At 64.8% G+C, this 41,526-nt stretch carries 34 protein-coding genes; 20 read left to right on the top strand and 14 right to left on the bottom strand.

Features of this window, described 5'->3' with window-relative positions:
• From AADJ04_RS08195 to AADJ04_RS08180, 4 genes are all read right to left on the bottom strand, one after another.
• A partial coding sequence (locus AADJ04_RS08195; RefSeq protein WP_341239312.1) for a bifunctional enoyl-CoA hydratase/phosphate acetyltransferase occupies positions 1-753 on the bottom strand: 753 nt, incomplete at its 3' end.
• Positions 754-972: 219 nt separating this feature from the next.
• Positions 973-1,752, bottom strand: a complete 780-nt coding sequence (gene fabI / locus AADJ04_RS08190; RefSeq protein ID WP_066695595.1) for an enoyl-ACP reductase FabI — start codon at positions 1,750-1,752, stop codon at positions 973-975.
• Positions 1,753-1,819: 67 nt separating this feature from the next.
• Positions 1,820-2,257, bottom strand: coding sequence for a hypothetical protein (locus tag AADJ04_RS08185; protein ID WP_066695597.1), 438 nt, complete (start codon positions 2,255-2,257; stop codon positions 1,820-1,822).
• Positions 2,247-4,061, bottom strand: a complete 1,815-nt coding sequence (locus tag AADJ04_RS08180) for an alpha/beta fold hydrolase (RefSeq protein WP_341239311.1) — start codon at positions 4,059-4,061, stop codon at positions 2,247-2,249. Before AADJ04_RS08180 ends, AADJ04_RS08185 begins: the two co-directional genes overlap by 11 nt.
• 197 nt (positions 4,062-4,258) lie before the next feature.
• On the opposite strand from AADJ04_RS08180, the gene AADJ04_RS08175 reads away from it, so the two are divergent.
• Both AADJ04_RS08175 and AADJ04_RS08170 read left to right on the top strand, forming a co-directional pair.
• Positions 4,259-5,224 (top strand): ATP-binding cassette domain-containing protein, encoded by a 966-nt coding sequence (locus AADJ04_RS08175; protein ID WP_341239310.1) that lies wholly within the window; start codon positions 4,259-4,261, stop codon positions 5,222-5,224.
• Between the two features lie 184 nt (positions 5,225-5,408).
• Positions 5,409-6,446, top strand: a complete 1,038-nt coding sequence (locus AADJ04_RS08170; protein WP_341239309.1) for a PDDEXK nuclease domain-containing protein — start codon at positions 5,409-5,411, stop codon at positions 6,444-6,446.
• 94 nt (positions 6,447-6,540) lie between these two features.
• Here the strand turns inward: AADJ04_RS08170 and purT are convergent, their stop codons facing one another.
• Positions 6,541-7,767 (bottom strand): formate-dependent phosphoribosylglycinamide formyltransferase, encoded by a 1,227-nt coding sequence (purT, locus tag AADJ04_RS08165; protein ID WP_341239308.1) that lies wholly within the window; start codon positions 7,765-7,767, stop codon positions 6,541-6,543.
• A 155-nt stretch (positions 7,768-7,922) separates the two neighbouring features.
• On the opposite strand from purT, the gene AADJ04_RS08160 reads away from it, so the two are divergent.
• A complete protein-coding gene (locus AADJ04_RS08160; protein WP_341239307.1) occupies positions 7,923-8,771 on the top strand; it encodes an ABC transporter permease in 849 nt (282 codons plus the stop codon).
• 15 nt (positions 8,772-8,786) lie between these two features.
• Here the strand turns inward: AADJ04_RS08160 and AADJ04_RS08155 are convergent, their stop codons facing one another.
• Positions 8,787-10,379, bottom strand: a complete 1,593-nt coding sequence (locus AADJ04_RS08155; protein WP_341239306.1) for a choline dehydrogenase — start codon at positions 10,377-10,379, stop codon at positions 8,787-8,789.
• 155 nt (positions 10,380-10,534) lie between these two features.
• Between AADJ04_RS08155 and AADJ04_RS08150 the strand changes: the two genes are divergently transcribed.
• The 8 genes from AADJ04_RS08150 to AADJ04_RS08115 all read left to right on the top strand — a co-directional run bounded on the left by AADJ04_RS08150 (position 10,535) and on the right by AADJ04_RS08115 (position 18,286).
• A complete protein-coding gene (locus tag AADJ04_RS08150) occupies positions 10,535-11,383 on the top strand; it encodes a 3-hydroxybutyryl-CoA dehydrogenase (protein ID WP_341239305.1) in 849 nt (282 codons plus the stop codon).
• Between the two features lie 273 nt (positions 11,384-11,656).
• On the top strand, positions 11,657-12,121 hold the full coding sequence (locus AADJ04_RS08145) for a MarR family transcriptional regulator (protein WP_341239304.1): 465 nt from the start codon (positions 11,657-11,659) through the stop codon (positions 12,119-12,121).
• Between the two features lie 80 nt (positions 12,122-12,201).
• A complete protein-coding gene (locus AADJ04_RS08140; protein ID WP_044395577.1) occupies positions 12,202-12,618 on the top strand; it encodes an organic hydroperoxide resistance protein in 417 nt (138 codons plus the stop codon).
• Between the two features lie 141 nt (positions 12,619-12,759).
• The gene (locus tag AADJ04_RS08135) at positions 12,760-13,530 is read left to right on the top strand and encodes a metallophosphoesterase family protein (protein ID WP_066695658.1); all 771 of its coding nucleotides are present in this window, start codon (positions 12,760-12,762) and stop codon (positions 13,528-13,530) included.
• Positions 13,527-14,957 (top strand): bifunctional serine/threonine-protein kinase/universal stress protein, encoded by a 1,431-nt coding sequence (locus AADJ04_RS08130; protein WP_341239303.1) that lies wholly within the window; start codon positions 13,527-13,529, stop codon positions 14,955-14,957. The genes AADJ04_RS08135 and AADJ04_RS08130 overlap by 4 nt, the downstream gene beginning before the upstream one ends.
• Before the next feature lie 96 nt (positions 14,958-15,053).
• Entirely contained in the window at positions 15,054-16,145 is a 1,092-nt protein-coding gene (locus AADJ04_RS08125; RefSeq protein ID WP_341239302.1) for a DUF2855 family protein, read from the top strand.
• 49 nt (positions 16,146-16,194) lie between these two features.
• Positions 16,195-17,250: a serine/threonine protein kinase gene (locus tag AADJ04_RS08120; protein WP_341239301.1), complete on the top strand. Its 1,056-nt coding sequence runs from the start codon at positions 16,195-16,197 to the stop codon at positions 17,248-17,250.
• Positions 17,251-17,503: 253 nt separating this feature from the next.
• On the top strand, positions 17,504-18,286 hold the full coding sequence (locus tag AADJ04_RS08115; protein ID WP_082758822.1) for a response regulator transcription factor: 783 nt from the start codon (positions 17,504-17,506) through the stop codon (positions 18,284-18,286).
• On the opposite strand, the gene AADJ04_RS08110 is transcribed toward AADJ04_RS08115, so the two are convergent.
• Positions 18,208-18,402, bottom strand: a complete 195-nt coding sequence (locus AADJ04_RS08110; protein WP_341239300.1) for an exosortase H-associated membrane protein — start codon at positions 18,400-18,402, stop codon at positions 18,208-18,210. The genes AADJ04_RS08115 and AADJ04_RS08110 overlap by 79 nt on opposite strands.
• Before the next feature lie 169 nt (positions 18,403-18,571).
• Between AADJ04_RS08110 and AADJ04_RS08105 the strand changes: the two genes are divergently transcribed.
• Positions 18,572-21,457 (top strand): ATP-binding protein, encoded by a 2,886-nt coding sequence (locus AADJ04_RS08105; protein ID WP_341239299.1) that lies wholly within the window; start codon positions 18,572-18,574, stop codon positions 21,455-21,457.
• A 146-nt stretch (positions 21,458-21,603) separates the two neighbouring features.
• On the opposite strand, the gene htpG is transcribed toward AADJ04_RS08105, so the two are convergent.
• From htpG to AADJ04_RS08075, 6 genes are all read right to left on the bottom strand, one after another.
• Positions 21,604-23,577: a molecular chaperone HtpG gene (gene htpG / locus AADJ04_RS08100; protein ID WP_066696826.1), complete on the bottom strand. Its 1,974-nt coding sequence runs from the start codon at positions 23,575-23,577 to the stop codon at positions 21,604-21,606.
• A 150-nt stretch (positions 23,578-23,727) separates the two neighbouring features.
• The gene (locus AADJ04_RS08095) at positions 23,728-24,663 is read right to left on the bottom strand and encodes an exopolyphosphatase (RefSeq protein ID WP_044395838.1); all 936 of its coding nucleotides are present in this window, start codon (positions 24,661-24,663) and stop codon (positions 23,728-23,730) included.
• 197 nt (positions 24,664-24,860) lie between these two features.
• The gene (locus AADJ04_RS08090) at positions 24,861-25,694 is read right to left on the bottom strand and encodes a pseudouridine synthase (RefSeq protein ID WP_341239313.1); all 834 of its coding nucleotides are present in this window, start codon (positions 25,692-25,694) and stop codon (positions 24,861-24,863) included.
• A 384-nt stretch (positions 25,695-26,078) separates the two neighbouring features.
• Positions 26,079-28,409 carry an EAL domain-containing protein gene (locus AADJ04_RS08085; protein WP_341239298.1) on the bottom strand — a complete coding sequence of 777 codons (2,331 nt, stop codon included), beginning with the start codon at positions 28,407-28,409 and terminating at the stop codon, positions 26,079-26,081.
• A complete protein-coding gene (locus AADJ04_RS08080) occupies positions 28,409-29,041 on the bottom strand; it encodes a methylamine utilization protein (RefSeq protein WP_341239297.1) in 633 nt (210 codons plus the stop codon). Before AADJ04_RS08080 ends, AADJ04_RS08085 begins: the two co-directional genes overlap by 1 nt.
• Entirely contained in the window at positions 29,038-29,958 is a 921-nt protein-coding gene (locus tag AADJ04_RS08075; protein WP_142082343.1) for a DUF4394 domain-containing protein, read from the bottom strand. Before AADJ04_RS08075 ends, AADJ04_RS08080 begins: the two co-directional genes overlap by 4 nt.
• Positions 29,959-30,089: 131 nt before the next feature.
• Between AADJ04_RS08075 and AADJ04_RS08070 the strand changes: the two genes are divergently transcribed.
• On the top strand, positions 30,090-31,556 hold the full coding sequence (locus tag AADJ04_RS08070; protein WP_341239296.1) for a methyl-accepting chemotaxis protein: 1,467 nt from the start codon (positions 30,090-30,092) through the stop codon (positions 31,554-31,556).
• 25 nt (positions 31,557-31,581) lie between these two features.
• On the opposite strand, the gene AADJ04_RS08065 is transcribed toward AADJ04_RS08070, so the two are convergent.
• Complete coding sequence (locus AADJ04_RS08065) at positions 31,582-32,316, bottom strand: Crp/Fnr family transcriptional regulator (RefSeq protein WP_044395556.1); 735 nt, start codon at positions 32,314-32,316, stop codon at positions 31,582-31,584.
• A 218-nt stretch (positions 32,317-32,534) separates the two neighbouring features.
• Here AADJ04_RS08065 and AADJ04_RS08060 point away from each other — a divergent pair, with 218 nt between their 5' ends.
• From AADJ04_RS08060 to AADJ04_RS08030, 7 genes are all read left to right on the top strand, one after another.
• Positions 32,535-34,481, top strand: a complete 1,947-nt coding sequence (locus AADJ04_RS08060) for an AMP-binding protein (protein WP_341239295.1) — start codon at positions 32,535-32,537, stop codon at positions 34,479-34,481.
• A 19-nt stretch (positions 34,482-34,500) separates the two neighbouring features.
• Positions 34,501-35,286: an ABC transporter ATP-binding protein gene (locus tag AADJ04_RS08055; protein ID WP_044395553.1), complete on the top strand. Its 786-nt coding sequence runs from the start codon at positions 34,501-34,503 to the stop codon at positions 35,284-35,286.
• Between the two features lie 279 nt (positions 35,287-35,565).
• The gene (locus AADJ04_RS08050) at positions 35,566-36,495 is read left to right on the top strand and encodes a branched-chain amino acid ABC transporter permease (RefSeq protein ID WP_066786650.1); all 930 of its coding nucleotides are present in this window, start codon (positions 35,566-35,568) and stop codon (positions 36,493-36,495) included.
• A 151-nt stretch (positions 36,496-36,646) separates the two neighbouring features.
• The gene (locus AADJ04_RS08045) at positions 36,647-37,723 is read left to right on the top strand and encodes a branched-chain amino acid ABC transporter permease (RefSeq protein ID WP_044395549.1); all 1,077 of its coding nucleotides are present in this window, start codon (positions 36,647-36,649) and stop codon (positions 37,721-37,723) included.
• A 200-nt stretch (positions 37,724-37,923) separates the two neighbouring features.
• Positions 37,924-39,252, top strand: a complete 1,329-nt coding sequence (locus AADJ04_RS08040; RefSeq protein ID WP_341239294.1) for an ABC transporter substrate-binding protein — start codon at positions 37,924-37,926, stop codon at positions 39,250-39,252.
• Positions 39,253-39,494: 242 nt separating this feature from the next.
• A complete protein-coding gene (locus tag AADJ04_RS08035) occupies positions 39,495-40,304 on the top strand; it encodes an ABC transporter ATP-binding protein (RefSeq protein ID WP_066691827.1) in 810 nt (269 codons plus the stop codon).
• Positions 40,305-40,532: 228 nt separating this feature from the next.
• The coding region (locus tag AADJ04_RS08030; RefSeq protein WP_341239293.1) for an AMP-binding protein at positions 40,533-41,526 on the top strand (994 nt) is incomplete at its 3' end.

The following is a 41,526-nucleotide window of genomic DNA, read 5'->3' as shown; positions in this document are numbered from 1 at the left end:
CGCCATGGCGGCCGCCAGCTCCGCCGCCGCGTGGCTGTGTTCGACCGAGTGGATCTCCACCCCGTCGAGGTTGATGCCTGCTTCAGAGGCCACCGCACGGATGCGCGCCTCGGGGCCGATAAGCACCGGAATGATCAGGCCGTAGTGCGCGGAATCCATGGCGCCGCTGAGCGAGCCCACGTCGCACGGGTGCACCACGGCGCAGCGCACGGCGGGCATGCCGTCGGCCAGCGACAGCAGCTCCTTGAACCGCGCCTCGGGGTCGAACAGCTGGATCTGCGGCGCATTGACCTTGGGGATCCGCACCTTGGTGGTGGGTGGCAGCACGCGGGCCGTGCCGTGCAGCACGCTCTGGCCCTTCTGGTTGAGCACCGCGCAGTCGAGTTCGATGCGCTTCTTTTCATCGTCCTTGCTCGTCACGGTCACCGTCACGGTAAGCGTGTCGCCAATGCGCACCGGCTTGGTGAAGTGCAGCACCTGCTCCAGGTAGATGGTTCCCGGGCCGGGGAACTGGGTGCCCAGCAGCGCCGAAATCAGCGCGCCACCCCACATGCCATGGGCAATGACGCCGTGGAACAGCGTGTCGTTGGCGTATTCGGGGTTCAGGTGGGCCGGGTTGGTGTCCCCCGAGACAGCAGCGAAAGCCTGGATATCGGCCTGCGTCAGGGTGCGCAGCAGGCGCGCGCTCTGGCCCACGGAGAGTTCGTCGTAGGTGACGTTTTCCAGCCATTCGGTGTTCGGTGCCATGTTCATGTTGCGGAAATCCTTAAAAAAACAGAGCGGATGCATGCAGATGAGAATTCAACCAGATGACCCGGCGTTGAAAACGGGGGCGACCCAGGCCAGCAGCCACCGCGCAAGGGCCGCCAGTATTCCGCTGTGAGGGCGCTGGTGGCGTCCCCCTGCCCGCCTCGCACAGCGAGGCGAGAGCGGGGGGAAGGCGCGAAGCGACGCAGGGGGGTGTACTGCATCCTAGGCCACTGCGTGACAGCCGCCATCCACATAAATAGTCTGGCCGGTCATGCCGGAAGACGCATCGCAGCACAGGAAGGCGCTGAGCTGGGCGATTTCCTCCAGCGTGACCAGGCGCTTGAGCGGCGCCTTGAGCATGGCATTGGCCATCAGTTCGTCGAAACTGGCAATGCCCGAGGCCGCCCGTGTCAGTATGGGGCCGGGCGAGACAGCGTGTACGCGGATGCCCTGGGGCCCCAGTTCCAGCGCCATGTAGCGCACCATGGATTCGAGCGCAGCCTTCACCGGCCCCATCAAGCCATAGTGCGGCACGGCTTCTTCGGCGCCCAGGTAGGTCATGCTCAGCAGGCTGCCGCCCGCCGACATGTGCGGCACGCACAGCTTGGCCAGTTCGGCAAAGGAGTGGCATGACACCTCCATGGCGCGCGAGAAGCCCTTGCGCGAACTGTCGATCACCTGGCCGTGCAGGTCTTCCAGCGGCGCCCATGCGATCGAATGGATCACGAAATCCAGCCGTCCCAGGCGCTGCACCGCATGCGCCACCAGCGCTTCGAGCTCGCCGTCCTGCTCGACGTTGCAGCCCACCAGGTCCACGCCCAGCGGCCCGGTCAGCGGCTCGACGAAGCGGCGCGCCTTTTCGTTGAGGCAGGACACCACCAGCTCGGCGCCCATCTGATGGGCCAGCTCGGTGCAGCCCCAGGCAATGCTGTTTTCGTTGGCCAGTCCCAGGATCAGGCCCTTTTTGCCCGCCAGGTTGAATGCGTTGGGTTTTTTCGTCATGCGTTGGAAATTCCGGAAAACAAGAAAAAGCGCGGGGCCGCAGACACACCGGGCCCATGCGCGGGGATCAGTTCTGATCGAACAGGCGCTTGAGGTTGGCGCCGTCCGCGCCAGGCTTGAAGCCTTCGCGCACGAGCTGCTCTTGCGCAGACACCAGGATGTGGCGCGTGGCATCCACACCCACGCGGTCCACATAGCTGCGGGCCACGCCGTAGCGCAGCACCAGCAGGCCACGCAACTCTTCACGCAGGTGGGCCTTGCGACGGTCCGGGCTCATGCCGTTTCGGGTTGCGGTGCGCCGGTCGGGCGTGACCCGGCGGTCGGGCTGCGGTACGCGCCCGGCATCGATGTGCAACACCCGCTCCAGCTCGGCCTCGTTTTCCAGGTCCACGCCCAGGCTGGTGGCCAGACGGGCGATGCGTGCGCTCAGCTCGCGCACCAAGGCGATCATGCGGCGCAGCTGGTCGGCCACCGGACCATCGACTTCCGGGCCGTCAGTCGGCATAGCGCACCATGACGTATTCACCAGGGGCATCGCACAACACATGCGCCGGGTCCATGGCAGGCGGCGCCACGGGCTTGCCCGAACGTTCCTTGAGCCAGGCGTCCATGGCTTCCCACCAGGAGCCTTCACGCACCGGGGCGCTGGCTTCCCATTCGTCGGGGCCCGTCCAGCCATTGCCGTCTTCGGTGGCGGCGATCTGGTAGCTGCGGCGCGGGCGGCCAGGCTCTGAGACGATGCCGGCGTTGTGTCCGCCCGCCGCCAGAATGAAGGTGACATGCGTGTCGGTCTGCAGGTGGATTTTGTAAACCGAGCGCCAGGGCGAGACATGGTCACGCGTGGTGCCCACCACCAGCATCGGCGCATGGATGTCCATCAGCGCCACGCCCACGCCGCCCACGCGGTACTGCCCCGTGGCCAGGGCGTTGTTGAGGAACAGCGACGACAGGTATTCGGAGTGCATGCGCGCAGGCAGGCGCGTGACGTCGGCATTCCAGCTCATGAGGTCAAAGTCCACCTCGTCCTGGCCCAGCAGGTAGCGGCGCGTGCTGCGTGACCACACCAGATCGCGCGCATTGAGAAACTGGAACGAGCCCGCCATGGCCTTGCCCGAGAAATAGCCCTTGCGCTCCATGTCCTGGCGCAGCGCCTGAATCTGGTCGTCGTCGATGAAGACGCCCATCTCGCCCGGTTCGCTGAAGTCGGTTTGCGCCGCCAGCAGCGTGACCGAGGCCAGCTCGGGCATGTGGGGCGGGAAGGCGGCGTGTTCGCGCGCCTGGCCCTTGCCCTGCGTTGCGCGGCTCTTGTGTCCCAGGGCTGCGGCCACCATGGCCAGGAAGGTGCCGCCCAGGCAGTAGCCCAGCGCGTGGATGCGCGGCGCCTTCGTGCGCTCCTTGACCGCCGCCATGGCCTCCATCACGCCCAGGCGCAGGTAGTCCTGCATGCCCAGGTCGCGGTCGGAAGCATCGGGGTTGCGCCACGAAACGATGAACACCGTGTAGCCCTGGGCCACCAGATAGCGGACCATGGAATTGGCGGGCGACAGGTCCAGGATGTAGTACTTCATGATGCACGAGGGCACGATGAGCAACGGCTCCGGGTAAACCTTGTCGGTGGTGGGCGCGTACTGGATCAGCTCGATCAGGTGGTTGCGGAACACCACCTTGCCCGGCGTGACGGCCACGTCCTTGCCCACCTCGAAGGTGAGAGGCTCCAGCGTTTGCGGGTCGGCATCGGACCGGGCGCCGTGGTGCTTTTTCAGATCTTCGGTGAAGTGCTGGAACCCGCTCAGCAGGCTCTGCCCGCCGGTCTCGCGCGCCCGTTGCTGCGCCTCGGCATTCGTGAACAGCCAGTTCGAGGGCGACAGCGCATCGAGCGCCTGCCGGGTGAAGAAGTCCACCACATGCTGATGGTGGCGCGTCATGCCATCGACCTGGGCCGCCTCACGCCACCAGGCATCGCTGGCCTTGAAGCCCTCCTTCAGGGCATTGAAGGGCCAGTGCTGCCAGCTTTCGTCGCGAAAGCGTGCATCTTTCTCGGACGGGGTGGCACCTTCATCATCGGTCGCCGGTCGCGCCGACGCCAGCCAGGCCTGCTGCGCCAACGCCAGGGCACGCTGCCCCAGCACCATCTGCCGCCCGGGCGAGAGCGCCAGGTGCATGGCCCAGTCGGCCGCTGCCAGCGCCGTGGACACGGGCGAGAGCCCCATGTTGACGCGTGCCATCTGGGCCTGAACGGTTTCGTCCAGCGCCTTGGCGGTCTGGCGCTGCCGCTCGTACGGTGAACCCGGGGAAGCTTGCTTATCCATGCGTGCCCTTTCGCACTTTTGTTACCAACTCATAGTATGCCCGGATTGACAGAAGCATCCATTCAATTAGTAAGGCAATTTAATAGACTTTGATGCCCGTCAATGCACCCCGCCCTCCCATCCGAATGCTATTGAATTTATAGCTTTTGGCGCTTTCATCCAGGGCTCCAATTGCCAATTTCATCCACAATTGCTTCATGGACACCCCCACCACACATCCTTCCCTGGTCGCTTCCCTGTTCGAGGTCCGTCACCTGAGCAAGCGCTATGGCGAGGCCGCCGTGGTCAACGACGTGTCGTTCTCCATGGCACCCGGAGAATGCCTGGGCGTCATCGGCCCCAACGGCGCGGGCAAGACAACCACCATCCGCATGTGCCTGGGCCTCACGGCACCCGACGGCGGCAGCATCCATTACCAGCCCGCTGGCGGCGGCCCTCTGCTGCAGATGCCGCGCGACGCCCTGGCCATCAAGGCCGAGATCGGCGTGGTGACGCAGTTCGACTCGCTCGACCCCGACTTCACCTGCCTGGAAAACCTGCGCGTGTTCGGTCGCTATTTCGGACTGGCGCCACGCGTCATGGACGAACGGGCGCCTCAGTTGCTGGAATTTGCCGCACTTACGCACAAGGCCCATGCCAAGCCCGGTGAACTGTCGGGCGGGATGAAGCGGCGCCTGTCGCTGGCCCGCGCCCTCGTCAACCGCCCGCGCCTGCTGCTGCTGGACGAGCCCACCACCGGCCTGGACCCGCAGGCCCGCCACCTGATGTGGGAGCGGCTGCAACTGCTGCTGCAGCAAGGCACTTCCATCTTGCTGACCACCCACTTCATGGACGAGGCCGAGCGCCTGTGCTCGCGCCTGCTGGTGCTGGACCACGGCAAGAAAATCACCGAAGGCAAGCCGCGCGAGCTGATCGCCCAGCACCTGGAAAGCGATGTGGTGGAAGTCTTCGGCGTGGGCGCCGTGGCGCTGGCCGAGGACGCCCACCTGCGGGCCCTGGCCGCGCGCGTGGAGATCAGCGGCGAGACGGTGTTCTTCTACACGCAGAACGCCCAGCCCCTGTTGCAGGCGCTGGGCCAGCATGGCCACCTGCGGACGCTGCACCGCCCTGCCAACCTGGAAGACTTGTTCCTGAAGCTGACGGGACGGCAGATTCGGGAGTGAGGGCGCAAGGGATAAAAGCCGACGCACTCAGCCGAATCAACCCAGCGCAAAATCGAGCGTGTCTCACGCTAGGAACGCCCAGCACAGCAAAGAGATCCGTTCTGATGGTTTTCAGCGCAGACAGGACGGATCGGGGTTGCATGCCACTGGCCCCGGCTTGTCTGCCATTCAACATACGCAAGACATGAGCGATCAACCCGTTTCTCTGACACCCGTGCCTGCGGGCTACACCGACTGGCTCATTGGTTTGAAATCCCGCATCCACACCGCCCAGCAACGCGCTGCGCTGGCGGTGAATCGCGAGTTGGTATTGCTGTATTGGCAGATGGGGCGCGACATTCTGGCGCAGCAGGCGCTGCAGGGGTGGGGTGCGAAGGTGATTGAACGGCTGGCGCATGACCTGCGCACGGCGTTTCCCGAGATGAAGGGGTTTTCGCCGCGCAACCTCAAGTACATGCGTGCTTTTGCTGAGGCTTGGCCGGATGACGAATTTGTGCAAGCGGTGCTTGCACAATTGCCCTGGTACCACCAGTTGGCGCTGCTGGACAAGCTCTCCACACCCGAGGCCCGCCGCTGGTATGCGGCCCAAGCCATCCGGCACAACTGGTCACGCAATGTGTTGGTGATGCAGATCGAAACCCGCTTGCTGGAGCGCAGCGGCTCCGCTGTTACCAACTTTGAAGCGAGTTTGCCCAAACCCCAGTCCGATTTGGCCCGCGAATCGCTGAAAGACCCTTACCGCTTCGACTTTCTGGGCTTGACCGACGAGGCGCAAGAGCGCGAGGTCGAGCACGCTTTGGTGAAGCACGTGACCGAGTTCCTGCTAGAGCTGGGCGCAGGCTTTGCGTTCGTGGGGCGGCAGGTGATGCTGAATGTGGGCGGCGATGAGTTTTTCATCGACCTGCTGTTCTACCACCTCAAACTGCGCTGCTATGTGGTGATCGAACTCAAGGGCGGCAAATTCAAACCCGAGCATTTGGGGCAGCTGGGCTTTTACCTGACGGCGGTGGACATGCAGGTCAAGGCCGAGCAAGACAACCCGACCATTGGCCTGCTGCTGTGCAAGACCAAAAACAAGGTGGTGGCCGAATACGCGCTGCGTGACACGGCCCAGCCTATGGGGGTGGCGGAATACCAGCTCATCGAATCCCTGCCCGCTGCGCTGCAAACCAGCTTGCCCAGCATTGAGCAGATTGAAAGCGAGCTGGGTGGATTGGAATAGGCAGCGTCTACCCGAAAGCCAACCACTCCTAAAAATATAGCTGCTAGCGCTTTATCGATAAGCGCTAGCGGCCAATTTGACTTAAAACCCCGCCTCAAACCTTGCGCGGTTTGACCTTGCCAGCCGCCAGCTTGGCGTTGCTGCGCGCCGTCTCCACATCGGCCGCGCGCGCCAGGGCCACGCCCATGCGGCGCTTGGTAAAGCTCTCGGGTTTGCCGAACAGGCGCAGGTCGGTGCCGGGCACGCGCAGGGCTTCGTCCACGCCGTCAAACACAATGCCCTGGGCTTCCACACCGCCATAGATCACCGCGCTGGCGCCGGGGTTGCGCAGGCTGGCATCCACGGGCAGGCCCAGGATGGCGCGGGCATGCAGCTCGAACTCGCTCTGGTGCTGGGTGCACAGGGTGACCAGGCCCGTGTCGTGCGGGCGGGGGCTGACTTCGCTGAACCAGACCTGCTCGCCTTTGACGAACAGCTCCACGCCGAACAGGCCAAGCCCGGAGGGCTTTCCGTCAAAGCCCACGCCCAGGTTGTCGGTCACGGCCTTGGCGATCTGGCGCGATTTTTCGAGCGCTGCGGGGTGCATGGGGTGGGGCTGCCAGCTTTCCACATAGTCGCCACTCACCTGCACGTGGCCGATGGGGTCGCAGAAGCTGGTGACGATCTGGCCGTCAGAACCCACCGAACGCACGGTGAGCTGTGTGATTTCGTAGTCAAAGTCAATGAAGCCTTCGACGATGACGCGGCCGTGGCTCACGCGGCCGCCGGCCATGGCGTAGTCCCAGGCTTTTTTCACGTCCTCGGGGCCGTCGATTTTGCTCTGACCCTTGCCCGAGCTGCTCATCACGGGCTTGACGATGCAGGGGTAGCCGATCCCTGCATCAATGGCGGCCTGCAACTCCGCTAGCGAGTTGCAGAACTTGTACGGGCTGGTGGGCAGGCCCAGCGTTTCGGCGGCCAGCACGCGGATGCCCTCGCGGTCCATGGTCAGGCGGGCGGCGCGGGCGGTGGGGATGACGCGCACCACACCAGCAGCCTCCAGCTCTTCGAGCATCGGGGTGGCAATGGCTTCGATCTCGGGCACCACCAGGTGCGGGCGCTCGGTTTCGATCAGCGCCTTGAGCTGGGCCGGGTCGCTCATGGTGATGGTGCGCGCGTGGTGGGCCACTTGCTGGCCGGGGGCGTTGTCGTAGCGGTCTACCGCAATGGTTTCCACGCCCAGGCGCTGCAGCGCGATCAGCACTTCCTTGCCCAGCTCCCCCGAGCCGAGCAGCATGACTTTGGTGGCGTGGGGAGACAGGGGGGTTCCGAGGGTGGTCATGGGCAGGGCCTTCAAACGGTGGATGTGAAAAAGCGATCAGGGCGTCGCTGAACGGGGTCGGCCAGGATTTTGCCTGCTGCGCAAAGCCTGAGAACCTGCTGCGCCTCTCGCAGCAGCGCATCCACAAGCTCTGCCGCACACCGCACAATAGCCCCATGAGTACCACGCCCAGCGCCTTGCGCCCCCGCCCGCCCGCACCGGCTTCGGTCTGGCGCCCGCCTGCGTTGTCGGCCCGCTGGTGGCCGGTGTTTTTGCGCAACCTGCTGGTGTGGCGCAAGCTGGCCATTCCCAGCCTGGTGGGCAACATTGCCGAGCCGCTGATGTGGCTGGTGGCCTTTGGCTACGGCATGGGCGCGCTGGTGGGGCAGGTGAGCGTGGGCGGCGCGGGCGGGGATGCCAAGGTGCCCTACATCCTGTTTTTGGCCAGCGGCTCGATCTGCATGAGCGCGATGAACGCAGCCAGCTTTGAGGCGCTGTACTCGGCGTTTTCGCGCATGCATGTGCAAAAGACCTGGGACGGCATCATGAACGCGCCCGTCACGCTCGACGATGTGGTGCTGGCCGAGATGCTGTGGGCCGCGTTCAAGGCGCTGTTCACCGTCACGGCCATCCTGGGGGTGATGCTGGCCCTGGGCATCAGCCACAGCCCCAAGTTGCGGGTGGCGTGGCCGGTGCTGCTGTTCGTGGGGCTCATGTTCTCCAGCATTGCCCTCATCTTCAATGCGCTGGCCAAGGGGTACGACTTTTTCACGTACTACTTCACGCTGGTGCTCACGCCCATGATGTTCTTGTCGGGCGTGTTCTTCCCGCGCGAGCAATTGCCACCGCTGGTGCGCGCGATCTCGGACTGGCTGCCGCTGACCAACGCAGTGGAGCTGGTGCGCCCGCTGTTCATGGACCAGTGGCCGCAACAGCCGCTGCGCCACGCCGTTGTGCTGGCAGCCACCACGGTGGTGGCCTTCTGGCTGGCACTGGCGCTGACGCGGCGGCGCTTTCGCGGCTGAAGCGGCCCAAGAGCCTCAGGCGGCGCTGGCGCGCAGCAAGTCCACCGCCTTTTCGGCCACCATCACCGTGGGGGCGTTGGTGTTGCCGCTGGTGATGCGGGGCATGACGGAGGCGTCCACCACCCGCAGCCCCTGCACGCCGTGCACACGCAGCTGCGCATCCACCACGTCCATGGGCCCAGGGCCCATGCGGCAGCTGCCCACGGGGTGGTAGATGGAGTCGGCATGGTTGCGGATGAACTGGGCAATCTCGGCATCCGTCTGCGCACTTGCAGATACGGGCAGCTCCTTGCCGCCCAGGTCAGCCAGGGCGGGTTGCGACAGGATGTCGCACATGCGGCGCACCCCGCGCACCATGCGCTGCAGGTCGTCCTCATCGGCCAGGAAGTTCGGGTCCACCAGCGGCAGGGCCATGGGGTCCGCACTGGCCAGGGCCACCCGCCCCCGGCTGCGCGGCTGCAGCAGGCACACATGCGATGAATAGCCGTGGCCCAGCGCAGTTTTGCGGCCATGGTCCACCAGCTTGCCGATGACGAAGTGCAGCTGCAGGTCGGGTGCCGACTCGGCCGCGCTGCTGCGGATGAAGCCACCCGCCTCTGCGTAGTTGGTGGTGAGCATGCCGGTGCGGCTGCGGCGCCAGTCCATCACACCGCGCGCAATGCGCACCGCCGCCTCGGCCGACACGCCGAACAGATCCTTGAGGTGCGGCGCGTCGTACAGCAGCACCACGTCGGGGTGGTCGTGCAGGTGCTCGCCCACGCCAGGCAAATCGTGCACCACCGCAATGCCGTGCTGCTGCAACTGCGCGCCAGGGCCAATGCCTGAGAGCATCAGCAGCTGGGGCGACAGTAGCGCCCCGGCGCTGAGCAGCACTTCGCGCGCGGCCCGCACTTCCTTGAGCTGCCCGCCCTGGCGGTATTGCACGCCCACCGCACGGCGGCCCTCCATCAGCACCCGCGTGGCCTGCGCGCCGGTGATGACCTGCAGGTTAGGCCGGCCCAGGTGCGGCGTGAGGTAGCCCTTGGCGGTGCTGTGGCGTTCCCCATTCTTGTGGGTGACCTGGTACAGGCCCACGCCTTCCTGGTCTGGCCCGTTGAAGTCCAGGTTGTGCGGGTAGCCCGCCTGCACCCCGGCGTGCACAAAGCTCTGGCTCACGCGGTGCGGCGAGCGCAGGTCGGCCACGTTGAAGGGCCCGCCCTGCCCGTGCAGAGGGCCGCTGATGCTTTCGTTGTGCTCGGCCCGCACAAAGTAGGGCAGCACATCGGCCCAGCCCCAGCCGGGGTTGCCCTGGGCGGCCCAGTGGTCGTAGTCAGCAGGTTGGCCGCGCACGTAAATCATGGCGTTGAGCGAGCTGCTGCCGCCCAGCACCTTGCCCCGGGGCTGGTAGCCGCGCCGGCCGTTGAGCCCCGGTTGCGGCACCGTGCTCTGGCGCCAACTGTTGAGCTCCAGCCGAGCCATCGCGGCCAGCCCTGCGGGGCAGTGGATCAGCACGCTGCGGTCGGCCGGCCCGGCTTCCAGCAGGCACACCCGCACGGCGGGGTCCTCCGTCAAACGCCCTGCCAGCACGGCCCCGGCCGAGCCCCCGCCCACCACGATGTAGTCGAACATGTTTACATCTTCCCCCGGCCAAGCACCGTGGCCACCTGCAAGATAACCGGACGGCCGTGCTTTTTGCTCAGGAACTTTCCCGAGGTTCCGATGGCTCGCACCGCTGCGTCCCTTACCATGCAGGCGTCTGTTTCACTTGGAAGAAAGCTCTTTTTATGACGATTCAAACGGTTGGCATCATCGGCGCGGGCACCATGGGCAATGGCATTGCACAGGCCTGTGCGGTGTCGGGCATCAACGTGGTGATGGTGGATATTTCGGACGCGGCCGTGCAAAAAGGCCTGGCCACGGTGGCGGGCAGCCTGGACCGCCTGATCAAGAAGGAAAAGATCAGCGAAGCCGACAAGGCTGCGGCCCTGGCGCGCATCAAGACATCGACCAGCTACGACGACCTGAAGGCCGCGCAACTGGTCATCGAAGCTGCCACCGAGAACTACGAACTCAAGCTCAAGATCTTGAAGCAGGTGGATGCCATCGTGGCGCCTGAAGTGATCGTGGCTTCGAACACCTCTTCGATCTCCATCACCAAGCTGGCTGCCGCCACCAGCCGCGCCGACCGCTTCATCGGCATGCACTTCTTCAACCCCGTGCCCATGATGGCGCTGGTGGAAATCATCCGCGGCCTGCAGACCAGCGACGCCACGCACGACGCCGTGAAGGCCCTGGCCGAGGCCCTGGGCAAGAGCCCCATCACCGTGAAGAACGCGCCAGGCTTTGTGGTCAACCGCATTCTGGTGCCCATGATCAACGAAGCCTTCTTCGTGCTGGCCGAAGGCCTGGCCACACCCGAGGACATCGACGCCGGCATGAAGCTGGGCTGCAACCAGCCGATTGGCCCGCTGGCGCTGGCCGACATGATTGGCCTGGACGTGTGCCTGGCCGTGATGGACGTGTACCTGGCCGAGTTTGGCGACAGCAAGTACCGCCCCTGCCCGCTGCTCAAGGAAATGGTGGCCGCAGGCCGCCTCGGCCGCAAGACGGGCCAGGGCGTTTACACGTACTGAGCGGCGCCCTCGCACCTCTTCCCCCACACGCAGCGCAACCGTGCTGCACCCTTTGGCGGCCTGCGGGTCGCCATTTTTTTGGGCGTGACATCCATGCGACCTTTGGAATATCTAGAAGAAAACAGCCTCTAGTACTTTCATGGCAAGCGCTAACAGCTACGTTTTTCATAGCATCTACAACTCCCTTAGGAAGCAGCAGCAATCCCATGCCAGCAGTACAGGCATTCACCAATTGAATTGCACGCAATTTAATTGAACACAATAATTCAACCCATGCCCCGCACGCCCACCGCCGAAAACAGCCCCAGCCCCGCCGCCCTGCGGCTGGACAACCAGGTCTGCTTTGCGCTGTATTCCGCATCGCTGGCCATGACCAAGCTGTACAAGCCCCTGCTGGACGACATCGGGCTGACCTACCCGCAGTACCTGGTCATGCTGGTGCTGTGGGAGCAGGATGGCATCACCGTCTCGGAACTGGGCGAGCGCCTGTACCTGGATTCGGGCACGCTCACCCCGCTGCTCAAGCGGCTGGAAGCCAGCGGCCACATCCGCCGCGCCCGCGATGCGCAGGACGAGCGCCGGGTGCGCATCGCCCTCACGCCCCAAGGGCTGGGCCTGCGCGACCAGGCCGAGCGCATTCCGCACTGCGTGCTGGAAAGCAGCCAGTGCACCCTGCCCGAGCTGGTGGCGCTGACCAGCCAGCTCAAAACCCTGCGCGAGCGGCTCAGCCAGCGCTGAGCCGCCTGCCTACGTTGCTCCTGCATCACTGATTCTCACCACCGTCCCGCGCTGCGGGCATCACCTCAAAGGAAGACACCATGGCCAAGCTCGACCAAGTTCTCTACACCGCCAACGCCCACACCACTGGCGGCCGCGACGGCGCATCGCGCACCGATGACGGCCGTCTGGACGTGAAGCTCTCGCCCCCCGGCACCGCAGGCACCGGCACCAACCCCGAGCAACTGTTTGCTGCCGGCTACTCGGCCTGCTTCATCGGCGCCATGAAGGCCGTGGCCGGCATGCAAAAGATCAGCCTGCCTGCTGACCTCTCGATCGACGCCAGCGTGGACCTGGGCAAGGTCGGCCAGGGCTACGGCATCGCCGCCCGGCTTGCCGTGAGCCTGCCCGGCATGGACCGCGCCGCCGCCCAGGCCCTGGTGGACGCAGCCCACCAGGTCTGCCCCTACTCCAACGCCACCCGCGGCAACATCGACGTGACCATCACGCTGGTGTAACGCCCCGGGCTCTGCCCACCCCACACCGCCGGTGCCCCCGCCCAGGGAGCACCGGCGGTGTGCTTTTTGGGGCGCCCCCGGCGGAAACCGTAGACGGCGCCCCTTCGCCCTGGGGCATGATGCAGCCATGGGGAGAACACCATGAAACTGGCCCTTTTGTCAGACATCCACTCCAACCGCCAGGCGCTGGACGCCTGCCTGCAGCACGCCCGCGCGCATGGCGCCGATCACTTTGCCCTGCTGGGCGACCTGGTGGGCTATGGCGCCGACCCGGCCTACGTGGTGCAGCAGGCCATGGACTTGGTCGCTGCCGGTTACACGGTGATTGGCGGCAACCACGACGCCTTTGCCGTGCAGCCCCCCGCAGGAACCGACAAGGGCGCCCACAGCATGGCCGCACAGGGCGCGCTGTGGACGCACGAACAACTCAGCCCCGAGCAGCGCAGCTTTTTGGCCCATTTGCCCCTCACCGCCCAGGTGGGCGGGGTGCTGCTGGTACACGCCAGCGCCGAAGCGCCCGAAAACTGGCGCTATGTAGACAACGAAATCGTGGCCGCCGAATGCCTGGAAGCCGCCACGAAGCACCCGGGCGTGAAGCATGTCTTTTGCGGCCATGTGCACCAGCAAACGCTGTACTACCGGGGCACCGGGCGGGGGCTGATGCGCTTCACCCCCACGGCCGGGGTGCCCGTGCCGGTGCCGCCCCACCGGCAGTGGGTGGGCACGGTGGGCTCGGTCGGCCAGCCGCGCGACGGCGACCCGCGCGCCATGTACGCGCTGCTGGACACCGACCACTGGCACCTGCGCTTTGAGCGGGTGCCCTATGCCGTGGCCGATGCGGCGGCCGCCATCCTCGCCACGGGCGGCGCCTTGCCCGCAAGCTTTGCCCACCGCCTGGAGGTAGGCCGATGAAACTGCTGGAACCCGGCGCCGTGGTGGACGGCTTTGTGGTGCGCGACTGCATCCACGCAGGGGGCATGGCCCATATCTACCGGGTGGAATACGCCAGCGGCGCGCCCGACCCTGGCTTTCCCATGGCCATGAAGATCCCGCGCATGACCGCGGGCGACGGGGCCGAGAACATCGTGGGCTTTGAGGTGGAGCTGCAAATACTGCCCGCACTCACCGGGCCACACGTGCCGCGCTTTGTGGCCGCTGGCGACCTGCACCGGCTGCCCTACATCACCATGGAATACCTGCAGGGCCACACCCTGCAGCACTGGCTGGACGCGAGCGAGCGGCCCGACGAAGAACTCATCGCCCGCCTGGGCACCGCCCTGGCCCACGCGGTGCACAGCCTGCACCAGCAAAACGCCTGCCACCTCGACCTCAAGCCCGGCAACGTGCTCTTCACGCACGAGAACCATGCCGTGCTGCTGGACTTTGGCCTGTCGTGGCACGCGCACTTCCCCGACCTGCTGGCCGAAGAGCAGCGCAAGGCCGTGGGCTCGCCCGCGTGGATGGCACCCGAACAAGTGGTGGGCGTGCGGGGCGACCCGCGCAGCGACATCTTCGCCATTGGCGTGATGCTGTACGAGCTGGCCACGGGCGAGCTGCCGTTTGGCGCCCCCACCACCACGGGCGGTCTGCGCCAGCGCCTGTGGATGGCCCCCGCCCCGCCGCGCAAGCACCGGCCCGACCTGGCCCCGTGGCTGCAGGAAATCATCCTGCGCTGCCTGGAGCCCGAAGCCGCGCGCCGCTACCCCTCGGCCGCCCACCTGGCCCTGGACCTGGCCCACCCCACCCAGGTGCGCATCACCGAGCGAGGGCACCGCACCCAGGGCACGCCGTTTCGCACTCACTTCAAGCGCTGGCTGCGGGCGGCGGGCATGCACTACCAGCCCAGCCCGCTGCCCTCGCGGCAGATTGAAGAGACCCCCATCGTCATGGTGGCGGTGCCGCACAGCGATGTGACGGACGCCACGCTGTACTCGCTGCGCGAAGCGGTGGCGCGCTCACTGGGCATCCGGCCGGGGGCGCGGCTGGCCTGCGTCACGGTGCTGTCGCCCTCGGCCAGCAGCACCAGCGACAGCACCCGCAGCGAAACCGCCCTGCACCGCCTGCACCACGCCCGCCTGCGCCAGTGGGCGCAACCGCTGGACCTGACCGAGCACCCGGTGAGCTACCACGTACTCGAATCCAGCGACGTGGCCCACGCCCTGGTGCGCTACGCAGAGGGCAACCACGTCAACATGATGATCCTGGGCGCAGCCACCCATGGGCTGCAAACCCAGCGCTTCATTGCCACCGTGCCCATGCGCGTCGCGCGCGACGCGCCGTGCACTGTCATCCTCGTCAAGCAGGCGCTGCCGTTTGCGCGCCTGGCGGGTGCCAGCTGAGCACCGGTTCCAAGAACGGGGCGGCCGCGCGGCGGCCTGTCGCCAACGCGGCGCCCGGCACTTGAGCCGGTGCCGCCTTTGCCTTAGCGTGCGGGCATGAGCACCACCACCCTTCTCGTGCGCCAGAACCAGCTGGCCGACACCGCTGTGCGCACCACGGCCGATTCAGCGCTGCAAGACGGCGAAATCCGCGTCCGGGTAGACCGGTTCGCCCTCACCAGCAACAACATCACCTACGCGGCCATGGGCGAGATGCTGCAGTACTGGCAGTTCTTCCCCTCGGGTGAAGCGGGCTGGGGGATCATTCCGGTGTGGGGCTTTGGCACGGTGCAAGCGTCGCGGCACCCGGACATACCGGTGGGCGAACACCTGTATGGCTACTGGCCCATGGCCACCCATGCCGTGCTGGCCCCGCACCGCGTGAGCAACACCGGTTTCAGCGATGGCGCACCGCACCGCGCGGGGCTGCATGCGGTCTACAACCACTACCTGCGCACGAACACCGACCCGTTCTACCAGCCCTTCAATGAAGACATCCAGGCCCTGCTGCGGCCGCTGTTCATCACTTCGTGGCTCATTGATGACTTTCTGGCCGACCAGCAGTTCTTTGGTGCCAGCACCGTGCTGCTGTCCAGCGCATCCAGCAAGACGGCCTACGGCACGGCATTTGAGCTGGCCAAGCGCCCAGGCATCCAGGTGGTGGGGCTTACCTCTGCCACCAACCGCGCGTTTTGCGAAAGCCTGGGCTGCTACCACCGGGTGCTGGCCTACGAAGAACTGGAACAGCTGCCCGCCCAACCGGCCAGCGTGTACGTGGACTTTGCCGGCAGCGTGGCGCTGCGCGAGCGCATCCACCGGCATTTGACAGGGCTTGCCTACAGCTGCGCCGTGGGTGCCAGCCATGTGCAAGACCTGGGCGGCGCAGGCAACCTGCCCGGCCCCCGCCCCACCATGTTCTTTGCCCCGGCACAGGTCAAAAAGCGCAACGCTGACTGGGGCGCCCAGGGCCTGAACGACCGGCTGGTGCAGGCCTGGCAACAGTTCAGCACCGCAGTACAGGCACCGCCACAGCCCTGGCTGGTGGTGCAGCACCACCAAGGCAGTGCCGCGACGCAGGCGGTGTACCTGCAAGTGCTGGGCGGCCAGGGCAGCCCGCGTATTGGGCATATGGCCAGTCTGCTGGCGTAATCACCCGATTGAGTGCCTGTTTCAGGCAGGCAGCGACGACAATCTCTGCATGCACGCCCACAACGACACTGCGACGAACACCGCCGCCAACGCCCAACACCCTTTTGCCGCCCTGACGCCCGACGTGGTGCTGGACGCACTGGCCAGCGTGGGGCTGTACGGTGACGGGCGACTGATGGCGCTGTCGTCGTACGAAAACCGGGTGTACCAGGTCACGCTGGAAGACGGCCAGCGCGTGGTGGCCAAGTTTTACCGCCCCGAGCGATGGAGCCAGGCCCAGATTCTGGAAGAACACGCCTTTGCCGCCGAACTGACCGCCGCCGAGGTGCCCGCCATAGGCCCACTGGTGCTGGGCGGCACCACGCTGCACACGCATGGCGGTTTTTCCTTCTCGGTCAGCCCCTGGCGCGGCGGGCGCGGGCCCGAGCTGGACGATTTTGAGGTGCTGGAGTGGATTGGCCGCTTTCTGGCGCGCATCCACACCGTGGGGGCGGCGCAGCCGTTTGCGCACCGCCCGGCGCTTACCGTGCAGACCTTTGGTGCTGACTCGCGCGACTGGCTGCTGGCCCACGAGATCATTCCGCTGGACATGCAATCGGCCTGGCAAGGCGCCTGCGAAAATGCTCTTGAATTGATAGCTAGCAGCGCTTTATCCACGGGCGATGGAGGCCAATTTGGCTTAAACCAGGCGCGCCAGATCCGCCTGCACGGCGACTGCCACCCCGGCAACATCCTCTGGACGCCTACCGACCAGCCCGGCGGCGGTCCCCATTTTGTGGACCTGGACGACGCCCGCATGGGCCCTGCCGTGCAGGACTTGTGGATGCTGCTGTCGGGCGACCGCAGCCAGCGCACCCAGCAGCTCAGCGCGCTGCTGGAAGGCTACGAGCAATTTCGCAGCTTTGACCGCCGCGAGCTGGCGCTCATCGAGCCCCTGCGCACGCTGCGCCTCATCCACTACAGCGCATGGCTCGCGCGGCGCTGGCAAGACCCGGTGTTTCCCGTCAATTTCCCCTGGTTTGGCAGCAGCGACTACTGGCGCGGCCAGGTGGACATGCTGCACGAGCAAATCGAAGCCATGGGCGAAGAGCCGCTTTACGCCTGAAGACACCCGAAAGAGGGAATGGAACTGCGCATGTGATCTCAAAATATTTGCCATATATGGCAAATATGATTGTTAACTTTTAACAAAGCGCTTACAATAACGCACAAATGATACTTCGGTGGTGCAATTGTTGACTTCGTTTTTCAACGAGTGCAAACGATTGTCAGAAATTCGACCAGGCGTCGGTTCTGAGGCAACATCAGAAGGTTTTCTTTGACCCCTCCAAAGTGCGCCCCAGCGCTGTGACCACGCCATGCGAATAGCCGCCCTCGACGACGATCCGATCCTGCTGGAGCTGATCAAAGCCACCACCGAGCAACATGGCCACGTCTGCCACACCTACCTGACAGGCACCCAGCTGCTGCAGGACATCCGGCACGAGACCTTCGATTTGCTCATCGTGGACTGGCACCTGCCCGACATGGAAGGCCCCGAGGTGGTCTCCGCCGTGCGCCAGACGACAGGGCGGCACCTGCCCATCCTGTTCGTCACCCGCCGCCGCGAAGAGCAAGACGTGATCGAAGCCCTGTCCTGCGGCGCCGACGACTTCATGACCAAGCCCCTGCGCATGGGTGAGCTGGTGGCCCGCACCACTGCCTTGCTGCGCCGCGCGTACCCCCAGGCCATGAGCGACAACCTGGTGTTCGGCCCCTACCGGTTCGACCCCGAAAAGCGTTCGCTGTGGCTGCGCGACCAGCCCGTGGAGCTCAAGAACCGCGAATACGAACTGGCCCTGTTCATGTTCCGCAACGCAGGCCGCCTGCTCTCGCGCGCCCACCTGCGTGAAGTGGTGTGGGGCGAAACCAGCGAAGCGCCCTCACGCTCGCTGGACACCCACATGTCGCGCCTGCGCACCAAGCTGGAACTCACCCCTGCCAACGGTTACGTGGTGGGCGCCATCTACGGCATGGGCTACCGCCTGGACGCCGTGGACGCCAACGCGACACCGCCCGCAGGTCAGGACGGATCGGCAGCCGATGGCGAGGCCGGCGCCGAGGGCTTCCAGGCAGGCACCACCACCTTGGCCACGAACTGACGGTCCAGCCACAGCCACACCAGAATGGGCGCCAGCGTGGGCACCACCAAAGAGCCCACCTGGTAGCCGTACATCACAGAAAACCGAAACTGTGACCTCGTAAGTGAGCTTGCCATGTGGCAGGGCTCACCGCCGCTGCGGGTATCGTAAGCTGCACGAGTGTGAACGAAGGCAGCCACCTTTGGCCAGTTCGCGTGAACGCACACAGCCATGCTGTGCGTGCCTTGGACTGGAGACTGCACACGCAACTGTCTGGCCAGACTCCGCTTCGAACCGCTTTCACCCATGCCCCGCGAATCGCTCTTCTCCAACCTCTCCCTGGCGGGCAAGATCACCTTGCTGTTGGGGCTGATGGGCCTGGTGTCGATGGCCATCATCGGCTACGCCATGGTGCACATGCGCCAGATGGACGAGCAGTACCGCACGCTGATCTCCTTGGAGTCCGAGTTGGCGCAGAGCTTTGGCCGCACCGGCGTGCTGCTGGGCGAATCCCAGCGGATGGTGCACGCTGCGCACAGCGCCTCCCAAGGCACTGCATCCCCCCCGGCGGCCGAAGCCGCACAACGGCTGCGCACCCTGCAGCGGGAGTTCGAGACGGAGCTCAACGACATTGCCCAGGGCATGCCGCACCAGGGCCGCGAATTGATGGGTTTGCGCTCGCGCTCGCAGAAGGTGTTTGATGCAGGCGATCAGGTGCTGGATGCGGCCACCAAAGGGTACAAGGAGGCGGCGACCACCTTGCTGTACCAGGCGTTTGAGCCAGCCCTGCTGGAACTGAAGCAAGACCTCGACGCCTTTCGCAACCGCTCGCACGGCGAATTTTCAGCGCTCATGAACGAGCAAAATCTGGCGACGGAAAAAACCCTGTGGCGCATTGCAGCGGCTGTGGCGGCGGCGCTGGCGGGGGTTCTGGTGCTGTCGGCCTATGTGGCGCTGACGCAGATTTCACGCCCTGTGAGCCAGCTGGCGCGCATCATGCAGAGGCTCACGGAGCACCAATACGACGATGTGATTCCCGCCACGAACCGGCGCGACGAGGTGGGCACCATGGCCCGTGCGTTGCAGGTCTTCAAGAACACGATGGAGGGCGCGGACCAGCTCACGGCGCAAGTGCAGCGCAGCGAAGAGGCGCGCAGGCTTTCGGAACAATTGATGGACCTGACCAGCGCAATTCCTGGCGTGGTGTTTCAACTCCATCTGCAGGCCAACGGCAAATGCAGGTTTCTGTTCGTGAGCGACAAGGCCGGTGCGATGCCCGGGCTGCGGGTGCTGGCGTTGCTGCGCAGCGGCGGGCCGGTGGGCGAGGCCTATGCCGTGCCTCGGCCAGTGCGCCAGCGCATCCAAACCGCGTTCATGGAACGGCTGCGCAACCCCGAGCCGCTGGACTTTGACACCGAGGTGCAGCACGAGGGCGCATCGCGCTGGCTGCAAACCTCTGCCACCGCGCGGCGGCTGGCGGATGGCAGCGTGCTGTTTCACGGTGTGTGGATGGACGTGACCGAGCAAAAGAGCCAGACACACGCCATGGCCACTGCCAAAGAGGCGGCAGAACGGGCTGCACAGGAGCGCGCCCGCTTCATCGCGGTGATGAGCCATGAAATCCGCACGCCGCTCAACGCCGTTCTGGGCATGGCACAGCTGGCGTTGAAGGACGAGTTGCCCGCCCAGCAGCGCGAGCGCGTGGAGCAGATCCGACGGGCCAGCCGCCACCTGCTGGGCATCCTCACCGACGTCCTGGACTTTTCGAAGATCGACGGCGGCCACCTGCAGCTGGAACACAAACCGTTTTCTCTGTCGTCGATCATGAGCACCCTGGCCGATCTGCTCAGCCCCAAGGCGCTGGCCAAATCGCTGCAGCTGCGCATGGATGTGGACGACAACGTGCCCGAGCATTGCGTGGGCGATGCCCAACGGCTCTCGCAGATCCTCATCAACTACGTGCACAACGCCATCAAGTTCACCCACCAGGGCGAGGTGGTGGTGCGCCTGCGCGTGGTTCAGCAAGACGGGCACCACCTGCTGCTGCGCGGCGAAGTGCAAGACACCGGCATTGGCATGACGGCGCAGCAGATGGAAGGCTTGTTCGAACCCTTCCGCCAGGCCGACAGTTCCATCACCCGCCGATTTGGCGGCACCGGCCTGGGACTGGTGATTTCCCGCCAGCTGGCTCAGGCCATGGGCGGGGAGACGGGCGTGCACAGCGAACCGGGCCGTGGCAGCACCTTCTGGTTCACGGCGCGCCTGCAACGCGCACCCGCCCAAGACTGGGCGCACGAGGGATTGGAGCAACCCCAGAGTCCCGCAGCCTTGGGCGTGGACCAGGCCGCAGGGCTGCGTGTGCTGGTGGTGGACGACAACGAGGTGAACCTGCAGGTCGCCCAGGGCTTGCTGGAAGCCGGCGGCCTCCAGGTGGACCGGGCGCGCAACGGCGCCGAAGCCGTGGACCAGCTGACCCGCGCAGCCGACCACACCTACGCCGCTGTGCTGATGGACATGCAGATGCCGGTCATGGATGGCCTGAGCGCCACGCGCGCCCTGCGCGCTCTGCCCCGTTTTGAGGCGCTGCCCATCATCGCCATGACGGCCAACGCCACCACGGCCGACATGGAGCGCACCCGCGCCTGCGGTATGAACGACCACATCGCCAAACCCCTGCTGGAGGCGCCGCTGTGGCAGACGCTGTCGCGCTGGCTGGCGCGTTCAGCCAGCGCATTACCGCCCGACCAGGCCGCAGACACTGCGCCCCCACCAGCCCCCAACAACCCCAGCCCCACCCGCGCAGAAGCCGCTGCAGCGCAGGCACCAGCATTCGACGTGGCGCTGCTGCAGGATTTGCAGGAGTCCATCACCACGGCACGGCTGCTGCCGCTGATTGCACAATTTGCTCAGGACTGCGAACGGCGCGTCGCACGCATCACCGAAGCCGCCCAGGCCCGCCAATGGGAAGCCCTGCGCCGCCAAGCGCATGACCTGGGGGGCACGGCAGGCAGCTTCGGCCTGTCCACCCTGGGTGAGCTGACCCGCCCGCTGGAAGCCGCCGCCAAGGCCGAGGATGCGGCAGCCACCGACCGTTGCATCGCCGAGTTGCAGCAACTGGCCCAGCAAGGGCTGGAGCAGCTGCGCGCCCACGCACAGGCTTTGGAAAACCCAGCCTCCCACCAGGACGGGTAGCCCAGCACGACAAGCCCGACAAGAGGCACCGCTGCACAGGCACGAAAAAGCCCCGGGGCATCACATGCCGCCGGGGCCACAAACACTATCAATTCAATAGCGGCTAGCGCTTTATCCATAAGCGCCGGCAGCCATTTTGACCCTTATCAGGCCAGCAAGGCATTCACCCGCTTGACGTAGGCTGCCGGGTCTTCTGGCAGGCCGCCTTCAGCCAGCAGGGCCTGGTCGAACAGGATGTGCGCCAGGTCGTGGAAGTGCACGCTGCCGTCCAGCTTCTTGACCAGCGCGTGCTCGGCATTCACCTCCAGCACCGGCTTGGTCTCGGGCGCCTGTTGTCCAGCTTGTTTGAGCATGCGGGCCAGTTGCGTGCTCATGCCGTCGTCCTGCACCACCAGACAGGCAGGCGAATCGACCAGGCGGGTCGTCACGCGCACGTCTTCGGCCTTGTCCTTGAGCGCTTCCTTCAGCTTGGCCAGCACGGGCTTGAAGGCTTCAGCTGCCTCTTCGGCGGCCTTCTTCTCGGCCTCGTCCTGCAGCTTGCCCAGGTCCACCGCGCCCTTGGCCACGCTTTGCAGCGGGGTGCCGTCAAACTCGTGCAGGTAGTTCAGCGCCCACTCGTCCACGCGGTCGGTCATGAGCAGCACTTCGATGCCCTTCTTCTTGAAGACTTCGAGCTGCGGGCTGTTCTTGGCAGCGGCCAGCGTGTCGGCGGTGATGTAGTAAATCGCCTCCTGGCCTTCCTTCATGCGAGCCTTGTAGTCGGCAAAGGAGACTGTCACGGCATCGCTCTGCGTGGAGGCAAAACGCAGCAGCTTGGCCAGGCGCTCGCGGTTGGCAAAGTCTTCGCCCAGGCCTTCCTTCAGCACCGCGCCAAATTCGGCATAGAACTTGGTGTACTTGCCTTCCTTGGCCTTGTCTTCCTCGCTCACCACGTCGGTCACGCCATCGGCGCCTTCACCCGTGGTGTGCTTGTCGTGCTTGGCCAGGTCTTCCAGCATGCTCAGCACACGCTTGGTCGAGCCCTCGCGGATGGAGCGCACGTCGCGGCTTTCCTGCAGCAGCTCGCGGCTCACGTTCAGCGGCAGGTCGGTCGAGTCGATCACGCCCTTCACAAAGCGCAGGTAGGTGGGCAACAGCGCTTCGGCGTCGTCCATGATGAACACGCGCTTCACATACAGCTTCACGCCAGCCTTCTTGTCGCGGTTCCACAAATCGAACGGCGCCTTGGCGGGGATGTACAGCAGCTGCGTGTATTCGGTGTTGCCTTCCACGCGGTTGTGCGCCCAGGTCAGTGGGGCTTCGTGGTCGTGGCTGATGGTCTTGTAGAACTCGGCGTACTGCTCGTCGGTGATGTCCTTCTTGGGGCGCGTCCACAGGGCGCTGGCCTTGTTGATGGTTTCCCACTCGCCCGTCTTGACCATGCCACCGGGCTGGCGGCCGCCGTTTTCATCGTTGGGGTTGATCAGCTCGCCGTCTTTCCACTCTTCCTTTTCCATCAGGATGGGCAGGCTGATGTGGTCGGAGTATTTGGCGATGACCTGCTTGAGCTTCCAGGCGTTGAGGTATTCCTCGGCATCCTCGCGCAGGTGCAGGATGATGCTGGTGCCGCGCTGGGCGCGCGTGATGGTTTCGACCTCAAAGTCGCCCGTGCCGCTGCTGATCCAGCGCACACCTTCTTCGGGCTTCAGGCCCGCGCGGCGCGACTCCACGGTGATCTTGTCGGCCACGATGAACCCGGAGTAGAAGCCCACGCCGAACTGGCCGATGAGCTGGGCGTCCGCCTTCTGGTCACCGCTGAGCTTGCCCATGAAGTCCTTGGTTCCGCTCTTGGCGATGGTGCCCAGGTGGTCGATGGCCTCTTGCTGGCTCATGCCGATGCCGTTGTCGGTGATGGTCAGCGTCTTGGCGGCCTTGTCGAAGGTCACACGCACTTCGAGGTTGGGGGCGTCTTCAAACAGCGCGGCGTTGTTCAGGCCCTCAAAACGCAGCTTGTCGCAGGCGTCCGAGGCGTTGGAGATCAGCTCACGCAGGAAGATTTCCTGGTTGGAATACAGCGAGTGGGTGACCAGGTGCAGCAGTTGGGCCACTTCTGCCTGGAACGACAGGGTTTGCTTGCTCATGGGAGGGTTCTCTCTCTCGGTAAATTTCTGGATGGAATCGCACAACGGGGGGCACAAAAAATCACGCGTGCCAGCCCGGCAGGCGTGATTTATGGGCGGGGGTGAAGGTTTCAAGAGGGGCGAGCAGCCCGCTCCTGCAAGTGGCGCTCCTCAGCCGTCGGCGTTGATGCGCTCGACCAGCACCTTGAGAACCGCGTCTGCCTTCTCGTTGGCCACCTGGCAGGTGCCCGCAGCGGCGTGGCCGCCACCGCCAAACTCCAGCATCAGGTTGCCCACATGGGTCTTGCTGCTGCGGTTGAGGATGGACTTGCCCGTGGCAAACACGGTGTTCTGCTTTTGCAGGCCCCACATCACGTGGATAGAGATGTTGGCCTGCGGGAACAGCGCGTAAATCATGAACCGGTTGGTGGCCCAGATGGTTTCTTCCTGGCGCAAGTCCAGCACCACCAGGTTGCCCAGCTCAATGGCGCAGCGCTCCAGTTGCTCCCTGGCCTTGACGGCATGCTCGCGGTACAGGGCCACGCGCTCCTGCACGTCGGGCAACTCCAGGATCTGCTCGATGGTGTGGTCGCGGCAGTACTTGATCAAATCCATCATCAGCGCGTAGTTGCTGATGCGGAAATCGCGGAAACGGCCCAGGCCGGTGCGCGAGTCCATCAGGTAGTTCAGCAGCACCCAGCCCTGCGGGTCGAGGATGTCTTCACGCGAATACTGGGCCGAGTCGGCCTGATCCACCGCCGCCATCATCTCTTCGGTGATGCGGGGGAACGCGGCTTTGCCACCGTAATGGTTGTAGACCACGCGCGCCGCGGATGGGGCATGGGCCTCAATGATGTGGTTGGTATCGCGGCGGCCCGCGTTGCGCACGGTTTCCGACTCGTGGTGGTCGAACACCAGGTGCGCACCCGGCACGTAGGGCAGGTTGGTGGTGATGTCGCGCGACGTGATGGCAACCTTGCCATCCTGCATGTCCTTGGGGTGGACGAACGTGATCTCGTCAATCAGGTTCAGTTCATTGAGCAAAACGGCGCACACCAGGCCATCGAAGTCACTGCGGGTGACCAACCGGTATTTCTCTTCACTCACAGACATCTCCTCTTAGAGCGGCTAACAAAACTCAGCGTAGCGGTTCTGGCTAGGCACTGCGTCGCAGGCAGTACGCGTAGTACGACAAGACGCGGCAACGACGCCAGAAGAGTTTTGTTAGCCGCTCTTAGAACAGGCGGGTGCGGTCATGCTAGCAACGCCCCCGGTGCCGCACCCCGTGCGGCCACAAAAAAATCTCAAAACCGCTCGTGCGGTCCCAGGTAGCGCCACTGGCCTACGGGCAGGTTGCCCAGCGTCACCCTCCCAATGCGGATGCGCTTGAGCCCCACCACCTTGAGCCCCACCAGCTCGCACATGCGGCGAATCTGGCGCTTCTTGCCTTCGGTCAAGACAAAGCGCAGCTGCTCGGGGTTTTGCCACTCCACCTTGGCGGGCTTGAGCGGCTCACCGTCCAGGCTCAAGCCATGGCGCAGGCGTTCCAGCAACTCCTTGGGGAACACCGCCTGCACGTTGGTGCTGACAGGGTCACGCTCGTCGATTTCCTGCAGCGGCGCGGAGCGCTCGCCAGGGTGGCGTGGCACCGCCTGGCCCGGTGCCTGGTAGACCACGCGCACCAGGTATTCCTTGTCCACCTCAGAATCTTCCCCAATGATCTGCCGCGCCACGCGCCCGTCCTGGGTCAGCACCAACAAGCCCACCGAGTCGATATCGAGCCGCCCGCAAGGCGCCAGGCCCCGCAACTGCGGCGGAGAGAAGCGGTTGCGGCTGGGGTCCTCGCGCCAGTGGGTGCGGGGATTGATCAGCGCCACGGCGGGCGTGTGGCCATCCTCGGCCTGCCCGCTGACATAGCCGATCGGCTTGTTCAGCAAGATGGTGACGCGCTGCTCCTGGAAACCCTGGGCAATCTTGTCCACCTCAATGCGATCTGCGGCGGTGACCTGCAGCCCCATGGGCGCCACCTTGCCATTAACCTTGACCCAGCCTTGGGCAATCCAGTCATCGGCCTCGCGGCGCGAGCACAAACCCAGCTCGGCCATGCGCTTGTTCAAGCGCGAGGTATCGCCACCCACCGACGCAGGCCTTGCCCCCGGGGCAGCGGCGGGCCGGGGGGCAGCGGAGCGCGCTGCCGGGGGCCGCTGCGGCAGCGCTGGCGCAGGCCGCCCGCCTGCATCAGCAGACCAGGTGCGAGTCGACGTGGGGCCGATGGCGCGCTCGGACCGCGCCGCAGCAGGTCGCCCGTCCGCTACGGAAGGCCGTGCAAAGGCCCCGGACGGGGCCGGTGCGGCGGGTGCTGACTTGGCCGACAAGGTGGGGCGGCGCAGCACGGGCCGCACGGAAGCGCCCTCAGCAGGCGCAGCGGCACTGGCGGGGCTTTGGGGTGGACGGGAACTGGATGAAGACATTGGGCGTATTGTCGCCGCCGGGCGGCGCCTGCTCATCTGGCATTGCGAAGATTACCCCTGCCTTTGCTGCCACGCCAGAAATTCTTGCGCAGGCATCGGCCGGCTGATGTGGTAACCCTGGGCTTCGTCACAGGCCAGCGCGCGCAGGCGCTCCAGAATGCCGCCGGTCTCCACGCCTTCGGCCACCACGGTCAGGCCCAGGTTGTGGGCCAGATCAATGGTGGAGCGCACGATCATCGCGTCATCCTTCCCCTGCTCCATGCCCATCACAAACGACTTGTCGATCTTGAGCTCGTCCACCGGCAGCCGCTTGAGGTACGCCAGCGACGAATAGCCCGTGCCGAAGTCGTCGATGGACAGTTTGAAGCCTTGCTCGGACAACCGGTTGAGCATGGCTTCGGCGCGGTGGGGGTCGTCCATGATGGCGCTTTCGGTGATCTCCAGGCAAAACGATGACGCCTTGACCCCATGGCGATCCAGAAGAGCAGCCAGCTTGTGGCTGAGGTCCGGGTCCAGCAGGTCGCGCGTGGAAAGGTTCACAGACACGCGCAAACCCCGGCTCTGCTGCGCGGGCTGGGCTAGGAATTTCGCCACTTCCTCAAACATCCACAGGGTGAGCTGGCGCACAAACCCGGTTTGCTCGGCAAAGGGGATGAACTCCATCGGCGGCACCATGCCGCGCTGCGGATGCTGCCAGCGCACCAGGGCTTCCGCTGCCGATCCGCTTTGGCCATGCAGGGGCACCTTGGGCTGCAGGTACAGCCGCAATTCGTTGCGCTCCACCGCACGGCGCAGTTCCGTGAGCAGCGACAGATTCTGGGCACTGCTCGAATCAATCGCAGCGTCGTAACGCAACGCGCCACTGAGCTTGCGCTTGGCGGCATACATGGCGATTTCGGAGCGGCTGAGCAGCATGTCGGCGTCTTCAGCATCGCCGGGCCAGCAAGCGATGCCGATACCGGCACTCAGGTCGACGGTCTGGTCCTGCAGGGCCAGGGGCTGCTCCAACGAGGTCAGGATCTGCTGGGCCACCGCCAGCGCGCCAGGAGCTTCGACGCCCCGCAGCAGCACGGCAAATTCATTGCCCCCCAGGCGCGCCACCATATCGTCAGGTGACGTCACCAGGTCAGCCATCCGCTGCGCCACGGCTTGCAGCAAACGGTCGCCAAAGGCGTACCCCATCACGTCGTTCACATGCTTGAAGCGATCGAGGTCCAGAGTCAGCACGCTTACCAGCGGGGCTTGGCCTGCGCCTGGTTCCAAGGCCCGCACCAGGGTTTCACGAAAGCGCTCGCGGTTGGGCAGGCCTGTCAGCCGGTCCCAATAGGCCAGCCGCATGATTTCCTTTTGCTGTGCGCCGATGTCCACGCGCATGCGGTCGAACGAACGCGCCAGCCGGCCAATTTCGTCCTGCCTGCGGGTGTGCTCCATGGGGGTGTCGTACTCACCCCGCGACAGGCTCTGGGTGGCGCGCATGAGGGATTGCAACGGGGTGATCACGCGCTGGGCCATCAGGCCACTGCCCAGCGCAAAGAGCAATACGCCGCCAGTGGTGATGAATGCCAGCAGCAGCTGCAACTGGCGATAGGGAGCCACCACCGCGTCCACCGACCGCAGCAGCAATGCTTGCACCTGGCCATTGACACTGGGCAGAGGGCTGGAGCGTGACAGCAGTACCCCGTCGGGCGAATCGATCTCATCCACCTGACCGCCTTGCGCAACGATCTGGTCACGCAGGGTGGCTGGCAGCGTGCTCACGGGCACAGTCACTCGTCCATCGGACTCTTGCACCACCAGCGCCACCTGCACCGACAGCAACCGGCGCATTTCATCGGCCAGCGCCTGGTCGAGCGGAAAGCCCATCAACACCCAGCCCATAAGCACAGGCGCGCGCATGGGCACCATCACAAACTGGTAGGGCACGCCACCCACTACCGCAATCTGGCTGCCCTGGGGGCTGCGCGCCAGTTGCGGCGCCACTTGCTCCAGAGTGGGAATGAAGGCCTGGGCGGACGACGGAGCCGTCAGTGCGCGGTAGGCCATGTTGGTGTCCAGCAGCGCCGTGGCTGCTGCGCCGATGCGCTCTCCATGGTTTTCCAGCACCGACTGGATGGTTTCCTCGTCGCCAGAATGAACCGCAGACCGAAACCCGTAATCCGCCGCCAGCAGGGCCGAGCCCTGGCGCAGACGCTCGGCGTTTTGCTCCAGCAGGCGCAGCCACACGTTTTCGTCCACGTCGAGCTGGCGCGCAATCTGGCTGCGGGCGTTGCGCTCGATGCCGGCGCGCACCACGGCAAACCCGGCCAGCTGCACGATCAGCAGCAGCAACAGGGACACCCCCACCAGGCGCAGGATCAGGCTACGGCCGAGGATCCTCCACATCAAGGCGCCAACCCCACCAGCTTGGCCGCAGCGCGCACATTGCCGGCGGCAGGCACTGCCACCGGTTGCTCATGGGCGGCAGCGCCCGGTGCCATGCGGGGGTGCCAGACGCGCAGCTTGTAGTTGCCGGCCGGCACGCCGTTGATCTGCACCTGTGCGGCGCCCTCGGCAGCCTGCGCGTAGTACGGCGTGTCCACCACCACAATCCAGCCCACCATGCGGTCGTGGATGTTGCAGCCCAGGGTGACAACGCCCGCCCGGTCAAACACCACGGGATTGGCGGGCGTGCCGGTGTAGAGCTTGAGCTCGAATTTCTTGGCAGGAGAAAACGAGTACACATGGTGGCGCACGCTGTCGCGGTTCGGAAAATGCACGGAAGTGCCCATCGGGACCACCAGCACGCCCGGAAGAAACTGCTTGCCTTGCTGCGCCATCTCGGCCCCCGCCAGGGGCTTGGTCTGGGCACTGGCGGCGGCAGACTCCAGAAACGCCACCGCACCATGCACCGGGCGGCCCGCTTCATCCACCACATCCACCTGCACACTGGCAGACCATGCGCCTGCACAGCTGAAGGCAGCCCAACAGACCACGGCACGCGCGGCCCACCGCCAGCAAGCACCAGACTGCGTCATGGCTCAATCGCCATGCCCACCAGGGGGCTGCCGTCAGCCACCACCCCCAGCAGCGTGGCCTTGCCGGTGTTCAGGTCGATCAGGTGCAGCTGCGTCTTGGGGTTGCCCGCCGTTCGCACGGCCGCCAAGGCGGTGTTGTTCACGTCGGAAATGTCCATCGAGGCGTCCGTCAACGGCCCCAGGCCCAAGGAGCCCACGGTGCGCAGTTGCCCTGTGTTGGGCGAGACCACGGGGGTTTCACCCTCGCGCGACCCCTGCATGACCAACACCCCCAAGGCCCGGTCAATGGCGTAGTTGGTGGTGAGCTTGCCGTCGTTGGGGTTGTAGGTGTATGCGGCAGCGACCACCTCTGGCGCACGCGCGTGGTTCACATCACTCCACGCATAGCGAAGGTAGGGGTCCGACTGCAGCCCTGGGCGCAAGTTGTCGCCATCCACCTGGGCGCCCGTGTCAGGGTGCAGACGCAGGTTCTGCCCCAGGTTCGACACCACCCGCACCCGGTCAGCCGCAGGATTGAAGTCCACGCCAAACGCCGAGCCTTTCAACGCCACGGGCGGTGTACCAGCGCCCACGGGGGTGAGCTGGCCTGTGCCCAACTCCAGCGTGTAAAGGCGCCCTGATTGTGCAAGCGCATACAGCACACCCCGCGCCACACGAAAGTCGATGCCCACCAGCTTATCACCCGCCGGCAAGCCTTGCAGCGGCCTGCGCTCCAGGATGTGGTCGGGCCTGGCAGCGTTGAACGTCAGCAGCTCATGTGCAGCAGTCACGGCAACGACTTGTTCGCGCAGCTCCAGTGGTTCTTGAACCGGGGCTGCACAACCCGCCACCAAGCTGCCGACAGCCAACGCTGCGGCAAGGCCAAAGGGGCTTTGCCAACGGAAACGCAAGCGCGAAAGCAGAGACAGCGAAGGCATGGAGCAGCTCCCAAAGATGTAACAGAACCGAACACAAGCGGACATTGTTGCACTGAGTCCGCGCACACTGCGCAAGGAAACTATGCTGTCAATTTTCATAGCACCAAAACCAACAGCAGAAAGCGCAGGCGATGACCTTGTTAAGCCGCTCCAGCGCCATGCTCAACGAAATCGACCCCAAGCAGGCGCAGGAGCAAATCCAGGCCGTGCGAAAGACCTTGCAGGAATACGCCAAGCAGGAAGCGCAGCTCGCACAACTCATTACCCCAGCCACCGCCAGCGCCGCCGAGACTGCGTTGCTGCAGCAGGTGCAGGCAGCAGCCCAAAAGGCCAAGCCAGAGATTGAGAGCGCGATTCAAGCAGCGGACGATGGCGACACCGTCACCTCCAGCCTGAACCTGATGACCCGCGCCGCGCCGGCTGAATCGATCTGGCGGCAACAGCTGGGCGAGTTGATTGCGCTGCAAAACAGGCTCAATGACGAAGCCGCCGCTTCGGCCGAAGCGATCCAGAGCCGTGCACGCTGGATCGGCGGCGTGCTGGTGGTGGCAGCCATGGCACTCGGTCTGCTGATTGCCTGGCGCATCACCGCCAGCATCACCCAACCGATCGCCCGCGCCGTGGTGGTGGCAGAGCGCATTGCCCGGGGCGATCTGACGTCGCAAGTGGAAGTGCGCATCCACGACGAAACCGGCCGGCTGCTGGAAGCGATTGCCACCATGCAAGACCGGCTGCGCAGTCTGGTGGCCGAGATCGGGCAGGCCGCAGACTCCATTTTGGTGGCCAGCTCTGAAGTGGCTTCAGGCAACCAGGACCTGAGCCTCCGCACCGAGCAGACGTCTCACAACCTGCAAGGCGCCTCCCAGGCGCTGGGCGATCTGACGGGCACCGTGGCCCAAAGTGCGCAGGCCGCCCATCAGGCCAACGGCCTGGCGGCCAAAGCATCCACCGCAGCGGCAGAAGGAGGCGAAGTGGTGACCCAGGTGGTGCAGACCATGGACGCCATCAGCGCCAGCTCGCGCAAGATTTCCGACATCACCAGCGTGATCGACAGCATTGCCTTCCAGACCAACATCCTGGCGCTGAACGCCGCCGTGGAAGCTGCCCGCGCGGGCGAGCAAGGCCGGGGCTTTGCCGTGGTGGCCAGCGAGGTGCGCGGCCTGGCAGGTCGCGCGGCCAACGCGGCACGCGAAATCAAGACGCTCATCAACGACAGCACCCAGCAGGTCCAGGCGGGCGCCACGCTCGTCAACCACGCGGGCGACAGCATCGCGCAGCTGGTGCAATCGGTGCGACAGGTCTCCAGCATCATGGCCGAGATCACCGCCGCCACGCAGGAGCAAAGCCAGCGCATCACCGAAGTGAGCCACTCCGTGGGATCGCTGGAAGAAATGACGCAGCAGAACGCTGCACTGGTGGAGGAAGGCGCTGCCGCCGCCGAAAGCCTCAAGGACCAGGCGGGGCGCCTGACGCGGATGGTGCACACCTTCCGCCTCACCCGCGAACACACCCAGGCCCGGGCGTGGGAGGCACCTACCCCAGCGGCCCTTGCAGGCCAGACGCCAGCGAATCAGCGCATCGCACTGCACCGCAGCTAGCCCTCGGAATCCGAGAAATCGGCGCTCAGCCCTCAGTGGCAGAGGCCCTGCGGACAAACACGCTGGACTGCAACGCTGCCAGGTCCAGCACACGCACGCCGCCGTACTCCACACGAATGGCGCCTTGCGCCTGCAACGCCATCAGCGCTTCATTGACCCGCTGGCGCGACAGCCCCACCAGGTAAGCCAGCTCCTGCTGGGTGATGCGCAGCACCTCGCCCACACCGGGGTAGAGCACCGGGTTGAACAGGGACGCCAGACTGCGGGCCACGCGCACGTCGGGGTTGTTGAGGCGATCAATCTCGCGCGCGGCAATGAACTGTCCCAGCCGTTCGTTGAGCTGGTGCATCACGAACCGGTTGAACGCGATGGAGTGGTCGAGCAGCCAGTGAAACGTGTCAATGGGCAGGCCCGCCACCACGCTCTTGCGCAGCGCCTGGATGTTGTAGCGGTAAGGCTCACGCTTCATGGCCGTGCCCTCGCCAAACCAGCCGCCAGGCGGCACGCCCGTGAACGTCATGGTCTGGCCCTGGGCGTTGTCGCTGCTCATCTTGAGCAGCCCCTCCACCACCCCGAACCAGTACGTCACGGGCCTGCCGACGCGGCACACGAAGTCGCCGGGCAGGGCATCACCCACCAACAGGGAGGCCACAGCGCGCGTGCGCGCGGCTGGCTGAAGCTGTGCCAGCCATGGAATGCCCTTCAACTCCTCTGAAGTGGGCGCGCGGCGGCGCTGGTGCAAAGACAAATCGTGATTCATGCCGGCAAGCGTCACCCAAAAGCCGGCAAAAACCGGCAACGTCACGGGACAGGGAGGGTTTAACCCGATGAGGAGTTTCCCGTAGATTGTCGTCCAAAAGACAAAATAACGTCAAAGCCAGTCCTAGTATTTACGCCAGAGCAACACCTCGCGGCGGCACCTGGCAGCTGAGAAGGTCTGTTGCACCCGGGACAGATACCGATCAAAGAGGACACGGAATGAAGACGACGTTTCCCCAGCTGCTGTTGCAGCACGCCACCCAGAGGCCCCAGAGCCCGGCGCTGCGCGAAAAAGAATATGGCATCTGGCAAACCCACACCTGGGCAGACCTGGCCCAGCTGGTGGAAAAGGTGGCAGCCGGGCTGCACCAGGCCGGCTTGCAGCGCCACGAACACATGGTGGTGATCGGCGCCAACCGCCCCCGCCTGTACGCCACCATGCTGGCAGCCCAGTCGCTGGGCGCGATTCCGGTGCCGCTGTACCAGGATGCCGTGGCCGCCGAATGCATCTTCCCGCTGAACAATGCCGAAGTGCGCTTTTGCCTGGTGGAAGACCAGGAGCAAGTGGACAAGCTGCTCGAAATCCGCGAGCAGTGCCCGCAGATCGCACGCATCATCTACGACGACCCCCGTGGCCTGCGCAACTACAACGAAGAAGGCCTGGACGCGCTGGACTCGCTGATCGAAACCGGCAGCGCCTTTGTGGCCAAGAACCCCGGCTGGTTCAAGGCCGAGGTGGCCAAGGCCCAGCCAGACGATGTGGCGGCCATGTTCTTCACATCCGGCACCACGGGCAACCCCAAGGGCGTGGTGCACACCCACAGCACGCTGCTCGACCGCGCCACAGCGGGCGCCGAGTTCGACAAGCTCACCAGCAGCGAAGAAGTGCTGGCCTACCTGCCCCCCGCCTGGATTGGCCAGAACATCTTCAGCTACGCCCAGTGGCTGGCCTGCGGCTACGTGGTCAACTGCCCCGAGTCGGCCAGCACCGTCACCATCGACCTCAAGGAAGTGGGCCCCACCTATTACTTTGCGCCCCCCCGCATTTTTGAAGGCCTGCTGACCAGCGTGATGATCCGCATGGAAGACGCGGGCACCTTGAAGCGCAAGATGTTCGAGGCCTGCATGAGCGTGGCCAAACGCGTGGGCCCCGCCCTGATGGACGGCGAAGCCGTGGGCACCATCGACAAGATCAAGTACGCGCTGGGCAACCTGCTGGTGTACGGACCGCTGCGCAACAACCTCGGCTTCAGCCGCGTGCGGGTGGCCTACACAGCGGGCGAGGCCATTGGCCCCGACCTGTTCACCTTCTACCGCTCCATCGGCATCAACCTGAAGCAGCTGTACGGCTCCACCGAAACCGCCGTGTTTGTGTGCCTGCAGCCAGACAACCAGGCCCGCGCCGACACCGTGGGCGTGCCCATCCGCGGCGTGCAGATCAAGGTGGCCGACAACGGCGAAATCATGGTGAAGTCCGCCGGGCTGCTCAAGGAGTACTACAAGAACCCGGCCGCCACGGCCGAAGTGCTCACGGCCGACGGCTGGTACCACACCAGCGATGCCGGTTTTCTGGACGCACACGGCCACCTCAAGATCATTGACCGCGTCAAGGACGTGGGCCGCATCCAGGGCGGCGCCAATGATGGCGCCATGTTCGCGCCCAAGTACGTGGAGAACAAGCTCAAGTTCTTCCCGCACATCAAGGAAGTGGTGGCCCTGGGCGACAAGCGCGAGAAGGTCTGCGTCATGGTCAACATCGACTTCGATGCCGTGGGCAACTGGGCCGAGCGCCGCAACCTGCCCTACGCCGGCTACACCGACCTGGCCCAGAAGCCCGAGGTGTACGAGCTCATCCGCGACTGCATTGAAAAGGTGAACGCCGACCTGGCCAACGACGCCCTGCTGGCTGGCAGCCAGGTGAGCCGCTTCCTGGTGCTGCACAAGGAACTGGACGCCGACGACGGCGAACTCACCCGCACCAACAAGGTCCGCCGGGGCTTCATTGCCGAGAAGTACGGCGTGCTCGTCGATGCGCTGTACGCAGGCCGCACCGAGCAGTACATCGAGACCCAGGTGAAGTTTGAAGACGGCCGCACCGGCAGCGTGAGCGCCACACTCAAGCTGATGGACACCAAGACTTTCCCGCCCGTCAAGAACGCCGCCTGAACGCGCCAGGAAGCAACCCATGAGCACCAAAAAGATCGGCGACGTCATCCTCGACGTCAAGAACATCAGCCTCCGGTTCGGTGGCGTGAAGGCGCTGACCGACATCTCCTTCAACGTCAAAGAGCACGAGATCCGCTCCATCATCGGCCCCAACGGCGCTGGCAAGAGCTCCATGCTCAACTGCATCAACGGGGTGTACACGCCGTCCGAAGGCTCCATCACCTTCCGGGGCAAAACGTTTGACCACATGAACAGCCGCCAGGTGGCCGAGATGGGTATCGGACGCACCTTCCAGAACCTGGCGCTGTTCAAGGGCATGAGCGTGATCGACAACATCATGACCGGCCGCAACCTCAAGATCAAAAGCAACCTGCTGTTGCAGGCGCTGCGCATCGGCCCTGCCGAGCGCGAGGAAATTCGCCACCGTGAATACGTCGAGCACATCATCGACTTCCTCGAAATCCAGGCCTTCCGCAAGACCCCCGTGGGCCAGCTGCCCTACGGCCTGCAAAAGCGCGTGGACCTGGGCCGGGCTCTCGCGATGGAGCCGCAGGTGCTGCTGCTCGATGAACCCATGGCCGGCATGAACGTGGAAGAGAAGCAGGACATGTGCCGCTTCATCCTGGACGTGAACGACGAGTTCGGCACCACCATCGTGCTCATCGAGCACGACATGGGCGTGGTGATGGACATCAGCGACCGCGTGGTGGTGCTGGACTACGGCAAGAAGATCGGTGACGGCAGCCCTGACGAAGTGCGCAACAACGAAGACGTGATCAGTGCCTATCTGGGCACATCGCACTAAGAGTCTGTTCGAAGCCTTTTCACGGGGTACGCATGACAACAAACGGACACGATCTAGGCGCCCGCCGCGGCACATGCTGGCGGCCTGGGCAAGGCGGGCAACAACGAGCGTGGCCGTTTGTTGCCATGCCCTTCGGGTTGTCCCGCAAAGGCAGCGTCTGCGGCGTTGCCCATCCTCGCCGCACACAAGTGCGGCTTGCGGTGGACGCCTTGCACCCACTGCCTTTGCGGGGCAACGTACTCCATGAAAAGACTTTGAACAGACTCTGAGAACAACAACATGGCATTCTTTCTTGAAACCCTCATCGGCGGCCTGATGGCCGGCATGCTGTATTCGCTGGTCGCGCTGGGCTTTGTGCTGATCTACAAGGCCTCAGGCGTGTTCAACTTTGCCCAGGGCGCCATGGTGCTGTTCGCAGCGCTGGCCATGGCCCGCTTTGCCGAGTGGATTCCGAAGTGGACTGGCATCGACAACCCCATCGTGGCGAACCTGGCCGCCTTCGTGATCGCAGGCGCCATCATGTTCGTGGTGGCCTGGCTGATTGAAAAGCTGGTGCTGCGCCACCTGGTCAACCAGGAAGGCGCCACCCTGCTGATGGCCACACTGGGCATCACCTACTTCCTCGAAGGCCTGGGCCAGACGCTGTTTGGCAGCGACATCTACAAGATCGACGTGGGCATGCCCAAGGAGCCCATCTTCGCCTTTGACTCCGTGTTCCAGGGCGGCATCCTGATCAACAAGGAAGACGTGATTGCCGCCGCCATTGCTGCGGGTCTGGTGGCCCTGCTGTCGGTGTTCTTCCAGAAGACTTCCACCGGCCGTGCGCTGCGCGCCGTGGCGGACGACCACCAGGCCGCGCAATCCATCGGCATTCCGCTCAACCGCATCTGGGTGATCGTGTGGTGCGTGGCCGGTGTGGTGGCCCTGGTGGCCGGGATGATCTGGGGCAGCAAGCTCGGGGTGCAGTTCTCGCTGACCACCGTGGCCCTGCGCGCCCTGCCCGTGGTGATTCTGGGCGGTCTGACTTCGGTGCCCGGCGCCATCATCGGCGGTCTGATCATCGGTGTGGGCGAGAAGCTGTCGGAGGTGTACCTGGGCCCGTTCGTGGGCGGGGGCATCGAGATCTGGTTTGCGTATGTGCTGGCGCTGGTGTTCCTTCTCTTCAGGCCTCAGGGCTTGTTCGGAGAAAAAATTATTGATCGCGTATGAAATACGAGACCAATAATTTTTCGAAGGAGGCACAACGCGCACCGCGCGTTGTCAGCGGGGCCGCAGGCTCCGCGTGGCACCGCAGGTGCGCCCCCGTGCAAAAGATCATTGATCGCGCCTAACCCACCACAAGAACAACAGGAGACACACCATGCTCTACCGCGAAAACGGCCAGTTCAAGACCAGCTACCGCGCTGACCAGCAGATCTTCCCCATCGCGCAGGACCGCATTGCCATCGGGCTCATCCTCGCGGTGGCCTTCCTGGTGGTGCCTGCGTTTGCCAGCGACTACATCTTCCGCGCCATCCTGATCCCCTTCGTCATCATGGCGCTGGCCGCCCTGGGGGTGAACATCCTGGTGGGCTACTGCGGGCAGATCTCGCTGGGCTCAGGCGCCTTCATGGCCGTGGGGGCCTATGGGGCTTACAACTTCTTTGTGCGCTTCCCCGGCATGCCGCTGATTCCGGCACTCATCCTGGGCGGGCTGTGCGCCACGTTCTTCGGCATTCTGTTCGGGCTGCCCAGTCTGCGCGTGAAGGGCCTGTACCTGGCCGTGGCCACGCTGGCGGCGCAGTTCTTCAGCGACTGGATGTTTTTGCGCATCAAGTGGTTCACCAACAACTCCGACTCCGGCTCGGTGTCGGTGACCAACCTGCAAGTGCTGGGCATGCCGATTGACAGCGCCACCAGCAAGTACGTGTTCTGCCTGGCCATCCTGGTGGTGGTGGCCCTGCTGGCCAAGAACCTGGTGCGCGGCGCCATCGGGCGTGAGTGGATGGCCATCCGCGACATGGACGTGGCTGCGGCCGTGATTGGCATTCGCCCCATGTACGCCAAGCTCAGCGCTTTTGCCGTCAGCTCCTTCATCGTGGGCATGGCCGGCGCGCTGTGGGCCTTTGTGCACCTGGGTGCGTGGGAGCCAGCGGCCTTCTCGGTCGAAGTGTCCTTCCGCCTGCTGTTCATGGTGATCATCGGCGGGCTGGGCTCCATCATGGGTGCGTTCTTTGGCGCGGCCTTCATCGTGGTGCTGCCCATCGTGCTCAACCAGTTTCTGCCTGCCTTCCTGGGCCTGTTCGGCATCGAGATTTCGACGGCGGGCGTGTCCCATGCCGAGCTGATGATCTTCGGCGCCCTGATCGTGTGGTTCCTGATCGTGGAGCCCCACGGCCTGGCCAAGCTGTGGTCCACCGCCAAGCAGAAGCTGCGCCTGTGGCCCTTCCCGCACTGACATGAAACACCCCCTGAGTCGCTTCGCGCCTTCCCCCTCTCTCGCGCTGCGCGCGGGAGGGAGGACGCAGCCCTCGCTGCGGGGCGGCCCTTGCTCGGCTGCCCCGGCCTGGGTAGCGCCAGTTTTTACGGTGGCGCCCTGAAACGTAGCCAAGTTTGTTCCCGTGCTTGCTTCACCCTATTCATCCAAAGGAGACATCCATGAAGCTTTCCAAAATCGTGATCGCCGCCGCAGTGGTTGCCGCCGGTGCGTCGTCGCTGGCCACCAGCGCCATGGCCCAGGCCAAGGAACAGTTCTTCCCGCTGCTGTCCTACCGCACGGGGCCCTACGCACCCAATGGTGTGCCGTGGGCCAATGGCAAGCAGGACTATCTGAAGATGATCAACGCCCGCGATGGCGGCATCAACGGCGTGAAGCTGACGTTTGAAGAGTGCGAAACCGGCTACGCCACCGACCGCGGCGTGGAATGCTACGAACGCCTCAAGAGCCGCCCCGGCGTGACGCTGTTTGACCCCCAGGCCACCGGCATCACCTTCGCGCTGACCGAGAAGGCCCCCGTGGACAAGATCCCGCTGATGACGCTGGGCTACGGCCTGTCGGTGGCGCAGGACGGCCAGGCCTTCAAGTGGAACTTCCCCTTCATGGGCAGCTACTGGACGGGTGCTGACATCCTGATCCAGCATCTGGGCAAGGCCAACGGCGGGCTGGACAAGCTCAAGGGCAAGAAGATTGCGCTGGTCTACCACGACAGCCCCTTCGGCAAGGAACCCATCCCGGTGCTGCAAGAGCGCGCCAAGATGCACGGCTTTGAGCTGCAGATGCTGCCTGTGACCGCACCCGGCGTGGAACAAAAAGCCACCTGGCTGCAAGTGCGCCAAAGCCGCCCTGACTACGTGCTGCTGTGGGGCTGGGGCGTGATGAACTCCACCGCCCTGAAGGAAGCCCAGGCCACTGGCTATCCCCGCGACAAGATGTATGGCGTGTGGTGGGCCGGTGCCGAGCCCGATGTGCGTGACGTGGGCGAAGGCGCCAAGGGCTACAACGCGTTGGCTCTGAACGGCTACGGCACCCAGTCCAAGGTGATCCAGGACATCATGAAGCACGTGCACGACAAGGGCCAGGGCACGGGTCCCAAGGACGAAGTGGGCTCGGTGCTGTACACCCGTGGCGTGATCATCCAGATGCTGGCTGTGGAAGCCGTGCGCCGCGCGCAAGAGCGTTTTGGCAAGGGCAAGGTCATGACCGGTGAGCAAGTGCGCTGGGGCATGGAGAACCTGGCCCTGGACCAGAAGAAGCTGGACGCACTGGGTTTCAACGATGTGATGCGCCCGCTGTCCACCAGCTGCGCAGACCACATGGGCTCCACTTGGTCGCGCGTGCACACCTGGGACGGCAAGAAGTGGAACTTCTCGTCTGACTGGTACCAGGCTGACGAGCAGATCCTGAAGCCCATGATCAAGGCCGGTGCAGACAAGTACCTGGCCGACAAGAAGATGACACGACGCGATCCTGCTGATTGCAGTTCTTGAGTGCATCCCCCTGAGGCGCTGCGCGCCTTCCCCCTTCTCTCGAATCGCTAGCGCGATTCGGGAAGGGGGACAACGCCAGCGCGGCGGGGCGGCGCGGCCGGCGTAGGCCCTTGCACGGTGGCCCTGGTATTTGGGCCGCGACCGTATCAAGGGCCAGTGACGAAGCGGCTGCTTTTCTGGGCAGCCGCCAATCGAAAGGGTTGCATCGCAATCTTTTCGATTGGCACAGCGAAGGCAACACCATGGACTCTAAAAACATTGTTCTCAACGTCAACGGCATCGAGGTCATCTACAACCACGTGATCCTGGTGCTCAAGGGCGTCTCGTTGCAGGTGGCTGAGGGCAGCATCGTGGCCATTCTGGGTGGCAACGGCGCGGGCAAGACGACCACGCTGCGGGCCATCTCCAACCTGCTCAAGGGCGAGCGGGGCGAGGTGACCAAGGGCAGCATCGAGCTGCGCGGCGAGCGCATCGAAAACCTGTCGCCAGCCGATCTGGTCAAGCGCGGCGTGGTGCAGGTGATGGAAGGGCGGCACTGCTTTGCCCACCTGACGATTGAAGAAAACCTGATGACGGGCTCATACACCCGCACCAGCAAGGGCGAGATCGAGGCCAACCTGGAGAAGGTCTACAACTACTTCCCGCGCCTGAAAACGCGCCGCACCTCGCAGGCGGCCTACACCTCGGGCGGTGAGCAGCAGATGTGCGCCATTGGCCGCGCGCTGATGGCCAACCCCAGCATGGTGCTGCTGGACGAGCCCTCCATGGGCCTGGCCCCGCAGATCGTGGAAGAGGTGTTCAACATCGTGAAGGACCTGAACACCAAGGAGAAGGTCACCTTCCTGCTGGCAGAGCAGAACACCAACATGGCGCTCAAGTACGCGGACTACGGCTACATCATGGAAAGCGGCCGCGTGGTGATGGACGGCGCCGCGAGCGACCTGGCCAGCAACGAGGACGTGAAAGAGTTCTACCTGGGCATGGGCGGCGGCGAGCGCAAGAGCTTCAAGGATGTCAAGAGTTACAAGCGGCGCAAGCGCTGGTTGGCCTGACATGCCCCCTGTGGCGCTGCGCGCCTTCCCCCTCAGGGGGACGCACCCGGTGGCCTGGCAAAGCCAGTTCCACGGGTGCGCTGGCCTTCGGCAGCGCGGGCGCCCCGGGCAGTCATCCTTTTCAGACGCTGGACAAACTTACTCTTAATTTGATAGCTGCTTGCGCTTTCCAAATAAGCGCTAGAGGCCGATTTCATTCAAACCACCATCTCACAAGGAAACCCAGGCATGAGCACGTTTTATGACGCCCTGGAAACGCGCAGCACCGCTGAGCGCGAAGCGGCCTTGATGGCGGCGCTGCCGCAGCAGATCGCCCATGCCCAGAAGGCATCGCCCGCGTTCGCCAGCATTCTGGCGGGGGTGGATGCGGGTGCGGTCACCAGCCGCGAGGCATTGGCCAAGCTGCCCGTGACGCGCAAGTACGAGCTGCTGGAGCGCCAGCAGGCGGGCCGCGCCACCAATGTGTTTGGCGGCTTCAGCGCGCTGAACTTTGGGCCGGGCATGACGCGTGTGTTCGCCAGCCCCGGCACCATCTACGAACCCGAGGGCACGCGGCCCGATTACTGGCGCATGGCGCGGGCCATTTACGCGGCGGGCTTTCGGCGCGGCGAGCTGATCCACAACAGCTTCAGCTACCACTTTGTGCCTGCGGGCTCGATGATGGAAACCGGCGCCCACGCACTGGGCTGCACCGTGTTCCCCGGCGGCACGGGCCAGACGGAACAGCAAGTGCACGCCATGGCCGAGCTGAAACCGGCGGGCTACATCGGCACGCCCAGCTTCCTCAAGATCATCATCGAGAAAGCCGCAGAGCTGGGCGTGCCCCTGCCCAGCGTGACCAAGGCCCTGGTCTCTGGCGAGGCGTTTCCGCCCAGCCTGCGCGACTGGTTTGCGCAGCAGGGCATTGCGGGCTACCAGTGCTATGCCACGGCCGACCTGGGCCTGATTGCGTATGAAACCTCGGCCCGCGAAGGCCTGGTGCTGGATGAAGGCGTCATCGTCGAAATCGTGCGCCCCGGCACGGGCGACCCGGTGCCCGAGGGCGAGGTGGGCGAGCTGGTCATCACCACGCTCAACCCCGATTACCCACTCATCCGCTTTGGCACTGGCGACCTGTCTGCCGTGCTGCCGGGCACCTGCCCCACGGGCCGCACCAACACCCGCATCAAGGGCTGGATGGGCCGGGCCGACCAGACCACCAAGGTGCGCGGCATGTTCGTGC

It is taken from the genome of uncultured Acidovorax sp. (assembly GCF_964021665.1).
GTDB classification, from domain to species: domain Bacteria; phylum Pseudomonadota; class Gammaproteobacteria; order Burkholderiales; family Burkholderiaceae_C; genus Acidovorax; species Acidovorax temperans.
Note: the sequence above shows the minus strand (reverse complement) of the source record. Positions and strands in the feature narration are given on the sequence as shown.

Coding starts and splice junctions, on each gene's coding strand:
- fabI (WP_066695595.1), bottom strand. CDS start 1,752: ATGACGAAAAAACCCAACGCATTCAACCTGGCGGGCAAAAAGGGCCTG.
- AADJ04_RS08080 (WP_341239297.1), bottom strand. CDS start 29,041: ATGACGCAGTCTGGTGCTTGCTGGCGGTGGGCCGCGCGTGCCGTGGTC.
- AADJ04_RS08070 (WP_341239296.1), top strand. CDS start 30,090: ATGACCTTGTTAAGCCGCTCCAGCGCCATGCTCAACGAAATCGACCCC.
- AADJ04_RS08130 (WP_341239303.1), top strand. CDS start 13,527: ATGAAACTGCTGGAACCCGGCGCCGTGGTGGACGGCTTTGTGGTGCGC.
- AADJ04_RS08135 (WP_066695658.1), top strand. CDS start 12,760: ATGAAACTGGCCCTTTTGTCAGACATCCACTCCAACCGCCAGGCGCTG.
- AADJ04_RS08170 (WP_341239309.1), top strand. CDS start 5,409: ATGAGCGATCAACCCGTTTCTCTGACACCCGTGCCTGCGGGCTACACC.
- AADJ04_RS08045 (WP_044395549.1), top strand. CDS start 36,647: ATGCTCTACCGCGAAAACGGCCAGTTCAAGACCAGCTACCGCGCTGAC.
- purT (WP_341239308.1), bottom strand. CDS start 7,767: ATGACCACCCTCGGAACCCCCCTGTCTCCCCACGCCACCAAAGTCATG.
- AADJ04_RS08145 (WP_341239304.1), top strand. CDS start 11,657: ATGCCCCGCACGCCCACCGCCGAAAACAGCCCCAGCCCCGCCGCCCTG.
- AADJ04_RS08110 (WP_341239300.1), bottom strand. CDS start 18,402: ATGGCAAGCTCACTTACGAGGTCACAGTTTCGGTTTTCTGTGATGTAC.
- AADJ04_RS08120 (WP_341239301.1), top strand. CDS start 16,195: ATGCACGCCCACAACGACACTGCGACGAACACCGCCGCCAACGCCCAA.
- AADJ04_RS08060 (WP_341239295.1), top strand. CDS start 32,535: ATGAAGACGACGTTTCCCCAGCTGCTGTTGCAGCACGCCACCCAGAGG.
- AADJ04_RS08075 (WP_142082343.1), bottom strand. CDS start 29,958: ATGCCTTCGCTGTCTCTGCTTTCGCGCTTGCGTTTCCGTTGGCAAAGC.
- AADJ04_RS08150 (WP_341239305.1), top strand. CDS start 10,535: ATGACGATTCAAACGGTTGGCATCATCGGCGCGGGCACCATGGGCAAT.
- AADJ04_RS08115 (WP_082758822.1), top strand. CDS start 17,504: ATGCGAATAGCCGCCCTCGACGACGATCCGATCCTGCTGGAGCTGATC.
- AADJ04_RS08085 (WP_341239298.1), bottom strand. CDS start 28,409: ATGTGGAGGATCCTCGGCCGTAGCCTGATCCTGCGCCTGGTGGGGGTG.
- AADJ04_RS08160 (WP_341239307.1), top strand. CDS start 7,923: ATGAGTACCACGCCCAGCGCCTTGCGCCCCCGCCCGCCCGCACCGGCT.
- AADJ04_RS08125 (WP_341239302.1), top strand. CDS start 15,054: ATGAGCACCACCACCCTTCTCGTGCGCCAGAACCAGCTGGCCGACACC.
- AADJ04_RS08035 (WP_066691827.1), top strand. CDS start 39,495: ATGGACTCTAAAAACATTGTTCTCAACGTCAACGGCATCGAGGTCATC.
- htpG (WP_066696826.1), bottom strand. CDS start 23,577: ATGAGCAAGCAAACCCTGTCGTTCCAGGCAGAAGTGGCCCAACTGCTG.
- AADJ04_RS08175 (WP_341239310.1), top strand. CDS start 4,259: ATGGACACCCCCACCACACATCCTTCCCTGGTCGCTTCCCTGTTCGAG.
- AADJ04_RS08155 (WP_341239306.1), bottom strand. CDS start 10,379: ATGTTCGACTACATCGTGGTGGGCGGGGGCTCGGCCGGGGCCGTGCTG.
- AADJ04_RS08055 (WP_044395553.1), top strand. CDS start 34,501: ATGAGCACCAAAAAGATCGGCGACGTCATCCTCGACGTCAAGAACATC.
- AADJ04_RS08140 (WP_044395577.1), top strand. CDS start 12,202: ATGGCCAAGCTCGACCAAGTTCTCTACACCGCCAACGCCCACACCACT.
- AADJ04_RS08065 (WP_044395556.1), bottom strand. CDS start 32,316: ATGAATCACGATTTGTCTTTGCACCAGCGCCGCCGCGCGCCCACTTCA.
- AADJ04_RS08040 (WP_341239294.1), top strand. CDS start 37,924: ATGAAGCTTTCCAAAATCGTGATCGCCGCCGCAGTGGTTGCCGCCGGT.
- AADJ04_RS08105 (WP_341239299.1), top strand. CDS start 18,572: ATGCCCCGCGAATCGCTCTTCTCCAACCTCTCCCTGGCGGGCAAGATC.
- AADJ04_RS08185 (WP_066695597.1), bottom strand. CDS start 2,257: ATGCCGACTGACGGCCCGGAAGTCGATGGTCCGGTGGCCGACCAGCTG.
- AADJ04_RS08180 (WP_341239311.1), bottom strand. CDS start 4,061: ATGGATAAGCAAGCTTCCCCGGGTTCACCGTACGAGCGGCAGCGCCAG.
- AADJ04_RS08050 (WP_066786650.1), top strand. CDS start 35,566: ATGGCATTCTTTCTTGAAACCCTCATCGGCGGCCTGATGGCCGGCATG.